We start from the raw sequence: 57,671 nt of genomic DNA on the forward strand, positions 1-57,671 counted from the left end.
AGCATGGAGGGATCACCCCCACACTCGTGGGGAATACAAATTATTAAGGGTGTAGTTGGCGATAAATATGGGATCACCCCCACACTCGTGGGGAATACTGGTTCCTTATCTAAAAGATGGTTCTAAACCAAGGATCACCCCCACACTCGTGGGGAATACCACGGGTTTACTAAAAAAACACAGAAAACACCAGGATCACCCCCACACTCGTGGGGAATACACAAAAGAAAATCTTTCATTTACCTTATGTACAGGATCACCCCCACACTCGTGGGGAATACCTCAAAATTCTTTAAAAGACAAAAATAAAATTAGGATCACCCCCACACTCGTGGGGAATACAGTAAAAGATCCCTATGTTACCAGCATCTTTAAAATTTAAGGCTGCCTTTTTCCATTAGTTTGTTCGCTAACTCCATTGTCGCCTGAGCATCAGATAATGCATTGTGCGGCCGCAAATTTTCAATATTATAAAACTTCAGAACCGTTGCTAATTGGTAATTATCAAGGAACTTTTCAGCCTTCTTGACTACTGCCATTAAGTCAACGGTTTTATTATTTAATTCCGGTAAATTGCAGGCAATTAACCCAGAAGATAAAAACGTTTCATCAAAACGAAAATTGTAGCCCATTAAAATAGAAGATTTAATAAAATCCTTTAGCTTAACAAGAGCAGAATCAAGAGGTATTCCCTTATCTTCCAGCATCTTATCAGTTATCCCTGTTAATTCAGTTATTGACTTAGGTACTTTCTGATCCAATTTAATTAGTTCGTCAAATTTTTCATAGCTGCCATTTCTCAATCTTTTGACAGCACCAATTGCAATAATTTGGTCACGATCTACTTTTAATCCCGTTGTTTCAAGGTCTAGCACCGTAATTTCTGGTTGCGGCGCCTTAGCTTGGAACTTGTTTTGTTTATGCGCCATCATTCTTGCCCGATGAAATTTTGCCGCATTACTAAAACCATATTTTGTAGTCTGAGGGACAGCATCAACATTAAGGCGCATTACCAGCGGGATGCCATCATAATCAACAACTTCATAATTTCGTCGTGTTGTTTTAATCTGATAGCCCAGCTCGGTATTGGTACTATAGACCATCGTTGCTTCACCGTTACCGATATTCTTTTCCACTCGCTGCCAGACCAAGTCACGTATTCGTGCACTAACGTTGCCAACATAGACACCTGTTTGAACTTCTTGATACCACTTGGTAAGATCGCCTCGTAATGACTGTGGGACTTTAGTTAAAGTAACTACAATCATTGGTCATTATCCTCTTCAATTTCATGATATTGGACACCGAATTTTTGCAAACCTAGTTTGTCATCCCACAAATTGATAACATTTGCCTCTTTGGTTTCTTTTACACCCAATAAATCTTGTAAATCAGTTACCATTCTCGTTAACAATTTACCACTGGCAAATATGTCCCGCATAGCAAGCCGTGTCCTAGTAGAAATATCCTTATCATTACCGTATTTGGCAGTTATCTCAAAGGCAAGCGGAATCGAAATTTCTGCCTTATACAAGTCCGCAAAATCATAAACAAATGCCAAATCATGGCCTGTATGGACAAAACCTAACCCTACAGAAGCACCCATTGCAACAATAACACTATAGCTTAAACCATATAAAGCTTGGTGGGCTTCGGTCAATGCCTTATTGATTGGTGTCTGGGACTCAAAATCATCAGGATTGTATTCACGCCTAGTCCAAGGGACACCTGTTCTCTTAGACTGTTCACGATAGATTCGTCTAACGCGACTGCCTTCCTTGCCCCGCAATTCCTGCATTGATAATTGCGAAACATCTTCACCAGGAAAACGCATCTGGTACATTTTTCGAGCAACTGCTACTCGGGTACGTTTATTCGATACTAATTTAGCTTGCGCCTCAAGCAATTGCGAAGAATGATTGAGTGAACGACCATGAGCATAATGACGAACGCCGCGCTCACCTACCCAAACGACACTCATGCCAGCATCACCAATTAATTCCATTGCTCGATGAGTAACATCAACACCCGGTCCCAACATTAATACGCTAACAATTGCCGCTGGAACATAAACAGTCCCGCGACTATCAGAAACCATTAGGGCACTATCTTGGCGGTTTAACTTAGCATGTTCAAAATAAAGAAATGTTATTCGATCACTAACCCTCGCCAATTCTGATAGTTCGGGTTTCTTAGCACCAAAATTTTTAACCATTATTTTGCCCGCGGAATAACCGTCATTAGTCCCATACCAAAGGCTTTTTCGCGACCAAGTCCGTTAATCAAAGTCTTCTTAAACAATTCAACATCAACAACTTGCAAAGTACCTTCAAACGTAACTCTACTAAGGCGTACCCTGCGGCCGCCGCGATATGACAATAAGGGCCAATCACGACTAACAATATCAAATGACTGCTCATCTGCAGTATACTTCACCCGAAAGCCAGACTTTTCTGCCCTGTCAGCCAACCATTTAGTTTGTTGGGCTACGGTAACATGAGGGAATATTTTGTTTTGATCTTTTGGTCTGTACGACGGATTAGCAGTTAACCTGAATTGCATCATCTGTCCTTGCTCAATTTTACTTAAAAAATTATCGTAATCCTTAATAATAACCGTATCAGGCACGCCATAGCGTGACAATTTATTCCGATCCGGCTGATTTTCACTAAGAACCAATAAGTATAAATTCCCTGATAAGCGGTCAAGCCGCCACAAGTGACGCAATCTCTCACCAGCACTGATTTCATCTGGAAAACTTTGTTCCACCCAATTATGAAAGGCCGAAAGTTGCGTCAAATCTTTGATTTTTTGCCGATTATCTACATCAATTTGAACTCTTGATAAATACATTTGCGCTCCTTTCTATAAAGCTGACATAATATCATGCTCAGTATCCTGTTTAACTTCTAATTCAACCGTAGTAGTTTTAACTTCGAGAAAACCATATTGGCGCGATTTTGAAGCAAATGAGATTGCCCGATCCTTCACCAAAGTATCTGTTTTATTAGCATCAGGTAGCAAATCAGCATCTGCAATAATTTCTGCTCTAAATGCAGCACGATTTTTTTGCCGCTTCTGATACCATTTTGAAGCTTGCCAAGGCAGGTTACTTAATACAGAAACCGGGTCGCCATCTATCATCGCCATCTGTAAAGCACCTGCGGGAACGTTGGCACGCCGTCCTAAGAACAACGCATAATGGGGATGTTTTAAAGCTGAGTGAATTTGCTCAATAGCAGCTTCATCGCCGCCAACAGCAGCAACAAAAACAGCATCTTGCAAGTAGTCACGGTAAGTGACTTTTCTTCCTTCTTTCCATTTAACTGTTTTAAAATGAGCTGTTTGAAAATCAGTTAGAGTTATTCCGCGCTGGTCAATACGAACCGCAAATTTCAAATCATTCAACTGCTCAATTCGCTTGTCATCACGACTATAGCCTAAGGCTGCCGCAATCATCCCAATTACCGCACTTTTTGACGGATAATCACCTGTCGTCCGCCGCTCAAAAGTCGCTTCATTACCATAAGACTGCAAAGGTGCAGTCAGCCTAATCGTTAGTGTCTTCATCTTGCATCGCCTTTGTTAAAGCTGCAGATACTTGATCTAATAATTCAGAAAAATCAGCAACTTTTGCAAATTTCCCACCTTCTTCTCGTGAAAAGACAACATTTAGTAGTGGCTTTTCTAGGATGTCATTAGTGGTATCATATTCACCCTCTAATTTTTGAATAGACTTTTTAACAAAGCCGCCTCTAGTCATAACCGGCTCTTCAAAAGCCGACACCAAATTAACCGGTGTATCTGAACGCAAGGTAATCATAATATAGTTAGGCACTGTCTTATTGGCAAACGTGTTTTGCTTACCTGTTGGCATTGATAGGGCAAAAGCCTTAACGAACGCAATAATACTTTGAACAGCATCATGGTCGCCCAAATTTTTAGCCAATTCTTTAACATTGATATTTGCATAGCGATATAAGGTTGCAGAATCATATTCAATCGTTCCCAGCATTGCGGCACCGTTAGTATCATCTGGTTGCAAATCATCTAGCGCTGTGAAGTAGTCATATTCTGGAACAATTTCATGTGTTGAAATTGCATGAGCAACTTGAGCTGCTGCGTCAACATTTAATTCAGGATTATCCGCAACCATGCGACCAAACAAAGCCAAGTCTAAGGAATTATCTTCTTTCAAGATTTGCTTAATTTCTTTTTTGGTATCTTTATCATCCAATTTGTCATGAGTAAGAGCATACTGTGCTAGTTTGTCAATTTGACCGGGGCTAACTAGCAAGAGCGCACCTGTTAAATTCTTATCTGTCTTCTTATCTTTTTTAACTTTAATTCCTGCAGCAGTTAAAATCGCGATTGCTTTATCCATTGCCTTGTCTTTGGCCAAAGAACTATCCAAGCTCTGCAATTTTTGTGCTAAAAATTCGGCAACTTCCTTAGTTCTTGTTCCAACCGAATCACTTTCGTCTCTAAAATAATCACGCATCGCCTTTTTCCAACTTTGCGAAGAAACACGTGCTCGCGTAACACCACCGTACATCGCCGTCTTAGGTGCACCCGTATCATCACGGTTAATATTAGAAGCCGGCACTGTTTGTAAAACATTCAAGTCAAGATATAAATTTTTGTTAGTCATTTTAATTATTCTCCTTCAATTTCTTTATTCGAGTTAGCTACTTTAAAATATTGTTCGCCCCATGACAAGCGAACTTTGCCAGCAGAATGATAATTTTTTTGAAAATCATATAAATCCTGAGCTAATAAAGGATAATCAATCTTTGATGTTTGATTACTGGCCTTTAGGATTTCTACTAAATGCGTTAACGAATTAATCACACTATTAATATTATTTGTGGCTAATAACGGTTGGATGCGTCGAGCCAAAGCCACTTTAACATCTTCATCCGCTCTTAATTTGGCAAGCGCGGAAAACAAGCTTACACCATCAGCTTTTTTAATCTTATTTTCTGCAGAATCACCATAAACTGATTCATCCCTGCCTTGCTGATGAATCGCATAAAAACGTACCGCAGCAAAAACCGCAATTTCACCACTAGTTGGCTCACCATTTTTACTCAAAAATTGTTCTGGTAAATGTTTCATTAATAATGGCAAAACATTCTGTGCCCGTTGACTTGTAATCGTTGCAGCACTTCGCAAACTTGCTAAAGCAGCTCTGTCCAAATTACCATCATCATAAAGTTCGTCGATTATTTTAGCTGTTACTTTTCTTATTGCATAATCATATTCCATGTAAGTCATCACTCCTTTTTGAACATTGTATTAACCCGATATCTAAAGTAATCGTTAATCGTAAAGATATTTCTCAGACCCTTATCGGTAAAAATTCCTTTTTGATCGCGTGATGAACTGGTATCCATAACCTTCTGGGCTTCAATAAAAGCATGCTTTCTGAGCTGTTTCTCCCAAAGAAGAAGCTTTTCCCCATGCTCATCTTGATTAGTTAATCCTGCAAGCCAATCTTTAAACGGCTGATTTAACCCATAATAGAACTTGGAACTTAAGCGATTAGCAAACTCCTTAAGTGAATTATCCTTAAATCCGCGAATTTCACCAACATCCCGAGCAAACTGCCAAAAGTATGTGCCAACTATCTGGGTCTCTTTAATCATTGCTTCAATTTGTGCTGGCCAACAATTTTCACTATCTTCATCAAAAAGAACATCGGCATTAATACTCATATCATCAACAACTTCAGCGACTGGTGACTGCGATGTCGCATTACCATCATCAATTAAGTCCACTGATGCCAGTGTCAATAATTTATCACGTGGAATTGCTGTCTGCCCTTTAAGTAAACGAAGCCAAACAACAACTCCTGGCTCACTGTTATTATGAGCCTTGTTAGCATTAACGTAATTACCAAAGTTGCGCCACATTGCCTTACCTAATGACTGCAATCCTCTGACTGCTGGCCGATAAGCCGCTGTCTTTTTATCATATTTCCAGACAGTCATTGGTTCAATCATTGCGTTATCACTGACGATTTTTGGTAATCCTGCACTAAAGATGGTTGGAACGCCATCCTCATTCCATTCGATATGCAAAATTCGTGACCAACTTGTATACAATTCTGCAATGTTATTTGGTAAAAGATTTTTCTTGCGTTCAGCAATATACTCTTTTGCACTTGAATATTCCCAGACCGGTCTTTGAGGTGCCGGTTCTTCTTGACCAAATAAGACTAGGTTTAACATTAAAGTTTCAAAGAGCGTCTTACCTTGAGCAAAAACCGGATTTAACTTATACAGCCAACCAGGTGAAACTGAAAATTTATCATCAGCCTTAATCTTGGTTTTATCAGTTACACCCGTAAAATTCTGGTACGTAATCAGCCATCTAACCAATTCATCAACTGCAATTTGGTTTTTACTTTCACCAGCTTTTGGTGCAAAAAGTGCAGGTGTATTGTTACTTTCAGAAATCCGGCGATTAATTTGCTTAACTGCTACTGTTCCTGTACCTTTAGCGACTACCTTATTGGCTGGCACCAATTCGTCATATTCAGCTTTGGTCACTTGATAAAAAGGATGTTCGCCAAAGAAAGCAAATTTATCAGAGTAATGCTCTAAATACTTAATGACAATATCTGTAAATTGACCTTTTTGGTATAACTTTTGCCAAGTTTTTACTACTGTCTGTTTAATACGACTCTTAGGATAAAATTTAATTATCGTAGCATCTGACAAAAATTTCTCGGTACCATTTTCTAGCCATTCATAAGGTTGGCCATCTGCATCAAAACGCGAATACACCGTTGTTAAAATTGCTAATAACAGTCGCATAACTGCCAAATCTTGTGCTCGCATTTCACCAGCTAATTGCCGGTAATTTTGGGCATTTTTAAATAATTCAATTAAAGACACTTTTTGCTCTCGACCGGTTTGTTGATCGATTACTTTAAGCCAAGAATCTGTAACTAGATTAAAGTTTTTTTCAATCATCATCATCATCCTTTGTATAACTTAAACCAAACTGCTCAGAATACTGCAATGTCCACTTACCAAGAGTAGTTGTTAAATTCTCATCTAATGGCAAGGCTAAGGCACCCTTAAGCCAAACACTATTTTGCCAATCGTCACAGTATTTATCAGTAAGTTCTTCTAAGCGTTTAATTACCGCTTCAATTTCATTAGCATACTGGGTAATTGCAGTTGGCAACTTAATTACTTGCTCTGAAATATCATAGTCTGAAACCTGAGCCAAATTTTGACCATTAATTAAGAAATTACCCTTAGTTGTATGCTTAACTAAGATAACTTCAATTGTTTCCTGAATATCACGGACAGACGCACTAGCCTTTTGTTCATCCTTATCCACATCTAATTGGTCATAATTCAACCAGCCATGAATTGATTCTTCAGGATCAGGATCATCAATTTGAAAATCACCGGCTTTTTGTTCCTCTTTTTCAATATAAAGGTTAAATTCTTTTTTTGCTTTTTCAATTCCATTAATTTCAAAATCAGTTTTAGAATTATAAACTTGTTGGACAAGATTAGAAATATCATCTGGTAAAGTAATCTGCTCTGGCAAAAAGTGATCCGTCTTCATCAATAAATATTTGTGATAAATGCTTTCATTAGCTGGACCATAATCACCAAAATCATTAATCCCCATTACATAGAGTTGTGGCTGCTCCAAATTCTTAGGTCTAACTATTTCATGTCGATGTAGCCGGCCTGCACGCTGCAAAATCAAATCAATTGGTGCAATATCCGTATAAAGGACATCAAAATCAATATCCAAAGATTGTTCTAAAACTTGGGTACCAATTACAACCAATTTTTCTGGTCGCTTACTTTTTTTATCAATTTTACCAATCGCACCTTGCAATTTTGTTTCCTGCTTTGTTCGCTCTGGTGCCAAAAAAGCAGAATGTAAGACAATTAATTCGACATCTTCTTGCGCAACTAGTTTAGCCAATGATTGCGCGCGTTTAACCGTGTTAACAATGACACCTGCTACTCCCCCTGCTTTTATCTTGTCTAAAATAGCAGCTACTAATTCATCATCAGGCAAATTAATTCTGCTAACTTGCAGCTTTTGTGTTTTCTGGTCGCTTTGACCGGGAAATTCTGAAATTTGTTTTAATTGACAGCCATCAAGAATACTTACTAATGGATATGCTTGATTGTTTTCCCAATCAGCTGGTGCCTTAAATTTTAAAGCAAATTGCCAGCCATACTTACCAATTAAATATGATTGTATCAATAACTTTCTTTTTTCTGTTGGTAATGTTGCTGAGAGAATAACAATCGGAACATGATATGTACCTAACCATCTAATTGCCTTATACAAATATTGACTCATGTAGGCATCATAAGCATGGACCTCATCAATCACGACTACTTTGCCGCTCAGTCCTAAATGCTTTAAGAAAAGGTGCTTCTGCTTTAATCCCATTGAAAGAAGGTTGTCAATCGTGCCAATTGTAAACTTAGTTAAGATCGACTTTTTCCCAGAAAACCAACTATTAACTGTGATTGCTCCCTTATCTGTATCATCTACCACATTTTCGGCATCAGGTAGCTTTTTATATTCATCGTTAAATATTTTTTTACTGTGCATTAAGTCAACTGAAAAGTCGCATTTTTGTTCAGCAGATAATTTTTGCAGCCAATGTTTAACTCGGCTAAACATTGCATTACTAGTTGCCTGCGTCGGCAGACCCATAAATAAGCCATCTGCACCGGTAATATATGCGAGCTGTTCAACAGCAACTAAGGCTATCTCGGTTTTGCCTAGCCCCATAGGTGCTTCCACAATAACCATTCCTGGATCAGTTGTTTCACCAATTGCTTTAGTTATTGTTCTTTGAACAGGTCTTGCTTCAAATTCCCATCTCTTTTCATACGGATCAGTTGCTTCAGAAACTTTTTGCGGCTCCCATTCTTCGCTAAGGTACCAATTATGCATTGCCTTTTCAAAACGTTCTTCCATATTTAAATCATGCCAAGTTTGATCTAAACCAATTAATGGAAAGAGGTCTTCGCCATTATGGGTGTGTTCACTTGAAGCCAGCCAATCTGCCATAATAATTAAGCCTTCTAATATCACAGCTTGCGGCTGAGTAATGTTCGGTATATCAGTGGCACTTTCATAACCCGCTGTTGCTAAACCGTAGTCAAATAATTCTTTTTGAACCTGCTGCCAAGGCCTTTGTAGGGCTTTATTTTGATCGCTTTGGTAATAATTAGCTTTTTGGTTTCCAATTTCATTATACGGGGCATCTGCTTCTGGCTTACCATGATGGCCGCCAATTAATGCAGCAACATTTTCAGGCACGCCAAATTTTAATAATAAGGCCTCTCCAGCTCGATTATGAGGAGATTCTTTTCGCAAAGGCAATTGCAAATCATCAAGATCAGAAAACCCCTGCCTTATTAACTTTTCAATTAATTCAGAATCCAAATTTTTATCATTGGCATATGATTTTTTAGTTTGAAAAGCTGGGGTGGACTTTCCGATATCATGGATAAAGCCCAAAAACTTAATTAATTTATGAATTTCATCATCAGATAAATCGCCCTTTAAAAATTGGCGCTGATTATCAGACAGCCATTGATTATATAAGAAGTTAATTACATTTTTAGTATCCGTTAAATGAGCAATCAATGGTAACCAACACTGTTGACCGTTTTCGGTGTTTTTCTTACCCCATAGGGCTAGAGTCTTGTTTGATAATGCTGGCATGCTTGCCTCCTTGTTTAAATTTAATTTTAATATTAATAATTAAGTTACTTTAAATATATACCCATAAAAATAAAATTGCAAGCGCTTTTCAAAATGATTGTAAATAAATAGGCTATGACATTACGTAATAGCCTATATCACCCCCCACTTATGTGGGGAATACCATATTAATATTTATAATTAACGGATGACCCTCATATACATAAGGAATACATCTTTAATTATAACATCTTTAAATAATGTAAAAAGTTAAGACTGTCTCAACAGAACGAGGAGTATTTGCATAAAAAATCATCAAGCCAAATCATATATTGTTGTAAATAATTATGAGCTTTAGAATATTTCATAAACTATACCAATTGAAAAAAGCCCAGGAAAACCTAGACTTTTAACAGCTGAACTACTTACGCAGTTTGTCAATAATGTCTTTGACATCATCGAGTACATCTTGAGCTTTTACAAACACAAGATACAGCACAATCAGAGTGACTAAATCTAGCACGAGTCTCACCTCCTTTAAACAAGCTGACTGGGCTTGTAAAAAGTGCGCACTAACGTGCTTTTTTATTTTACCAGATTCTTAAGCTGTGGTATACTTCAGTTACAATCAGATAAATCTCAGCACGAGATACTTAACGTGCATGCAAGTTGACTACTTGCAAGGCGCCTGGGGCGGTCATAACGACCGTCTTTTTTATACAAAAATAGCTCAGGGAAAACCTGAGCTATTTTGCTGTTTTACTTGAACAACTTATCTAAAAACTCAATGAGTTTATCAAGAATTTGTTCTGTCTTGGTCAAGACAATGTTAAACAATATTAGGATAATGATTTCGTACACGCTCTTACCTCCTTACTGGAAGCTGGTCAACTTCCTAAGATGTGCACATTGTGTACTTTTTTATTTTAAGAAATTTAGTAAACATGGTATACTTAAATGAATTAGGATAATGTGTTCTACACGTTCACATTGTATGCAATGCAAGTTTGGTCACTTGCAAGGCGCCTAGGGCGGTCATAATGACCGTCTTTTTTATACTACAAAAGTAATGTTAATATACACATTGTTATATAATATTGTTGTAAATAAAAAGGAGTTCTACTGGTAACAAAACTTCTTAAACATAAGCTTCCGCCTTCAAAGAGCGGTGGTCGAAATTATAGTTTAACTAGAAGGCTATCCCATAACTTGCCAAAGTTTATATGTGGGATGCTTTTTTGTTTCCAGAAAGAAATACATGACTTGTAACTCAAAATCAATCTCCACGCATGTGAGGAATACCAATTTACTAAACTTGGGTAACCAACAGGATAAACTAGGTTAGATATACAATTTTAGTAATCTAAATTAGCGATAAACATTGTTGTTACTACAGGATCATCACTACCATACATACCTGCAAAACCGATAGAAACACCAATTCTTGTACACTCTGAATTTTTTAACAAATCTCTATGACCCCAATTTGCACTTGCATCATTATAAATAAACTCATTAAAAGCATCATCGGCTAAATCATTAGGATTTCTAGTTAAAACTTCGCCAGTTTCTACTTCTCCGTGAGCACTAATTGATCCATCAGGGCGAGTATGCTTATCGCTGGTGTGGTATTTTTCGTGATAGTTGCCGGCTTCAATTGCTCTTTGAGTGGCGTAATCATGTAATTCGGGATTAATAGTAAGTGGTTTAATATCGGCTTGAGCACGCCAATTATTTACATCTTCCACAAATCTTTTTTCGACTGCTAGTTTGTAATCTGTTGTAAGCATATCCTTTGTTGGTGCTGCAGTTTGTGTATTGTTTTCTGAATTACTTGCTGCAGGCTTATTTGTGGAATCAGTAATGTCCATATCAGGATCAGGGACAGATTTAATCCATTTGCTTTCACCAATTCTGTACCAAGTCATTCCGTCACTGGTAATCATTGTTTCATAAATTTTATTTTTACCGGTCACCCATAATTGTTGCTTCTCACCATTTGGTTTCAGGTAAACTTGGCGACTGTCATCTATATTTATGTATGAAGTTGTGTCTGTTACTTTTTTAGTGTTTGCTTGTTTAATGTAACGATTCTTTTTGAGCTTTAAGTAATTTTTACCGTTAATTTTTTTAGTGGCGGCAATTTTTTGCTTAGTGCCCTTTTTTAATGAAGGGCCACTTACTTTATGTCCAATAGAGTTATAAATATAACTGTTGTGTGTTAAAAGAACTTGGTAGGTGCTGGCTGCAAAAACCGTATTCTGGTTGTTTGATTGAGCATTGCTTAAGCCCACTAAGCCCAAGGCTAAGGTACTGCTGGCAATAAATTTAAAATACTTACTTTTTTTCATGATTTTTCTCCTTTATCTAGAAATATGTCTTTATCATAACTGAAAAAAATTAGTCTTTCAGAAAAAATATTGGTTTAGTGGTTAAAATTTATTCCCACTCATATTGTAAAAATCATAATATAGATTATCGGAAGTTCTGAGAAGCTTTACCAAACTAAGACCAAAATTGCCAAGAAAAAGTTTGTGAATTTTTCATATTTCACGCGTAAGAATTCTATTAAACTGGAATTCTTATTTTTTACTATTTCACAAACTAGACCCATTTTGAAAATAGCTCAGGTTTTCCTAAAATAAGAAGTAGATCTGTTATAACAGCAATTAATAACATGTAAAAATGTAATCGTATTTTTTGACTTTGCTATATGAAATGTGATATAATGGGAGGCAAAGCCAAGCAAAGCCATGTTAGGGGCTGACTTTGTAACTATTTTTTTGACAATTTAGTTATATTATATTATAGTAAAATTGTAAATAAAAAGAAGCACATTGGGGAATGTACTTCTAGTGTAGCTTCCGTTATAGACGGTAGCATTACAATAGTTTAATTATGAAAACGTCCTATTGGTTGCCATGCTTTTTAGGACGTTTTTTTGTTCGTCGGTGTATAGTACTTATAACGTTTAAAACAAAATCTACCATTATTAGAAATAAGACTAAATAGTTGAATAACTGAACACGAGGCCAGTTCAACGACAGGATAGGAATAAGGTTAATTAACCAACTAATCCAATCTTTAACGATACTTATTACTGTAGCATTTAGCTGTTTTTCAAAAAATTTCTTCATTGTGAAACTCCTTTTTAACAGCTACCGTCCTTAAGCAAGCTACACAATTATTATAGCACTTTTCATTATATAATAATAGCGCTATAACCACTTTAAAACCACTTGTTACTTATAGTAACAAGTGGTTTTTTCTTTTATAAAGTTCCAACATAATTAATCGCTTTACCAATAATTTGATTTTCTCCTAGAATTTGAGGCTTGTATTTACTATTTTCAGGAATAAGCCATGTTGTACCTGCTATTTTTTCAATTCGTCTAAATTTAATATCTTGGTTAACCAAAATAGCTGCAGCTTCATTACTATCAACTTGTTCTTGCTCATGAATCATGATTGTTGCACCGTTAGGAATACGTGGTTCCATTGGGTCATTACTATTTTTAGCAGAAAATAAAGTTCCATTAGGAATTTCTTCTAAATAAGTTGAAACATGACCAATTACATTATCTGTACTTAGAATAGGACTAACCAAATTTTCATTTTTTAATAGAATTGTTTTAACTATATTTTCGTTCACACTCGTATGCAAAGCGGTAGCAAATTTAGTAGCACGATTAACTGGAAATTTACGGTTTTACCGAAATATCGTGAAACTGCGGATTTAGACATATTTACACGTCTAGCTAATTCTGCAATAGATAGATTTTGTTCTTGTCTAAGCTGATCTATATAATCAATAATTTCTTTGTTAGTTCTCATAAATAAAAGACCTCTCTCATTTAATATTATAAATGTAGTTGCGGGTTAACTTCCACACACGTGAGGAATACTTGTTCTTACGTTTTTTTGCCTGTGTTTGAGTAGGATCACCCCCACTCACGTGGGGAATACAACAAAAAATGGAACGATTTACTGAAAAAGTTAGGATCACCCCCACTCACGTGGGGAATACTGGAATTTATACTATCAAAATTCAATACGTCTAGGATCACCCCCACTCACGTGGGGAATACCACTTTTAAAAAAATGAAAGAGTATATCGTCAAGGATCACCCCCACTCACGTGGGGAATACATACCTTTGATATCCAATACTGCTTCTCCAACAGGATCACCCCCACATACGTGGGGAATACGCGGTTAGCCATATACGCTTGCCATTTTCTTTGGGATCACCCCCACGCATGTGGGGAATACCTCTACGTTGCTGCCCTATTCCTGCTTCATTTAGGATCACCCCCACGCATGTGGGGAATACCTCTACGTTGCTGCCCTATTCCTGCTTCATTTAGGATCACCCCCACGCATGTGGGGAATACCAAACTGATATGCCGGCTGAGGAATATCCTAAGGGATCACCCCCACGCATGTGGGGAATACATAACACCTTGCCCCAGACAAACACCATTATCAGGATCACCCCCACGCATGTGGGGAATATGATAAGTTCCAGGAAAAATATCGGCCACATCAAGGATCACCCCCACGCATGTGGGGAATACAAACCGCTCTAGTTTTGATCTGCCCACCCATAAGGATCACCCCCACGCATGTGGGGAATACTACAATTCCTTTTAATACCTTAATCCACGTCTGGGATCACCCCCACGCATGTGGGGAATACACTCGTTAGTAACTGAACTGCAGCAGTATCATAGGATCACCCCCACGCATGTGGGGAATACGGAGGTTTTAGGAACACATAAAGGGAAAATCAAGGATCACCCCTACGCATGTGGGGAATACTGTAAAGCATCTAAACCTTTAGATAAATCTCAAGGATCACCCCCACGCATGTGGGGAATACTATGATTACATGTGAATTTTGTGGACAAGAACAGGATCACCCCCACGCATGTGGGGAATACGGAGGTATAGCAATGACTGAAGAAAAGAGAATAGGATCACCCCCACGCATGTGGGGAATACAGGCTAAACAAGAAACTATTCTAAAGCCACAAAGGATCACCCCCACGCATGTGGGGAATACTTTACTAATACAACAATATCTCATTCAATTATAGGATCACCCCCACGCATGTGGGGAATACATTATATTCCGCATTATTATGTTGAAGATCGTAGGATCACCCCCACGCATGTGGGGAATACTTTTAAGCTTGGCGTTTGTAGCAAAAATTTTCAGGATCACCCCCACGCATGTGGGGAATACACCATCTTTGGCTAATGTTATTGGTCCAGCTTAGGATCACCCCCACGCATGTGGGGAATACACTCCGTTCTGTAAATTGTCTAAAGTATACCAGGGATCACCCCCACGCATGTGGGGAATACGTCGACGAGTTCCCAAATCCAAACCATCTTTAGGGATCACCCCCACGCATGTGGGGAATACTTTATTTTGCATGGCAATGTTTTTAACTGTGAAGGATCACCCCCACGCATGTGGGGAATACCTTTAGAGTACTAATTTTTATTCCAGTTCTATGGGATCACCCCCACGCATGTGGGGAATACGCCTCTTCTTCTCTTTTTCAAACTGTAAACACAGGATCACCCCCACGCATGTGGGGAATACATGATGCTAAGGGAGTGCCGTTAGATCAAGATAGGATCACCCCCACGCATGTGGGGAATACAGTCTTGAGATTGAAATACAAGTAAATCCATCAGGATCACCCCCACGCATGTGGGGAATACAGTAAAAGATCCCAGTCATAGCAGCATCCTCAAAAAGAAGAATATACTTTTTTCATTAGTTTGTAAATTTCAATTTATGATTACTTACTATAAATTTTTATGCTTTTTCTTTGGCGTAATATTTAGCGTCATCGCAGCTGCAACCACTAACAGTGCACCCAGCCAATCAAGCGGCGTCATAATCAAACCAAAGCACAAAACCGACCCAATTGTTGCGGACAACGGCTCAAAGGCATCAAGCAAACTGGCCGTTGATGCCTTAATAAACCGCAGCGAATTAGTCATCAATTGAAATGGGATTAACGTGCCAATTACGATTACTACGCCAACAGCCAACCAAACTTGCCCAGTTAAATTCACATGCGGCCACACAGGATGAATAATCGTTAAACAAATCCCGGCAGAAAGTAGTCCCCACCCTGTAACTACCAGACTGGAAACACGATGCAGCACACTAATCGGAATTAACGTGTTAGTTGCCACACCAATTGCTGCCAATAGCCCCCACATCAGTACTTCCGGCGTCAACGCAAAATGGCTAAAGTCGCCATGAGTTGCAAGCAAAATAACACCAATAAATGCAGTAACTGCAGCAAGCATATCCAACATGCGCAATGTTTGCTGGTGGCGCAGAATTAAATACGCCATCACAAAGAATGGCCCAATAAACTGCAGAATTGTCGCTATTGCTGGGTTGGCCTTTTGCACAGTAATAAAATAAAACAGCTGCACTGGCAGTAAGCCGAAAATACCGTACGCAATAATTACCAAGGCGTCGTGCTTGTTTTTCATTGTTGCTACTGGCTTTTGTCCGACAGCCGCAGCAACTATTAATAAAATCACACCTGAAACAACCATTCGTACCTGCGTAAGCCAAATCGGCGTAATTTCCGGACTTAAATTAAATAACGACTTGGCAAATAGACCTGAAATCCCCCACATAACACAGGCTAAGCCCGCAAGAAAGGCCCATAAATGTCTCTTCTTAGCTGTTACCATTTCTAACTCTCCTTTTTTATTATAACTTCCCTATAATATCAAAAAATTCTTGCAAGCTGAACCAACTAAAAAAGAAGCATGTCTACTCATGCTTCTTTTTGCTTACCATTTTTAAGCCCATTCTTGCTGCTCATACGCCATCTGCCAAAATTGCAATTCATAATAGCTGCTGCGAACAAAAGCCTGCTGCATTTTTTCCCGCTCATCTGCAGAACCAGAATCAGCTAATGTATTCGTCAACTGTAAAATTCGCTGCACATTAGCTGCATACCACTCGCCATCATAGGTATCAATCCACTCTTGATAATACGAAACAGGCGAGCCACCGGTTGCTAATTTTTGCCCAATTTCTTGATACAGCCAGTAACAAGGCACAAGTGCGGCAACAGCCGGAGCGATACCATCCCTCGCTAATGTCATCTGCAAATGATTAACGTATGCATACGCGGTCGGCGCAACTGGCGTTTGCGCAATTTCAGCTGGCATAATCTGCAATTGCTTAAAAAAGTTCTCGCGCACTGCCATCTCGCTATCCTTTAAGTCCTGCGCCATTTCAAGTAAAAACTGCTCAGTCTGTTGGTCATCCGTTTTAGCTGCAATCGCACGGTGAAATTCACTAAATTGATTTAAATAATACCGGTCTTGTAATAAATAAAAGCGAAATTTGGCCAGCGGTAATTCCCCACTTTGCAATTCCTGCACAAACGGATGCTTCATACTCTTCTGCCATAGACTGCTTGCTGCTTGGTGTAATTGGTCCGTAAATTCTGTCATGATTATTCTCCTTGACTACTAGTTTGCTTTTAATATTTAGGCATTATTAGCTCAGTAATTTATTTTATTATAAGTCTAACAATAAATTTATTACACGTTTAAAGTGTAAAATTGTTGCTATTAAAAATACTTATTGTATTATATCTGAAGGGCAATTACGGCATGAGGAAACTAGTTTTGCTAAAGAAACGTGCGCGCAACTCATCTTAGTAAGACTACCAGTATTTACATTGCCAAATAGTCTTAAATCCAAAAGTAGCTTGCAAATAACGAATCTTGTTAACAAACAAGGTTCGTTATTTGATGATACCCCCAGCTTGCTAATGGATAAGTGAAATTGCTAGTGCTATATTTTTGCCCCTAGTTCCTCAGCCATAATTACCATCAAACTGTAATTGATTAAGGTTTAGCCGGTGAAGGAATAACTGACGCCAAAAAAGCCGTTCAAGAAACAACGTGGATGCCCAAATATTAATTACCTACAGAAAGAGGAAACTTTTTATGCAAGTCTTTTTGACATCTGTATCAAGCGTAGTTGTGATTATCTTAATCATGGCCCTCGGCTTTTTACTAAAACAATTTAATTGGATTGACGATAAGTTTGGTAGTGAAATCTCTAGTATTATCACTAAGATTGCCCTGCCAGCTTCAATCTTCACTGCTGTTATGAAAAACCTTAGCCGCGGCAGTCTTTTGCAATTATCAACCGAATTATTATTCCCAGCTTTGGGTGTGATTATCGGTTATCTTATTGCTTGGCTAAGCATTAAGGTCTTCAAAATCCGTCCTGGCCGCCGCGGAATTTTTATGAATGCCGTGGTTAATGCCAACACTATCTTTATTGGAATGCCCCTGAACATGGCACTGTTTGGCGACAAGGCCATGTCTTACTTTTTGGTATACTACATTATCAATACCGTTTCTACTTGGGCTTTTGGCGTCTTCTTAATCCAAAACGACGACCCGACTGCTAAAGATAAGAAGACTAACCACAAGATTAACTGGAAAAAGCTATTGCCAATGCCACTTGTTGGGTTCATTGTTGCTCTGGTCTGGATGTTATTAGGGATTCCCGTACCTAACTTCTTAAACTCAACGTTAACTTACGTTGGTAACTTGGTAACCCCACTGTCACTGATCTATATCGGCATTGTCCTACACGATGCTGGAATTAAGAACGTTAAGTTTGACCGCGATTCAATCTTGGCATTAATTGGTCGCTTTATTGTTTCACCAATCATTTTGATTATTTTAATTAAAATCGGAACAAATGCTGGCTTTAACTTGCCAAGCTTAATGCGCCAAACCTTAGTCGTCCAAGCAGCAACGCCAATGTTAGCTGTCTTACCAATTTTAGCCAACGAATCACACGGCGACGTTAAATACGCAACTAATATTGTGGTTGAAAGTACAATTCTCTTCATTATCGTCGTTCCGATTTTGATGACGATTTTACAATTTATCTAATAATTAAAAATACTTACTTAAAAAACTTACAAAAAGGCCAGCTCTGATAACACAGCTGGGCTTTTTTACTGCTAAAAATAACACAACATTGACTTTAACATTGTATTATTCATTAAAAGCCGTTATAATTGGAAGCGATAACACGAGGGGGGCCTTTTAGGCTGAGATGAAACACCGTTTCAGACCCTTTGAACCTGTAAGCTAATACTTGCGCGAGGAACGTGTCAACTACCTATTGCTTTGACACAATTATGTGTCAAAGCTTTTTTATTAGTTTAAAGTCGCGGTTCGGAGGACTTCTTCAATAATTTTTAGGAGAAAGATTATGCAGTTAGAATTATTAGATAAATTACGTAAAGAGAACCCCGTTGTTCTCAACGCCGCTAATTTCGTTACTGTTCAAGACGTTGCCAACGGCTTAAACGCAATCGGGGCTTCACCCATTATGAGTAGCGAAATTGATGAAACCGACGAAATGGTCAACATGGCTTCAGCTGTTGCTATCAACATGGGCAGCTTAACTAAGCTGCAAATTGCACACATGAAAAAAATGGGTGATTTGGCTCGAGAATATCATAAGCCGATTGTACTAGATCCTGTTGCAGTTGGTGCTGTAGATTACCGCCTTAATATTGCTCAAGACCTATTATGGAACTTCCACGTTGGCGTTATTCGTGGTAACGCTGGTGAAATTGCCGCATTAGGTGAATTTGACTGGCAATCTAAAGGTATTGATGCTGGATCAGGAGCAGGCAACCTTGATGAGATTACTAAGGAAGTAGCCAAAAAGTACCACTGCACTGTTATTGCCAGTGGAGCAACTGATACAATTAGTGATGGCACTAATGTTGTTCATGTTCATAATGGTACACCGCTATTCCAAGCCCATGTGGGTTCTGGCGATATGTTAACAAGTATCGTCGCTGCCTTTTGTGCAGTGACCGACAGTCGCTTCGAAGCCGCGCAAGCTGCAACGCTTGTTTTCGGTTCAATTGGACAACTAGTCGTTCAAGATCATCCCGATGTTGGCCCTGGCAGTTTTGGCATGTATCTCATGGACTATTTAGCAAAAGTGCAGGTTTCTGATATTGAAAAAATTGCTGATTATGATTAAGGAAGTATTTTATGGCAGAAGAAATTAATTCATTCCCTCAAGTTCTGACAATCGCAGGTACAGATTCTGGCGGTGGCGCCGGCATTATGGCCGATCTGAAGACTTTTCAAATGCAAAAAGTCTTCGGCACGGCAGTTGTAGTTGCCGTTACTGCGCAAAATACACTGGGCGTTCAATCATCGCACTTGCTTCCATTGGAAATGATTGATGCACAATGTGCATCTTTAGCCGCCGACTTTAAAATCCGCGCGACAAAAACTGGGATGCTCGGCGATGCTGCTCATGTTCACCAAGTTGCTCTAAACTTACAGAAATATGACTTTGGTCCCATTACTGTCGATCCCGTCATGGTAGCCAAAGGTGGCGCTCACTTACTAAGTGAAGATGCAGTCGCCACTGTTAGAACCGAGTTATTACCACTAGCTAACCTAGTAACGCCAAATTTACCAGAAGCACAAGTATTAACCGGAATGACCGTTACTTCTGAAAAGCAATATCCCGACCTTGCCCATTCACTGCAAGACATGGGTGTTAAGAACGTACTAATTAAGGGTGGTCATTCAAGTGCTGAAGAAGTAAGCGACTTTGCCCTTCTTGAAGACGGCTCCAGCTTCTGGGTCAGCAGTCCGCGAACCCATACCAAACGCACACATGGTACTGGTGACACTCTAGCCGCCGCAATTACTGCCCAGCTTGCTCTGGGTCATAATCTAACCGATGCAATTAAACTTGCCAAAAAATACGTTACCAAAACAATCGAGCAGACAATCCAAGTGGGACATGGTCACGGACCACTCAACCACTGGGCTAAATAGATAGGAAACAATAATGCAAAAGTTTAATGCAAACATGCTTCGTGCTTACTTCATTTGCGGTACTCAGGATTTACCAGCTGGTAAGACCTTGCCAGAAATCGTCGAAGAAGCACTAAAAGCTGGAATTACCGCCTTTCAATTTCGTGATAAGGGAGCTGGCTCAACTTTAAGTTCTGGTGAGCGGTTGCCAATGGCCCAAAGACTGCACGAGCTCTGTCAACAATATCAAGTACCCTTCTTCATTGATGATGATGTTACTTTAGCTAAGGAAGTTAGTGCCGAAGGAATCCATGTTGGCCAAAGTGATGAAGCTATTCAAAAGGTGATTAATGAAGTCGGCAGTCAAATGATCGTGGGTTATTCCTGCTCAACTCTAGCTGAAATTAAAACTGGCGATCAACTTGCTGGTATTGATTACTACGGCAGTGGACCAATCTTCACAACTCAATCTAAAGATGACGCTGACCCTGAAATTGGGCTAGCTGGCCTTGCCAATTTAGTAACTAGCAGTAAACGGCCAATCGTCGCAATTGGCGGTATCACAGTAACAGACTTACCTAATATCGCCAAAACTGGCGCTGCTGGTGCATCTGTAATCTCAATGATTGCCCAAAGCAGTGACATCAAGAATACTGTTAAAGCAATGCTTGATGCACCGTGGCAAAATTAACTTATTTTCTAAATACATGTTTAAAATCACGCCATAGTGCGTGATTTTTTTAATTCTTTCGTTCTTCAATAATCGTAAAGATTATTCCTAGAATTAAACTAATATTCCAATAAAATATTGAAATACCCGCGATTATTCCCAAAACATCCTGCTGAAAGACACCGTACAAACACAAAAAAATTAAGCCGGTACCTAATACTAACCATTCCATCCATTTAGTTACTCGTGCACCAGCAGCATGTTCAATATAACTGTCGCGTTCGTCATCATCTAGCATATCTCTCTTGCCCTTTTTAATATCCTGCCAATTAAAAAGGTACCCTGAAGCACAAAGTAGTAACAATATTGCCCAAATAATGTGCTTCACTCTATATGCCGCATCTTTATCGTGAAATACTATGATTACTTCAAGTATACCCATTACTAAAAAGAACAAACCATAAATAGCAGTGCGCAGTAATTTTTTCTTCATTATCAGTTCTCCAAATATTCTTTTAAGCAAAATAAATCTTCAATACTTATGCCAAAAAAGCATGCCAATTTATATGCTAATAACAATGATGGCTTGTATTTGCCTTTTTCTACAGAAATAATTGTTCGTTGGGTCACACCAACTTTATCAGCCAATTCCTCCTGAGTTAATTTATGTTCTAGTCGTAACTTTTTTACTAAATTTGGCATTATTTTCATCTCTACATTCAATTATCGATATGAAGCTTACTTCACATGAAACTAGCTTCATATTAATTCTTTTACTGATAAAAATCAATCATAAATAAAAAATACACAGCTTTATAAAAATAAAGCTGTGCATCTTAAATTCAATTATTTATAAGCGAAAATCTAGTCATTCAACTTAATTATTTGTACTTCACTATTATGTATCACATTCCCCGTGACAATTTCGGAAACATCTTTAATTAAATCCATATTAGTGTAGACAACAATTATTGTATCGTCATATCCAGCTGCCTTAACCATTTCAAGATCCATATCAGCAAGCTGCATACCTTGTTGAACAGTATCGCCTTCCTTAACCATTAATTTAAACGGTTTTCCCTCTAAATTAACCGTATCTAATCCCAGATGAATTAAAATTTCTAAATTATCTTTTGTCGTAATCCCAATTGCATGCTTAGTCGGAAAAACGGTTGTAATCGTTCCTGCTACTGGAGCATAAATTTCGCCATTTTTTGGCTCAATAGCATACCCGTCACCTAACATTTTTTCAGAAAAGACGTCATCTTTAACAGCGGTAATAGGAATTAATTGACCATCCACCACTGCATTAACAGAAATGCCCTTCTTTTTAAATAATTTAAACATTCTCATTACCTACTATTCTTGACTTTCAACAATATGATTATTGCCGAACAGATACCAAATAAAAATATAAATGCAATTGAAATAACTTTAATTAACCATTCACTATTTTCTTGCCAGCCTTTTTTAACCGAGCGTAAACTAATTAATCCGAATAATGCCAAAATTGAACAAAACAGATTACCAACTAGCAACTGACCAATAAGCTGACAAGTCATAAAAAAGCGATAATTATGATTTTTATATAAAAAGTTATCCTTTTTCAGCCATAAATAATAACCCAAAATAAAATCAGTAATGATAATTATTACATCCACAGCAACGTATGGTGATTTCATTATCGTCATCACATTACTTTTGGTAATTGCTACTTCTAAAATCATAAAGAAGCTAAAAAATACTGGTATTAATAATAAAGCACAAATATATGTAATCAAAATTCTGCTGGTATTTAAATGTGCTTTATCTAAAAACTTAATTATCCAATTGTTTAATTTGCTCATCATTTTTCTTATGTTGTTTATCAACCCAAATACCAAACTTATTAATTAAAAGATCTACTAACGAATAAGCTAAGATAAAAGATACACTATTATCATTATTGGTAAACTTAACGGTTGGATAGTAAAAATTATAATCTGACAAAGAAGCTAACTTACTTTGTTTTAAATCAGTAAAAGATACATAACGAAACTTGTTGTTAACCAATTCAAATTTACTTAACTCATCATTAATCTCGCGATTATCGCCAGTATAGGAAATAATAAATAATAGATCACCCTTTTCAGCAATTTTACCTACCATTTTCAATTCACTTAAAGCAGCAGGCAATACAATTGATGAAATACCAAAAAGTAATAATTCATGAGAAAGATAATTTGATAAAATTTGCTGAAGCCAACCCGTTGAATAAATATAAATATTATTAGCATTACTTAATTCGGTATAAAATTTATCTAAATCAAGCGACTTAAAATATTTACTCAGATTTTCAGTTTCCTTTGCTAAATCAGAGTCAAAATTATTCTTAGAATTGTCATAGTTTGCTGCCTGCTCCTGTTCTATAGAAACTTCATTTAAATAAAATTTAAGTTCACTATAGCCGCTTAATCCTAAATGTTTGCACAAACGAAAGATTGCGGATTTAGAAACATATAATTTACTTGCTAACTCAGACAAACTTAAATTTTTACATAATTTGGCATTATTGAGAACAAATTGAATGATCCTTATTTCAGAATCATTCAATTTGCTGCTTTTTTGATAAATTAAAGATTTTAGTTTTGACATTAATAAATATTACGCTCCATATTAAATAGTTACTTATACATTATAACTTTATTTCAATGCATAAAAGCGTTTTATTTAAATAATCCGATTAACATCTAGCCTTAACTAATATCATCTTTTCTTAATTCCTGCATTGCTTCAAGGACCTGCGCAACATCTAGTCCAACAATAACTTGGATAGCCTTGCCATGATGAACTACATTGATCGCCTTAGCTGCCTTAAATTGCGCATCTGTTCCTAATTTATCAGGATCCTCAACTGAAACACGCAACCTAGTTGCACAGGAGCTTAATTCCTTAATATTCGAACTACCACCGAGTAAGTCGAGAAAAGCAGTTGCTCTAGTAATATATGGATCAGTTTCAACGGAATTATTATTTACTTGTTGATCTTGACTAGTCTTTTTAGCTTCATATTCTTTCTTATTTAATAAATGAACATCTTCATCGTCTGCTTCCCGACCTGGTGTTGCATAATTAAACTTTTCAATCATAAATTTAAAGACAAAGAAAGTAATAATCGCAAAGACAATCCCGACTGCAAACTGTACCATATAAGTCTGCCAGTGATTACGCCATAACGGAATCCAATTTTCAGCCGCCATGTCGATACCACCTAGTGTAAAGTTACCAACAACACCTAAGCTAAACATTACAGTATTCATTGTTGCTGCAAGAAGAGAATAAACAATCCAAAGAACAGGTGCAGCAAACAAGTAAGTAAAATCAATTGGTTCAGTAATACCAGCAAAGAAAGAAGTAAGTGCAGCTGGTATTAATAATGCTGAGGTTTGCTTTTTCTTACTCTTTTTAGCCGTTACATAAAAGGCCAAACAAATAATTGGTGCAAGGAAAATCTTTTCATTACCCCATAGTTGGAAGCCCATTTGTGGCGCCAATTGTTTTAGCGGATGAGTACTTAAGGCAAATTGTGTTAAGTGTTTTAACCAAAATGGTTGAAGTCCCCCTGCAACTACTGCAGGTCCATATTGAAATGGAATATAAACTAAATGATGTAGTCCTGTAGGAATTAAAACCCGATTCAAGAAGTTATAAATCCAGACGCCAATTACACCACTATTAAGAATGAATTTTTGCAGTCCACTAATCCCTAATTGGACTTTAGGCCAGCCCCAGCAAGTTAAGAATGCCAAAGGTATCATTGCAAAAAAGCCAAGGATGTAAACGAATGTTGAGCCCTGAAAAGTACCTAACCATTCTGGTAATTTTTTATCAAAATAACGATTATGAAGCCAAATTACAATTCCAGCAACAACTAGAGCACCAATCATACTGGTGTCCAATGTTTTAATTCCGGCAATTTCAGTCAATCCATGATTAGTAGAATTATCAATTATTTGGATATTAGCAAAATTAGGAATACCAAAGCTTGCACCCCAGTGTGTCAAAATAGCGCCAATAAAATAGTTATAAGTCATATAAGTAATCAAAGCTTCCATTGCGGCTCTACCCTTAGACTTATTAGCAAGTCCAATTGGTAAACCAACAACAAATAACAATGCTTCTTGCTTAAAGACTGTCCAACCACCGGCAGTAATTGTATCCCAAATAGAGTTCCAGGTTGTCCCTGGATTTGCTAAGGAACCAAAAACTGCTTGATTAGTAAATAAACTACCTATCGCAACGACTATTCCAGCAAAAGAGAATAAAAGCACTGGCACAAACATTGCTGCACCAAATTTTTGAAACTTCTGCATCATAAGCAATCATCCCCTAACAATTATTTCAGTTCTGGCCAATATGGTTTATTTACAGGAATCATGTCATCGAGGATTTTCTTAGCAACTGATGCATCAGGAACCGTCTTATTAAGTGTGAAAGCCTGCAGCATCTTGGTATAAGAGTGTTGTTCATAAGCATCAACAACTAACTTTTCACAAGTCTGTTGTTCCATCATCATGCCACGTTGGAATCTACCAGCTTCACCTGTTGCCATTGGTTGAATACCATCAGCACCAAACAAACATGGAACTTCAACAATTGAATCTGGATCCATATTGGAAATTGCGCCATTATTTGCAGTATTAGCAAAGAATTTTTCATGCGTATTAAAGGCAATTGCATGACAAATATCAACAATGTAATTGGAGTGTTCAGCGTTTGCTTCCCAAATATTTCCTTTAGCAGTTCCTGCCTTAACAATTCTTGCACATTCATCAAAGACAATCTTTTGCCGATATTCACGAATTTCGTCGGTTCTAGTATGCTTAGGATCCGCATTAGCAACTTCATATTGTGGGAAATAGTAATATTGCATGTAAGTATTTGGCAAAGTTTCTGGATCTAATTCGTAGCAATCTTTGGCCTTCTTAAAGGTTTCAGCCCAGCTCTTTTCCAAATCTTTGTCAAAGTCGCCGCCAATCCAATAACCTTCTTTGGCAGCATGTTCTTTAAGTTGTGGCAATAGATCTTTACCCGTGTTTTTATCACGAACTTCTTTCCACCAGCCAAAGTGATTAAGACCATAATAATTAACGTCAAGATCGTGGTAGTCATTTAAGCCACAAATACGTGCCATTCTAGTCATAATTTCAATTGGCATGTCACAAATATTGATTACCTTAGAATTAGGTCTAAATCTGCGGCAGGCTTCTGCAACAATTGCAATTGTATTAGAGTAATTAATCATCCATGCATTTGGTGAATACTTTTCCATATAATCAATAATCTCAATGATTGCCGGAATAGACCGCATACCATAAGCCATTCCTCCGGGTCCGGTTGTCTCTTGACCATTAACGCCATATCTTAATGGAATCTTTTCATCAAGATCGCGCATATGATATTTACCAACCCGAATTGACCCCATTACAAAGTCAACATCCGTAAAAGCTTCTTCTGGATCAGTTGTATATGAAAATTCAATTTCTGGAGCACGTTCCTTCATAATAATGGCACATGCATCACCGATTTTCTTTTGCCGTTCTGCATCATTATCGTAAAACTTTAATTTTCTAATTGGAAAACGATCTTGATTAGCAATCAAGCTCAATACAAAACCTGGGGTAAAAGTACTCCCACCACCAGCAATTACAACAGAGTATCGTTTATGATTTTCAGACATTATTTTCTCCTTAACAATTTATCGCTCAACTTGAGCTGTTAATCTTTCTAAGCTAGCTTACAATTATATTTATATCATTATTTTAATAATTTGTATCCGCTTTCTTAGAAAGTGAACAAGCATTCCAAGACTTGAACTATGCGTTTCACTTTGAGAAATATTTTTCACTACTATTAAGAAATAATAGATTCTCCAAAATAAAAAAGCTCTAACTAACATAATTAGAGCTTTTTACATCTTGATAAGGAAATTATTTAACTTCTGCTGTTAAACATAATTAATCTTTATATCGCCAAACTTGCTGCTGCCAGTCAATACCAGAGTTGGGCCGCCGCCATTAGAACTGCCATTAATCTCAACATCGCCGAAAGTTGACGACATTTGGTCATCAACCTGCCACGACAACGGAATATACAGCGAAACATCACTCATTGATGAATTAATATCCACAATTACCGTATCAGAAGCTGCTTTAGCTGCATCAAGATAGACCTTGGCATCCCCCATTAGCGAATTAATCGTCACACTGCGCAGACTTTGTGAACGAACATACCGCGAAACATCAGACAATTTTTGATTAACCACAATATCTTCTTCGTCAACATTTTTACTGCTGCTGCCAAAAACATGGTCGGCATGAAATGACTTTTCTGGCCCCAACTTTGACCAATTACCATCGACCTTGTGACCATTGATATAAACATGCGTGTTGTGTGTACCTTTGTGAAAAATCATGTGCAATCCCCCTGTAATTAGACATGCCGCAAGTAAGACTGTCCATGGTACAATCTTAGTGATTTTAAGCGGCTGCGCATACACAATTAATAAGAAGGCAATTGAAAAAATTGTCCCGCCAATACTGCGATTAGCTAGACCTTCAATTAAGCATGCGCCAAAAACAATTGTCCAAAAAATCGTCCAAAAATTTAGTCGAAATGAAAACAAATTTAACTGGTTCATAATTAGAAAGATTGCTGCCCCTAGAAGTGCAATTCCCCAGAATAGTTCTTTAATCTTTTGTTTTTTCATTATAATGACCTTCTCTCGTTTAATCGATCACTCAAGCTGTGGTAATAATGGCGTGACACGTAGACAGTTTTGTAAGTATCATGAAAGTGCACCTGACAATTAGTAATTGACCGCGTCAATGAATATACCTGTTTTAAATTCAAAATTGTGGACTTGGACACCCGCATAAACTGACTGCCCAACAAATTTTCTAATTCATATAACTTATAATTAACACTGAACGAATCGCGGCTCGTATGTGCAATCACCTGCCGATCTTCTGTTTCAAAGAACAAAATGTCGGCTAAATCTAGGTAATACGAAACATCGTCCTTGTAACATTCAAGCTGGTCGGGATTGTCACTCCCTTCTTGCAGCTGTCGATAAATCCGTTCAACCTCTGGCGATAATTCATTTGCCTGAATTGTTACTATTGGCTCAGTTAACTTAGGATCAAGATCAATTTTCACTTTCACGATTCTCACCTGCCTTTCATAATTCTTATTAAACGCTAATTTAAAAAGAAAATCTACCCTCTTTAACCAAGTGGTCGTTTAACATGCTCAAGTGGCAATTACAACTAACTCAACTAAAAAAGCAGACTCATTTAAGTCTGCTTTTTGTTATTCTAGTCCTACTTGATGAAAGATTTCATCGACATGGCGCAAATGATAGTGATAATCAAAGGCATCAGCTACATCAGCTTCTGATAAATAAGTCATAATCTGGCTGTCTTCAACTAATTTTCTAAAAGAAATGCCGTCTTGCCATGATTTAGTCGTCAACTTTTGTACCATATCATAAGCTGCTTCACGTGATAAACCTGCCTCATCAATTAATTTCAATAGCAACCTTTGTGAATAGATTAAGCCATAGGTCTTGTCCATATTCTTGAGCATTGTTTCTGGAAAAACATCTAGGTTAGTCAAAATTCGGTTAAAACGATCAAGCATATAATCAATCACAATCGTTGTATCAGGCAAAATTACCCGCTCAGCACTTGAATGTGAAATGTCCCGCTCGTGCCAGAGAGTAACATCTTCATAAGCCGTCACAATATTACCGCGTAAAACGCGCGCCATCCCACAGAGATTTTCACAACCAATCGGATTACGTTTATGCGGCATCGCCGACGAACCCTTTTGACCAGCACGAAAATGTTCTTCAACCTCATGAATTTCCGAACGTTGCAGACTGCGGATTTCCGTTGCCCAATTTTCAATACTTGTTGCAATCAATGCCAAGGTGGCAATGTATTCGGCATGCAAGTCACGCGGCAAAATTTGACTAGTAATGGGCTGACGCGTTAAGCCCAATTGCTTCATGACACTAACCTCAATAGCCGGCGGCACATTGGCAAAAGTACCAACAGCACCAGAAATTTTACCAGATTCAACACCTTGAGCTGCATGTTCAAAACGCTCAATATCGCGATTAATTTCGGCGTACCAACGCGCAAGCTTTAAGCCAAAGGTTGTTGGCTCGGCCTGAACACCATGTGTCCGCCCCATCTCGACTGTATTCTTATATTTAAGAGCTTTTGCCGCAATCGTTTCTTTTAATGTAAGTAAGTCTTGACGAATAATTGCATCTGCCTGCTTTAGTAAGTAGCCTTGAGCCGTATCAACCACATCTGTTGAAGTCAACCCAAAGTGAACCCACTTTTTTTCGGGGCCAAGACTCTCAGACACCGCTCTAGTAAAGGCCACGACATCATGGTGGGTTACTTGTTCAAGTTCGGCAACGCGCTCTGGTGTAAAACTGGCATTTTTAGCGATTTTAGCCGCATCAGCCGCGGGAACTTCTCCCTCTTCACTCCAAGCATTAGTTGCCGCAACTTCAACCTTTAGCCATGCGGCATATTTATTTTCATCTGTCCAAATTTTACCCATTTCTGGGCGTGTGTAGCGTTCAAGCATCATTTAAATTTCCCATGGATTTTGCAAAACAATCGTTTGTTCACGATCAGGGCCAACAGAAACTGTCACTAACGGAATACCCACAATTTCCTCAATCCGCTTCAAGAATTTTTGTGCGTTTTCTGGCAAATCTGACCAAGTCTTCGCCTTAGTAATATCCTCCTGCCAAGCCGGTAATTCTTCATAAACTGGCTTGCAGCGGTAAAGTTCCTTGAGACTGGCTGGGTAATAATCAATCTTCTTACCGTCTAATTCATAAGCAGTGGCAATCTTAACGGTGTCAAACCCGCTGAAAATATCAAGCAAGTTCAGACTTAAAGCGTTAATCCCAGAAACACGCTTAGCATGACGCAAAGCAACAGAGTCGAACCAGCCAACACGCCGCGGCCGACCAGTAACTGTGCCGTATTCATGGGCAGTATCACGAATGCGGTCACCAGTTGCATCAAGCAATTCCGTTGGAAATGGTCCAGCACCAACCCGTGTAGTATAAGCCTTGCAGACACCAATCACCGTGTGCAGCCGGTTAACACCCATCCCGATGCCACTAGCAAGCCCGCCGGAAATCGTATTAGATGAAGTGACAAATGGATAAGTTCCCTCATCAATGTCGAGCATTACACCCTGAGCACCTTCAAAAAGCACCTTTTCCTGATTATCAAGTGCATCGTTAACCAAGACCGATGTATCTGTAACGTACTTTTTGATCTTTTGACCATATTCGTAATATTTAGTAAAAATGTCTTCGAATTTAAGAGCTGGCTTACCATAGACCTTGGTAAACAAAGCATTCTTTTCTGCTAAATTGGCGCGCAGCTTTTCTTCAAAGGTATCTTTTTCGAGTAAGTCACAGACACGAATTCCAATTCTAGAAGCCTTATCCATATAAGTTGGGCCTATTCCGTTCTTGGTGGTACCAATCTTATTAGCACCCTTAACCTCTTCTTGATATTCATCTTGCTTGATGTTGTATGGCATGATGATGTGGGCCCGGTTGGAAATCCGTAATTTGCTGGTATCAATCCCATTTTTTTCCAAATTATCTAATTCTTCTAACAGAACTTCGGGATTAATTACCGTGCCGTTACCAATTACAGCAGCCTTGTCTGCCGCAAAAATACCGGATGGAATTAGCCGCATCTTGAATGTTTGACCATCAATTTCAATCGTATGACCAGCATTATTACCACCATTTGAGCGAACTGCATACGCAGCTTCTTTACTCAAAAAATCCGTAATTTTGCCTTTACCTTCGTCGCCCCATTGACTACCAACAACTGCCACTGCTGTCATTTTGTTCACCTCATAAAAAATATACAAATATCACAAAAATTATTCTAACAATTTATACGCTATCAGTCAAATTTAAATACGAATTATTTTTGCAATTTTAATTTTAATAGTTCGATTTTTATGTTGACAAATTTCAATAAATTGATTATAGTTACTCTCGTTCAGACAGATAATGAATTAGGAGTCGATTGAATTATGAGCAACTACTTTAGCATGGAAGCCTTTGACTATGATGACATTCAGCTTGTACCTAACAAAGGAATTATTAAAAGCCGTCACGACGCTGACACCAGCGTTAAGTTCGGAAACCGAACATTTAAGATACCAGTCGTTCCCGCTAACATGGAAAGCGTAATTAATGAAAAAATGGCTATTTGGCTTGCTAAAAATGGCTATTACTATGTCATGCACCGCTTTCAGCCTGAGAAAAGACTGGATTTCATCAAAATGATGCATGAACAGGGACTTTTTGCTTCAATTTCTGTTGGCATTAAAAATAGTGAGTATGCTTTTATCGATTTACTCGTTAAAGAAAATGTTATTCCCGAATACATCACAATTGATGTTGCTCACGGGCACTCCATATATGTCATTAAGATGATTAAGTACATTAAAGATAAAATGCCGGATGCTTTTTTGACAGCTGGTAATATTGCCACTCCTGAAGCTGTTCGCGAATTAGAAAATGCCGGCGCCGATGCAACCAAGGTCGGTGTTGGTCCCGGCCGTGCATGTATCACTAAGCTTAAAACCGGCTTTGGTACCGGCGGCTGGCAGTTGGCAGCTCTGAGAATGTGCAGTAAAGTTGCCAGCAAGCCGATTATTGCCGATGGTGGTATTCGTCACAACGGCGACATTGCCAAGTCCGTTCGCTTCGGGGCAAGTATGGTAATGATTGGGTCAATGCTAGCAGGTCACCAAGAGTCTCCAGGCAATGTTATTAAAATTAATGACAAGACCTACAAGCAATATTGGGGATCAGCTTCGGAAGTTCAAAAAGGAGCCTACCGCAATGTTGAAGGCAAGCAAATGCTGGTACCATTCCGCGGTTCAATTGCCGATACCTTAACCGAGATGCAGGAAGATTTGCAATCCGCAATTTCTTATGCCGGCGGCAAAACGCTCAATTCGATCAAGTTAGTTGACTACGTAATTGTTAAAAGTTCGATCTTAAGTGGTGACAAATAGTCGATCAATCAACTTTCTAAGTGAAACAACAATTTAAAGTAGCAATAGACTGCCATTTCCGATAAAATGGTAGTTGTCTCAGCACTGTTAGGTAGTCAGTGCTGAGATTTTTTATTTCCCAATAACGATATATCTATGCTATACTTAGGAAGTTGTCGCGCCCTTAGCGCAACTGGATAGAGTGTCTGACTACGAATCAGAAGGTTGAAGGTTCAAATCCTTCAGGGCGCATAAATATAATTCAATTTAAAAAGCTAGAAGTTATGCAAAACTTCTAGCTTTTTTGTTGCTCTATATATTTCTCTTGATATGATTCAAAGCACCAATTTTACCTATCTTATTAAATTTGGATACAACCAAAGACCATTTATCCGTAAAACATCGCGATACATCACTATCTGCTCTTCTTTACTAGAATGATTTACTAGTTCAGGAACATCTAGAGTTCCAACAAGATCAATCATTTTTATTTTATCTTCGGTATTAATTATTCTGTCTGCAATCATAAACAAGATTTGCGCTCTGCGAAGATGGCTAACCGAACTAATCAACGTTATTTTTTTGCTAAAAGATATTTTACGAGCTTGTTGCACCGAAAATAAGGCATTTTCAATCGTATTAATTGATTTGCTTTCCTTAAAAATTCGCTCAGGAGCTATTCCCCGATTAATTAACCATTTCTCCATCATGTCGGCTTCCGTTCGATAATTTTCGGGAATGCCGCCTGAAACAATAATATCAGAATATGGATTTTTAATTAGCAATTGTAATGCTAACTCCAGCCGTTGGTACAATATCGGGGGAATACTGCCATCTTTTTGCAAATCATAACCAAGTAAGACAAATAGATGCCCCTTCTCATAATTTTTAATTTCAGTAGTTACTTTTTTCTGCCTTATTTTTTCTAAATTAACAAAGTCTTGTATAAATTTTTCTGTGCGCTTTTTATCTAAAGACGTTAATTTGTTAAGAAGATCAGCAGAAAAGTCGCCTGTAACTAGTCCTAAATAGACATAACAGGTCATCAATGTACTATAATCATTCGCTGCTTTTTGCGTGATATTTTGCAATAATTCTAGAGATTGTTCAAGTTTATTATTAGTAATTAAAGTTGCAGCAAGATCAAGTTGATAATCCATATTAGTAGGGTCAAGTCGACACAATTCTTTAAAAATTGCTTCTAAAGTATCTTGATCGCCATTGATACTTACACCCTTGAAGAAAGTTTTTTCATTTTTCTTTAGCGCATTACCGTGTAAATAACAGTTTTTTGCCTCCGCAAGGAGTTTATCTATCTGTTTTTCCGTATTCATTCGAAAACCGATTTCTTTCTATTTAATAAATTCTTTTGACCTGGTATCGATCCCATATAGTATTATTTAGTTAAAATCACAAAATAAAAGGAAAAGTAATGACAACCATTAAAGAAATAGCCGAATTATCTGGATGCTCTGTTTCAACAGTATCCCGGGTACTTAATCATCATCCCTATGTCTCCTTAGATAAACGACAGAAAATTCAAGCCGTGATTCAAAAAACAGGTTATCATCCTAATCGAATAGCTCAAGATCTAAACAAGAAAAAAACAAACAGTTTAGGTGTGATTGTTCCTTATCTTGATGAACCCTATTTTGAAAAAGTAACAGCCGGAATTTGTCGAAATGCTATCAAGCATAATTACAAAATATCCATCTTACCAACTTACTACGATCGTAAAATCGAAATGAATTATTTCGAAGAATTTGCTTCAAAATTGTATGATGGCCTAATTGTTACTTCCAAAGCTAATGAGATGAGCGATATCTTGCCTTACATTAGGTATGGCTCCGTGATTTTTTGCGAAAAAATTGATTTTAATAATATTTCTTGTATCTACATTGATCGCAGCCAGGCTTTCAAAGAATTATTTAAATATTTCACTCAAAAAGGACTTAGACATCTTGGTCTAACTAGTGCACAAAATCAACACAAGAGCAGTTCCACTAAGCTATTATTTCAAATTGCCAAACAAGATTTTCCAGCCTTCAAGTTAAACCATGTTTTTGAAAATTGCGCAACCTACCAAGACGGCATTAATGCCGGAAAATATTTTATGAATTTTCCGGAAATTGATGGTATCTTTGCCAATGGTGATGAAATTGCTGCTGGAATTATTCACGCTTATCAAAAGGAAGGACTTCAACCACCTTTAATTGTTGGTCAAGACAATACCCTCATTAGTAAAATTATGAATTTTCCTTCAATTGATACTTATCCAGAAAAATATGGTGAAGAAATATTTCAACATTTTATTAAGAAAAATCCTGAGCATATTAACATTGATGCTAAATTCGTTAAACGTTAAATTTGCATATTAATATTATAAATTATGAAACTAATCCCAGAGCAAATACTTTTTTATTTTTAATAATGGTCAAATAACAAGTATAAATATATATTTATACTAATTGATTTTCATATATTAAATATTTGTATTACAATTATCCTTATTAATTACTTTGAGGTGAAATATATGAAATTAAGTAAAAAAATTATTGTTGGTTCGCTTGCTGGTATCCTTGCCTTAGGTACTGGAATACCTTTGTCTAACCAGAACATTTCCCCCGTAGCTGCAGCTACGACTACAAATACTAATACGCTAAAATTAGCCCATGGAGCCTATGTTTATAATAAAAAGGGTCAGCGTCTTGCTAAATACCGTGGCAGCCGGTATAACACTCATTTACGTAAAGGTACAAATGTTAGATACACTGGCTCAATTCAACCAATTGAAAAAGACAGCAAGCAATACTACTTGCTAAATGATGACAACTACAATCAATCATGGTTACCTTACAAAAAAATCAAGGGTAAATATTATTACAACATCGGTCATGGTGGCTATATTAACGCAGCTAATGTCAATGAAATTAACGGTCAACCACTTTATGTAGCAAGTACTACCGTTACAATTCACGATAAAAATAAATACGATAACTTTCCTAAAAAAGGACTATATGTTGGATCAGGATCTGATCGTATTCTTATTAAAACAGGTCAAAAAATTACAGTTGATCGTACTAGTACAATTCCTACCGGAAATTCAACATCAGTTGCTTATCGAATAGCTGGTACGACTGATACCTTTGTTATTACAAAATTTGTTAAAAATAAGCCTAGACAAAAGTTAGCTATTTACACCATCGATACTTATGTCGGCTTAAAACAAAATAGTAATGCCTATAGTATTTCATCGATCCTTAAACCGAAAATTACTAATAAAAACGTTATACTTGCCAAAAATGAAAATCTTCCCGTAATTAGAAAAATTTATGTTTGGGTACCTAAGGACAATAAAGCTGAATTATTTTATCGCTTAAATTATTACTCTCCTGAAGAATCTATTAATTACGAAAATGCAATTCAAAATCAACTGTTTTATGTTAAAGCAGCTGATGCGATTTACTTATCAGGTCCACAATTAACACCAGCCAATACTCCGGAAGAAGCTCAAGCAGACGCTAAAATTGCAACAGCAGCTGACAAACAAGATCTACAAAAATTAATTGATCAAGAAAAAACAATTACAGCTAGTTCTAACTACAAAAATGAAGACTACGTAAATACCTATAAAGCTCAATATGATGAAGCTTTAAAACAGGCTAAAGCTGTCAATTCTTCAACTTCAGTAAGCATTACTGAGGTTAAAGAAGCTGTTTGGTATTTAACTACACAACAGCAGGCTTTATTAAATGCTACAAAACCTGTCAATGGACGTGTTGAAGAAACCATGCCTGTCAACTAAATTTTTGTTTTGCCAAATTAAGTATACTTAACTTACTAAAGTGATATGTTCTGTACGTTCACATCACGTGCCGCAAGTTTGGTCGCTTGCAACATAAAAAAGACGCAAGAAAATCTTACGTCTTTAATAGCTGTATTACTTATGTAATTTGTCAATAATATCTTTGATATTGTTTAACACATCTTGAATTTTTGCAAACACAAGATACAGCATTATCAGAATGAGTAGATCACGCATACTCGTCACCTCATTAAAGAGAAGCCGGTCAACTTCTCAAGATGATGCACATTGCGTGCCTATCTATTTTACCAAACTATTTATCCATGTTATACTGTATTTATCAGAATGAAGTATCAAGCATACTTACATTACGTGCAAAGCAAGTTCGGTCACTTGCAACGTGCGGTGGCGATCCCAACAGGATCGCTTTTTTGTTATTCTCACATACCAATAATTCCAATTTTTGTTTTCTGATTTTTTCAATTTCACAATTAGACCAAACAAAAATAGCTCAGGACTTCCTGAGCTATTTTTGCAACTTTATTTGAGCAACGTTCGATGAGCTTCTTAAGAACTTGCTCTGTCTTGGTCAAGACTAAATAAAGCAATACTAAAGTGAATATATTTTGCACGTTTTTCACCTCCTTACTGGAAGCTAGTCAACTTCCTTAGATGTGCACATCACGTGCGTTTTTATTTTACCAAATTTATGCCATTATGGTATACTTAATTTACTAAAGTGATATGTTCTGTACGTTCACATCACGTGCCGCAAGTTTGGTCACTTGCAACATATAATAGCGATCCCAACAGGATCGCTTTTTTATTTTAAAATTTTATACAAAAACAGCCCAAGATTTTTTTGGGCTGCTTTACTGTAACTTTACTTAAATAATTTCAGTAATTTATCTAAAATATCGTTAAAGACACTTAAGATATTTTCCGTCTTAGCAAAAAGAAAGCACAGTAGAATAAGTAATACAAACTCATGCACGATAATCACCTCCTTAAAGAGAAGTTGACTAAACTTCTCAAGATGATGCACAGAGCATGCTTAATCAATTTACCAGATTTGCTTATCTATGGTATAATTTTGTAAGAATAAGTAATATATTTCGTCATGTACGGAACACAGCGTGCATGCAAGTTTGACCACTTGCAAGCCAGCTGAGCAGTCTTTATAGACTGCTTTTTTTATATTCGGATTTCTCAATCATTAAGAAGATAAAAATGTAAGTATAGCGATAAGTACTTATTTATATTACTAAATACAAAACTGCACAAAAAAAGAAGTCTTATAGACTTCTTTTTGAATAAATGAGTACGTTTTTTATTAGAATAATACTTTATAATTGTTTCTTAACCTACAGGAGTTTTAGTCATAATATTTTTTAGATTTGAAGTTGGCCAAACATCTGGATGTTGAGTTTCTGTTACACTTTTAACACTACATATTCTTAGTACCTAACCATCTACTTTAAATAAATGTGAGTATCCCAGTTTTCTATATCCTTTGATACTGTGTAGTTTTATTTTTTAATAAGAATGGTAAGATATAGTTTTTATACTATGTGTATTTACTTTGCTGGAATTATTAATAGCTAAGTCAGAAGCACCCATTAAAAATAATATTGGAGAAATATTTATGAACAATTCTATTTTTTATATATTATTAATTATCGGGATAACAATTTCTGTATATCGAAAACACATGCCTGATAATAATTATACAAAATATGCAGAATATTTAACTTATGCATTATTAACCATACTGCTTATTACTCAATTTATATTTATAATATTTTTTAATAAACTTTTTCTGCTTAATAATAGTTTATATGATATTATCTTGGCCATAATCCTACTAATATTAGCATGCGTATTTAAGCTTACTAATACTAAAAATAAGTATTCTAAACTTTTACATGAATTATCTAATCAATTTATTATAGTTGCGGTTATGCTGCTACTTGATGGCAATGCCGTACCGTTACTTAACTAAAACTGTTTAATTCTTAGGGCTAATTGTATACTTACAACACAAAAAAGAGTGAGTAAAAATAATTACTCACCCTTTATTTAATTTGCTAATAAGTTACTCGGATATTTACCAATCAAGAGTACTGGTGTTTCAGATAAATCATCATGCTTTAAAAACTGTTTTAATTGCTTAATTGAAGTATCAGCTATTTGCTTATTCTTGCCAGTTAATCCACTAGCTAACGTTTGAGCTTGTTCTAATAAAGCTGACGTAGGCTTATTATTGTCTTTAGCATCTATTGCACTTAGTTCAGCATTAATTAGCGGCTGCAAATCCTTATTAGATAAATTTTTGTTATAAATTCCGTTTATATAAGTTGTATAACCCTTGTATTTACCATTCTTGGAAACCAAATCAACTGATATTCCGTTTTTAACCTTTGTTAATTTTTTCACTTTAAACAGTGTATGTTGTTTCAAAATTTTTTCAAGTACCTTTTTAGTATAAGGCTTGCCACCTTTAGCTGCCGTATTTTTATAAAGTGCACCCTTATTGCTATTCGGTAATTCAAAAACATACCCAGCCTCAGCTAATTTTTTAGTCCAAGCTTTACTAGATAAACTGCTATTCGATACTAACTGTGCCGATACTTGGCTTTTACTTGTTAGATTAGCAATTGATAAGGTAGTCGTCATTAACAATGTGGTCAATATCAGTTTAAATGATTTTTTCATTTTAGTACCCTCACTCAAAAATATTTATAGATATATAATACCACTTATTTTGAAAGCGATTACCAAAATAATAAGATCATTCATCCCACCAATAACATAACAATCCCCTAATGAAAAATCTGTGTAATACCGATGCCTAATTGATGATCGCTCAGTTTTGGTGTCAATAATTCCCGATACAATTTCCGGCCGGCTGGCGATAATTGCTGTTTAATAGCAAGCGGCGTTAAACTACTCTTCATACTCGCAGCAATACTAGGTAAATATTCTTGTCTTTCTAACCGCTTTTTAGCAAGTGAAATAATCTCATATTCATCCATGCTCAAATTACTAGCCAAACTAGAATTAACTTTAGCCAATAAGTCAGCTGCTGCTTTTTTAGAGCCCATGATTAAACCACAGCTTTCATTCACACAAAAAATCCAATTCGTTATTTTCACAATATTATACAACGAAGATAATCAACTGGGTTTACGTATTAAAAAAAGAATTGAGTATCCACTCAATTCTAAGAAATATTTATTGCTGACGTGGCCGTGAAATCAAATACATCATCAGCGGCAAAATACAAAAGCCAAAAATCATGGCAACAATCGCCAGCCAATTAATACCAATCACGCGGCTATTAACTACGATTCCAAATTGTTCACGCCAATTATACTCGGCTAATAAAAAGATGACCAATAACACTGCAATCACCGGAATGATTAGATCAGTCCACACATTTTTATCAGCAGCCAAAATCTGCTCCTTGCTTTTACCATAATAAAACCGAATAACAGATAGCGGCACAACTGTAAATTCCAAAAAGCGGACAATTGCGCTCAACGTAATCAAATTTGTCATATTGTACTGAAAAGCCAAAGGAATCAAAACTGCCAATACAGCAGAAATAGAATACGTTCTGACGGGAAAGTTCCTTTTAGTCCGCTGCGTTAACTTTGGCGAGACCTGATGTTCCCGTGCCATTGCTTCCAAAATTCGCGGTGTGCTAAAGCTATAGGCAAAGTTGAGTCCCAACATCGAGATCAGTGCACCTACCAAGATTATATCGCGCAAAATTTCATTATTAAAAATTGCCGCTAAGGCTATCACTTGGTTAGTCTTAATCAACGCAGTAGGATTTAACTTCAAAGCAACTGTCAAGACGCCAATATAAACTACGGCAACTGCCAAGATTGCTAACGGAATTGCCCGCGGGAGATTTTTTTCAGGATTCTCCATGTCTTCTGCACCAGAAGCAACAGATTCAAAGCCAGTAAAAGCATAAAATGCGGAAACCACCGCCATGACCATGCCGCTTGTTGTCAAAGTTGGAATTACAGTATAACCATGAACAGTAACTTGATCCACAGCACTTAACCGATGCGACACCCCTGTTACCAATAATACAACGACACCCGCAGCAATTATTAGGACCAGCGTTAACAATTTACCAATTGTTGCCAAATTCATTACCCGCTTAATAATTTTTTGGCCAAATAAGTTAACAATCGTCACTAATAGTAATAAGGCCAGCAATCCTAACGTAACGTTACCTACATTGTTGGGATCACCACCACAAATCGAAATCGTTGATTTAGTAATCCCAACAGAGGCTACACCCCAAACAGCACTGGTCGCAAAATAACACGTCGTGCCAATATAGAAGCCGAACTTAGGACCAAACGCGGCCTTTGAGTACGCATAGGACGCCCCAGCCTTATTAACATATTTAGCTGCCGCCGCAAATGACATTGCCAAAACTGTGGCAACTAAAGCTGCCGCAAGGTAAACCAGTAGAGTTTTACTTCCAGCCTGCTTAACTACACTTCCAGGTGTTAAAAAAATTCCGGAGCCAATCATCATATTAATTGCAAGAAAAACCATGGCACTAAAGCCTAATTTATCGCCTGCTTTTTTATTTTTCATTTCTAATCCATCTTCCATACGTGGTTTGTAAAATTAAATAGCTATACTATTATATGAAATAATTGTGACAAACTCCATATTGTATATTGTCAAATAGCTAAGGCAGGTCTAAATCTCCCCAATAAAAAGCACCTCAAGCTTTTAGCTTGAGGTGCTTTAAAATCAAATTATTCAAAAAGGACACGGAAACTTCCGTGCCCTTTTATTAATTATCAAATCTTTAATCGATTGTCTGTACCCAGCCTTCAGGACCAGTCTTATCACCATATTGAATAGCAATCAGTTCATTGTACAACTTGGTCGTAACTGGGCCAGTCTTGTCTTCACTGTAAATGACGTGCTTTTGATCGTTATAGGTAATCGAACCAACCGGCGAAATTACAGCTGCCGTGCCCATTGCACCAGCTTCTTTCATGTTAAAGGCTTCTTCCAAAGTAATTTGCCGTTCAACAGGATTCAAGCCTTGACGTTTAGCAACTTCAAGCAGCGATTTTTTAGTAATAGAAATCAAAATTGACTCAGATTTTGGTGTTACAAACTGACCTTCTTGAGTAATACCGAAGAAGTTGGCACCACCAAATTCATCAACATACTTGTGTTCACGTGGATCAAGATACAAGCAATCAGCAAAGCCTTCCTTATGTGCTTCAACTGATGGCAGCAGGCTGCTGGCATAATTACCTGATGTCTTAGCTTGACCGGTACCAGCATAAGCGGCACGATCGTACGGACTAACTTTATAAGCTGCTGGATTTAGGCCCTTAATATATGCACCTACTGGTGTCGCAAAAATCCGCAAAGTATATTCCGTTGCTGCTGCAACTCCCAAAGCCTGCGAAGTTCCAATCATAAATGGTCGAACATAAAGTGTTGCACCACTGTCATATGGCGGAACGTATTCTTTATTAGCCAAAACAACTTCTTTAACTGCCTCAACGAACTTATCTTCAGGATATGGAGGCATTGCTAACCGTTCAGCTGACAACGCAAACCGATGGGCATTTTGGTCCGGACGAAAGAGATTAATTTTGCCATCTTTTCTACGATAAGCCTTTAATCCTTCAAAAATTTCCTGACCATAGTGCAAGACTTCTGCACCTTCGGAAAGGGTCACAGTCGAAGCTTCGACTAACTTGCCTTCTTGCCATTCACCATCTTTATACTTAGCTTCGTAACGATATGGCAGATCGCGATATTCAAAGCCGAGATTATTCCAATCAAGATCTTCTATCTTTTGTTTCATCAGAGTGCCTCCAATTTTTTAATCCTTGGGATAGATATGAAAACTCAAACCAGATTATTTTCATAATTATTTAATTGTTACCTAATTTAAACCATAAAGATACAGATGTCAATAGTAGATCGAAGCTTTACTACATATATACTAAAAAAACGTCACTTCCAAAAAAGTGACGTTTTCCACATTAAATTATTTCTCTTCTTTTTCGACTTTTTCAGCTTCAGCTTCTACTTTAGGATTAATATCCAATATTGCCTCGCCGTTCAAGTAAACATGCTGATTATCAGCAGTAAATTTAACTTCTTTAGTATCTGGTTCCTTCATCAATAATTTGGCAATTGGTGTTTCCAAATCCTGTTCAACTACCCGACGCAATGGCCGTGCACCGAACTTCTTGTCATAGCCCTTCTCTGCAAGATAAGCTTTCGTTTCATGTGAAACATCAACCGTAATTTTTCTCTTAGCAAGAACCTTGTCCATCTTCTTGAGGTAAATGTCGATAATCTTAGTCATATCTTCTTCACTCAGGGAGTTAAATGGCACAATTGCATCAAGCCGGTTCAAAAATTCTGGTCTGAAGTAAGCTTCTAGTGCCTTAATCATCTTATCATGGTCAACCTTGCCATCTTTAAGCAGATTATCGGAGAAGCCAGCATTAGAAGTCATAATTAAGATTGTATCCTTAAAGGAAACCGTTCTTCCTTGTGCATCCGTTAAGCGACCATCGTCCATAATCTGCAAAAGTGCGTTAAAGACTTGTGGATTAGCCTTCTCGATTTCATCAAACAAAATCAAACTGTATGGTTGATGACGAACTTTTTCAGTTAATTGACCACCTTCACCATAACCAACATAACCCGGAGCAGAACCAATCAACTTGTTAACTGCCATTTGATCTTGATATTCTGACATATCAAGTCTAATTAAGTGATTTTCACCACCAAACAACTGAATTGCTAGTTGTTTAGCTAATTCTGTCTTACCTACACCAGTTGGTCCAGTCAGTAAGAACGAACCAGTCGGACGATCATTATCCTTGAATACTTGCTTACGTGCAATCGCATCAGTAATAATATCAATAGCATTATCTTGGTCGATGACGGCTTTCTTCAGTCGTTTAGCCAAGTCAAGATTATGTTGACCCTCACTTGCATGCAATTCGCTCATCGGAATCTTAGTTCTTGCTTCAATTAAAGCATAGATATCTTGATCCGTAACCCTTGGAGTTGCAACATCATGAACGTGATCCTTTTTATCGGTCAATTCTTGAATTTGCTTCTTCAAATCACTAGCCTTAGCGTAATCTTCCTTTTCAGCGGCCTCTTTCTTTTCGTGTTCAAGGCGCTCAATCCGCTCCTGCAGACTAGCTTCATCTTCTGGAACTGTATCCAGGCCCTTCTTAGCACCAGCTTCATCCATTAAGTCGATTGCCTTATCCGGCAAATGCCGACCTTGAATATAACGCTGCGACAATTCAACAGCTAGGCGCAAAGCACTGTCGTCATACTTAACATGGTGATAATCTTCGTACTTCTTCTTTAAGCCTTCCAAAATTTTAACGGTCACATCAGCCGAAGGTTCTGGTACCTGTACTGGTTGGAACCGGCGTGCCAAAGCCGCATCATTTTCAATTCTGCGGTATTCACCAGTGGTTGTGGCCCCAATTAAGTTCAAGTCGCCACTTGCCAAAGCTGGCTTTAGGATATTTGCGGCATCCCCACTATTGTTTTCGGAGTCAGTTGAACCAGCACCAACAATGTTGTGCAGTTCATCAATGAACAAGATAATATTTGGATCCTTCTTAGCTTGATCGATGACCTTCTTTAGGCGCTCTTCAAAGCTACCCCGCAGGCTAGAGCCAGCAACCATATCATTAATGTTAACATCAATAATATGCTTATCCTTCATCTTGTCCGGAACATCGCCGCTCGCAATCTTTTGGGCCAGACCTTCAACAATCGCTGTCTTACCAACACCAGCAGGACCGACCAATACCGGATTATTCTTTTTCCGCCGGCTCAAAATTTCAATTACTTCTTTAATCTGCTCATCACGGCCAATTACTGGATCGTATTTATGTTCCTTAGCTTGTTCAACCAAGTCAACGCCAATTGGCTTCTCCTGCTTTTGTTCAGGACCTGCTGCCTGTCCCTGACCGTTTAAATTCTGTGGTGACAGATTCATGTTGCCTGAATAATGGATCGGAATTGAACCATTATTAGCATCACCCAAATTACCAAAGAAAGAATCATTTAATTCGTTAAATAAATTATCAAAATCATTATCAAAGTATGCCATTTATTAACACCCCTTATTGTAGTTTTCAATCTTAATTAGCACTCTAAACATTCGAGTGCTAATTTCTTTACATCCCAAAGTATAACAGGTTATCCACAAATAGCAAATTATTTGGCTCACTTTTTCCACAAATCACTAAATTCCTTAATCTTTACTTTGCTAAAACAAAAAAATGCCGATAAATCAGCATTTTTTTATAGCTTAATTATTTTTGTTTTGATACAAAGCATAATGCTTACGCAAATATTTGGCAGTCAGACTAGTCCCTGCTTGAGAAATATCCACAGGTCGGCCGCTAATAACAATCTTGCCTCCTTGCTGACCGCCACGGGGGCCCATGTCAATCATATAATCACTATTCGCAATCACATCTAGGTCATGTGTAATTGTAATAATCGTTGCCTGTTGGGCTAACAATTTTTGCAAAATATTTAACAGCGTCCGTACGTCATACGGATGTAAGCCCACAGTTGGTTCATCAAAAACAAATAGACTGCCCTTTTGCTTATGGTGCAAGTGACTAGTTAGTTTAAGCCGCTGCGCCTCACCACCAGATAAAGCCGGGGTTGACTCACCTAAATGCAGATAGCCTAAGCCCATATCATGCAAAGTAGTAACTGTTTGCCTAATTGCCGGCACTTCCGCAAACAATCCGTCTTTGAGTGCATCATCAACCGAAAGGGCGAGAACATCGGCAATACTCAAGCCCTGCCATTTAACTTGCAAGACCTTGGAATTATACCGGCGCCCGCCACAGACAGAACAGGTTTCGACCATATCGGGTAAATACTGAATATCAAGTGCAATTACCCCTGTACCACCGCAAGCTGGACACGCGCCTTCTTTATTATTGTAAGAAAAATGTGTCGCCTTGTAATTCAACTTTTTTGCCAATGGCTGCTTAGCGAATAATTTGCGTAAATTCGTCATGATATCAGTATAGGTCGCAACCGTCGACCGCTGATTTTTACCAACCGGGGCAGAATCGACGCTAACCACATTGGTAATACCACTAGCTGACAAATCTTTAACCCAAGCTGGTATCGCCTCATGGTTTTTTTGCGCCTTAAGTGCTGGTAACAGTGAATCAAGAATCATTGTTGTCTTGCCGGCACCAGAAAAGCCGGTAATTGAGGTCAGCCGCCCCACCGGAATCTGTGCGTGAACATCATGCAAATTAAACTGGTCAGTAACCGTAAACGTAATCTTGCCCTTGGCAAACAAGGTGGCTGCTTGAGCCTGTGGTCTAACTTGCAAAGGGGCATTTCCCGTTAAGTAAGGACCAATATGCGAATTTTCATCCTGCTTTATTTGCTCCGGCGTACCCTGAGCAATAATCTGGCCGCCCTGACTACCAGAACCTGGACCAATTTCAACAATCCAATCGGCGGCATTAATAATTGAAGTTTCATGGTCAACAACTATTAGAGAATTGCCCTGATTAACCAATTCGTGAAAAACATCAATCAACCCCGCCACATTATCCGGGTGCAGACCAACTGACGGTTCATCCAAAACATACAATACTCCCGTTGTTTCTGTTCTTAATGTTCGCCCCAACTGGATTCGCTGTAATTCGCCCGTTGATAAAGTACTGGCCTGCCGCGACAAACTTAAATAGTCCAGCCCCAATTTTAACAGTGGTCTAACCTGATGCAGCAATTCACCAGTTAAGTTTTTTGCCAATTCCTGCATATCTTCTGGCAATTCAGCCAAAATTTCCTGCATATAGCTACTTAGCTGACCTAAAGTTAATTGTTCTGCCGCCACAATATTTTTACCAGCAACTAATTGCGTCCAGCGGCTGGGATCAATCCGCGAGCCGTAACAGCGTGGACAAGTGCTGAACCGATAAAAAGCATTAATCCGCTCTAAGCCGCGTTCTGACTTAGTAGTTTTACGCGAATTCGCAACGGCATTATAGGCATTCTCATACAAAGCATCCAAGTGGTACACTCGGCCAGTCGAAGTCGGAACATCAATTGGAATTTTACGTTCCTCGCCATGTAAGACAATTTCCTTTTCTTCAGTAGTTAATTCTCGATACGGAATATCTGTTCGAACACCAAGTTCACGCGCAATCCGCCACATCCAATTACGCCCCGGAATTTGCCACGTCGCCACAGCACCTTGTTCTAGCGATAAATTTTCATCAGCGATAATCTTACTGTCATCAATCTGTTCAACTGTTCCTAGCCCCTGACATTGCTTACAGGCACCATCTGAGTTAAAGGCGAAGTCTTCGGCGCTAAAAGCATAAAATTTAACGCCGCAAGTTGGACAGATTATCTGGCCCATCTCTTCTCCAGTTAAGTCCATCGCCTGGGCAATTTTAATTGTTGGTGCCACTCGGTGCCCATTAGGACAGACTGGTGAGCCCAACCGTGAAAAAATCAACCGCAAAATATTAAAAATTTCGGTTACCGTTCCGACAGTTGACCGTACGCCCGGAACTGTTGGCCGCTGTCTTAACGCCAAAGCTGACGGAATATGCTTTACTTCATCAACAGCAGCTCGTCCCACTTGACTAATCCGGCGTCTGGTATAGGTTGCAAGGGAATCAAGATAACGTCTTGCACCCTCAGAATACAAAATTCCCATTGCCAAACTTGATTTTCCCGACCCACTAAGGCCCGAAATTGCGACGAACTGATGCAACGGAATATTGACATCAATATTCTTCAAATTGTTCACGCGTCCTCCACGCACCTCAATTTGAGTTGGCTGCTGTTGGTACTTCATATCATTCTCCTTTACTTATTTGGTCTTGGCTGGCGTTCTGTCTTTAACAAGTATTGTCTAATTAGTTGAACAACCTGCTTATTCTGGGGCAAATCCGAATGGTCAGCTTCTTTACCCGTCACCGTCATCGCTGTATAAGATTTAACCTGATTTTGAAAAATAAACTTAGCGGCCGCAACACTCGATTCAGGAACAATCCCGTCAGACTCATAATTTTTGCCGCCGGATAATGAATACACCCGCAAGTTCTTAGGTAATTTTGACCGACTCTTAATAAAATCAGCCAGCATTTGCGTGTGATTATCAATGTTGTTTTCCGTAAAATTATATGGCGTCCCCAAAGTCATTAAGCAGCTCATCTTTGTCTCACCGGAATAATCAGCATAATAATGTTCCAACCAGTAAGTCCAAATTAACCCACCATTAGAATGACCAAACGCCTTAAAATTGTTGAACTTATAATTGCTCATTAACGAGTCAAAGGCGATGTCCAGCCATTTTGTTTGCTTTTTAATATTAGCGTAACCGTCCTTGTTATTATCAAAGCCAATAATAATGAAGGGCTCCAAGTCATTTTTATTAATTGAACCGCTGTAGGACAATTTTCCTTGACGTGAAACGTTAACTTTTAGGACACTATGACGATGCAGCGTTGTTTTATTCAACTGGTCAATTAGCTGGTTAAACCGTTCAGTCGTCGCACTTGATCCCGGCACCATAATAACCGGTGACAATAACGACTTACTCCGCTCGGCGCGGGCATTGTTGGACTTTTTCATCCAGCTATATCCTGGAATCGCCAGTAAAATTAAGATGACTACCAATAAGAGTAACCATTTAAGATTCTTATTTTTGCGCATTAATCGCACCTTCCTGCTCAAGATTTAGCTGCCGCTCGATTTTTTCACCAATCTTAATTACTGGAAGCAATAGACAGACATCCAATATAAATAAAATTATTGGGAAAATTAACGCGACCCAATCACCGTTGGTTCCAAAAAACGGAATCAAAATCCCTGGTGTGCCCTTCAAAATTGGATAAACGCACACTGGCAAAATATGGAGGCTAATTGCACCCGCTGCAAGTAGCATATTAATCAGCGGCAATAGTACTTCCGGCAAAATAAATAACGGATTTAGAATCAGCGGCATGCCGATGGCAAAACCCAATGTAGAGCTAAACGCTGCTGGCAGCAAACTAAACAAGGCCAGTGTTTCAATCTCACGATTTTTCCGTCTAAGGAGAATGACCACAATAATTGCCAGCACAATACTGGCACCCCCCATCGCCCCATAGCTATTAATCAGTGAGCTGCCCAAGAACTTATACGGCACATTCCATGAATTGCCATGATGAAGCGCGTAGGTCAGATTCTCTGCCGTATAAGCATTATTAATCGTCCCCGAAATCGAACGCAGCGGATAGCCAATGCCCAGCCAGCTTAACAGCGTAATTACTACCGATAGCAGCATGACCTCAGCCAAATTATTAGTTGTTTGCACCCGGCTGATAAGTTCATTAAAGCTAGCAGAATTTAACGTTTTTAGCTGCAGTTCATAAATAATGACACCAAAAACAATACCTAACATCAATGACACAGCCATTGGCAGCATACTTATCCATGCCCGGTGCCGAATTCCCGCGGTATTTTCACTTTTAACAGATAAACACTGTCTACCTAAAAGATGAAACACTTGGCCCACACAGTAGCCAACAATTAGCGCAATAAAAACACCGTCCACTTGCAATAAGCCAGTCGTAAACGGCATGCGGTTATCTCGCCCGCTGCTTGAAGCATACGAGCAAAACAAAATAACTAACACGGCAGCTAATCCAGACATTGTTGAATCCCGATGATAAATTTGCGCAGTATAACGGGCCATAAAATAAGCGGCATAAACCCCAAAGACGCCAAAAGTTATCTGCACCATGCCGCGAGTTACAAAAGATCCGGCATACCATAAATGATCTATTAAAATTTTGTCCAAACCAAAAATATTGTAAATTAATCCATTCGGCGAAAATACAAGATCAAACAGCAGTTGAAAATATGAGCCCAAAACAGCGATCGGCATTAACATTACCAACGTTTTTTGTGCTGCTTGGAAAAAGGAACGCTCCCGCAGCCATGCCACAATTTTTGCAGAAAAATCAATCATCATTTACGCCTTTACTTTTATACTAACCAGAATAAACTAGCATTTAAATATCTATCCATTCTAAGTTTACCAGCTTCAGCCAATATATGGTTTTTTAACAGTTAATTTTAAAAAATGCTATAATAAACGTGATTGTGAAAGGTGAAAAAATGAGTAAAAAGAGAATTGAGTTAAACGAAAAAACAGAAAAATTGGTAGAAAAATATCTTGATATTAACGAATCTGATATTAATGAATTGACCAATAAGGCGCTGGAGTCTTTTCTTGTTAATCATCTTAGTGCCAGCCAAGTTAAGGAAGCTTTACAAGAAATCGACGGCGTCAGTGGAGCAAGTACTAAATATTCTGAACACTTATTCCAAAATAGCATCGACGACTTAAACAGATTTTAAAAATTGAATATCTAAAAAAGCAGGAGTTTACCTCCTGCTTTTTTATTATTTAAATTGATTACCCGCCAAATTACGGTAAAATTCTGCCCTAGTTGTTTGAACATACGGCGCCAACACTAACAAGCCAAGGCTAACACACAAGCCAACTGTTACTGTACTAGCAAAAATTTGAAAAAGTCCTGTTGCCTTAACCAAAAAAGAAAAAACAACACCTAGCAAAATTCCTATTCCACAAAGAAGCACATACCAACCCATAAAACTTAAATCAAGAACAAATAATTCCCACTTGTGTCCTGCCATCAACCGTTTACTAGCAGTGATACCAGTAGTAAAGCTAACATGTTGACCGCTATCCACCATGTCCTTAACAATATACGGCGTCATTGCGTAAGAATAGCTCTTAATTAGACCGGGGATAATCAGCAATAAGCCCCACAAAAGCTCAAAAATATTTTGCAGCAGATAATTTAAGAATTCTGGGATAAAAAGATTATCATAAAAGGCTGAAAAAGCTGACTTAACAGCATTTTCCCTACGACCATCACATAAATTTAAAAAAGTTACGGCATAACTTAATGCAAAAAAGCCAATAAAAATTGATAAACAAATTTCTAACAGCCAATGCATTTGAAACTTATAATCCAGTCCCGCAAGATTACCCCGCACAGCAAATTGCATATAACTGGGACTAGAAGCAATTACGTTAATCAGCGAGATAATCAAGACTATGGCAACCGCCCAGCGCCAATTACCATGCAATTTCTTTTTTGCCTCTGCTTTTAATTCTGCTCTGGTCATAATTGTGCTCCTTTTATTAATATAAGCACATTATACACTATTCATTAGCAAGTCAGCATAATTAATTTTAGGTATCAAAAAAGCCTAGTTCCACCAACATTAGAACTAAGCTCACACAGTTTTGTGTCGCTATTACTGACCACATATAGAAGCTAGCATTTTCGCTACCGGAGAAAATGAATACTTTCCTATAACGACACAACAAGATTTTAGCATGCAATCTGGCAAAAGACAAGGTTTAACCTGTTATATTTTCACTACCAGACTTCAAACCAATCAACTGTGCCATGATTTGATTGATTCCTGCTTTCAAAATGGCAAACTGACCACTATTAGTTCGGTTAGACTGAATAATCATCATCGTTTTGCCATTATCGGTGCTGCGCACAAAGGTATAATAGCCCTCACCAGCACCATTAGCAGTTTTAAGATTGTACTTAACATTATTATACAGCCCGCCATTATAATATACTGGCGGTCCAGCCGCATACAACAGTTTCCGACTCTTGTTTGTTAAAATGTTCCCAGCCAAAATATAATGCATTACTTTAGCAATATCTTCGTTTGACATTACAACAGACCCAGCACCAAGCTCATTACGGGCATCGCGCAAAGCTGTTTTGTGCTTAACCACAAGGTAGCGCCCATCGCGATAAACCATCCCTGGTACCAAACCACTAGTAATAATTTTTTCTGACTTTGACCACAAGAATGCCGTATGCTTTAACTGCAGCGGCTTAATGTAGCTTTCCCGGAACAATTGCTCATAACTCTTGCCAGTAATCTGCGTCATAATACCGCATAAATAAATATAGTTAAGTGAGCTATAATGCCATTTACCTAACATATCCGCGGTAAACATTGTTTTAGCAGCATCATGATTGATATTACTGTTATCAGAGACAAAATGTTTTTGTCCCAGCTTGGCTCCAGGCCGCAGGTCAAGACCAGCTGTCATTGACAGCAGATTTTTGATTGTTATCTTTTTGGCTCCCGGAATTTCCGGATAAAACTTACTAAGATGATCGTGTAAACTTAAGTTACCCTTTTGCACTTCGTGCATTACCATTGCCGCGGTCATCGACTTTTGGACAGAATTAATTAAATAACTAGTGTCAGTCGTGTTTTCTGTAGCATAGTCCAGCAAAGTTTTACCATTTTTAATTACTAAAACAGAGCCTTTTATTCCCAGAGCATCAATTTTCTGGCGCACTAATTGTCTTTTAAACTTTCCTTCTGACTTGTATCTAGAGGCGTTCTATTCGTTACACTAATCGCATATGGCTTGTTTTGCCATTTTTTGGTGTAAAAATAGTTGTGAATATTATAGTTATAAGGCAAGTTAGCTTTCGCCATGAACGGCTGAACTGCTTGATCGACTGCAACCCAGCCGCGCCACCCAAGGTGAATCGTATCTTCCATAAAGTACTTTTGCCCGCCGCGTTTTGATAAATCTTCAACATTAGCAAAACCTTGACTAGCAAGTTGGTACTTAATCTTCGACACTGACTTCTGGTACATCTTTTGCGATAGACCAGTATAGCTTGACCACTTATGATTAATCGGCGGTATGATAAACAACACGTTGGTATGTTGTTTAGCAAACTGCTGCAGCATTAATTCAAAATCGCTGTATTCAGCTGATTTAGTATAATCAAATTTACGTTGACTGTTCTTCAGCTTACGCAAATTCTTCTTATCTAAACGTGCTCTAAAGAAGCTGTTATTAATCCCAAACGGATTGGAATTAGTATGTGCTGCTGCTTGCTCATCAGCAACTCGTTCAAGTCCAGCAACTGAATATTGGTCAGGCAACAATTTAGCACGTTCGTTAATTTTTTGGATGCGATCACGCAGTTGGAATGTACTGAAGAACTTGTCTTCCGTATTTAGCATTCGACGTTGATTTTCCAAAATAAACCGCTGGGTTCCGCTTAATTGCTGACCTTGAGCAACCTTACGCATCCCCGACTTAATTTCGCCTTTTACTTCCGGCATCTGCAAGAATCGTTTAGCCGCATACCGATTGGCAACGGTATTTTTCTTTACTCCCAATAAGAAATTGCAAGCCTGCAGCGGTGAATAATACAAGGTAAACGCATTCGGGTCCTGACCCTTTTTCGTAAACCACTGCGGCGAGATAATCACCACCGCCTTCTTATTCTTTAATTGCTCCGCTGTTCCCTGCATCCCTAAAAATTGGGCCAAAGATTGACTACCAGGTCCACCAAGCAGAAACGGCCGGTAATTACGGTGATACTTTTCAGCTAAAACACTTGGGTGCAGCGGGTCCATTCGCGACAATTCACTTGAACCGTAAAAGGGCACATAACCCTCATCAAAGGCATTTTGCTTCATTCGCGAGCCTTTAAAAATGGTTGTCGTCTGTGAATTAGCTGCCTGATAAATCGAACCTTTTGAAAAAGTTCGTTCCCATGGCAGTAACAAAATCACCAAAAGCAAGATTATAGCGCAGAGAACCGGGCCAAAAATCTGCCACAGTCGGCGTTTGTTATTCATTTTCTAAATTTTCCACCTTTGCCACAATCTTAGCTGGCGTATCCCATTCAGTTCTATCAAATTCTGAAACAGGAACATCAATATCAAACTTTTCTTGCAGACTGAGCAGCATTTGCACGCTGGCCATTGAATCCATCAAGCCATTAGAAAAAATGTCTTCGTCCATTCTGTCTGACAAATCTTCACCAGTTAAATCTTGTAAAATTGCTAAAACTTCTTTTGTAGTATCCATTTTTATACCCCTTAAATAAAACTATCCGTTACTTCCAGCCAAACCATAATTGACTAAGGAAGCCGGAGAAAATCAAGAAACTAAAACAAACAACGTTAAATGTTAGAAAAATTGCAAACCATTTTGTAAATTTGTTCGACGGAATTTGTCCTTTATGTTTCTTTTTAAATCTAATCCAATAATCGTTAATAATAATTGCCGTTGCGTGGAATGCACCATAAACAATGTAGTACCACGTTAAGCCGTGCCAAAAGCCCATAATTAAGAATAATAGGAAGTATGACACTTGTGACAGTCTAATGCGATTTTTAAACAGCTTCTTCTTCATTGCAAAGAAGGTAAACCGCATATAAATGTAATCACGGAACCAGAACGACAGCGTCATGTGCCAGCGATTCCAGAATTCCTTGATATTTTGCGAAATAAACGGCTTATTAAAGTTCATTGGTGTATGAATTCCCATAAAGTAGGAAATCGCTACAGCAAACAATGAGTACCCGGCAAAGTCAAAGAACAAGTACATACTGTAGCAGTACATATAAGCAACTAGCCACCAGGAAAGCTTTAACCCACCAGCAGCATTACCGGCAATTAATGCCGATTTACTGATAATCGGCAGCCAATACGTCCCGAAAAACCAGCCTAAAACAAACTTGTAAAGGAACCCTTGGAACAAATAGCAGACAGCATGTGCTAAATCATCGACATATTGCTCACGCTTTGGTGCGATATCACATTCTTTAGCAAACCTGCGGTAACGATCAATTGGACCTGACGAAATCGTCGGGAAGAACAATAGAAAACGCAGGTATGTCCCAAACTTGACTTCTTTAATTGCACCATCGCGAATTTCCATAATGACTTGTACGGTCTTAAAGGTAATATAAGAAATACCTAAGAATGCAAGCACACCGGGAATTTTAGCCTTCGGAAATGCCGTTTGAATTTTCACTAGTGCCAGTGGAACAATTGCCAGAATTACCGCTAAATAAAAGACCCACGTCTTATTTTTGCCAACCTTGCGATAATGCAAATAACCATAAGTCAGCAGTAATTCAAACACTAGATAAATCAGTAGGCTAACACCTTGTTGCCACTTAGTACCATCAAAAATCAGGAACAGAAAAACTAACGAGAAGATAACCTCATAAGTTTTCAGTCGGTGACCATAATACAAGCTGACAATCATCGGTAATAAACCAATAATCAAATAAATAAAATACTGCGGATTCCCATAAGGCTGTAAGTTAATGAAGTTCACTACTCATTAACCTCCTTAATTACAGCTTTAATGTCTACCTTACCATTTTGTGAAACCGGCAATTTTTCCCGGTAAACAAAACGTTGGGGAATCATATATGGCATTAAGCCAGCAGCTAAATCATCTCTAATTGCCTTGGTGATTTCTGCTTCTGAATATTGCTCTTTAACGCCATCTTTTAACTCGATTTCGGCAACAATCTGCTTAACCGTGTGATCCTTATTGTATTTTGGTGCAGCAACACCGTGGTCAACGAACTTATTTTTGCCAAGATAATGGTTAATTTCTTCAAGCTCAATTCTATAGCCGTTGAACTTAATTTGAAAATCAATTCGGCCACGGTAAAACAGCATATCCCCATCAAAGAAACCTTCATCTCCAGAACGGTGACTCATGTACTTATCAGCAGGATCCTTGAAGAAACCCTTAGCCGTTTTTTCAGGATTATTCATATATCCCTTGGAAACACTCGGCCCTTCGATGACAATCTCGCCTTCATCTGGTTCATCGCCCTTAGACTTATCAATCGTAATCCGCGTATCTTCCTTAACCTTACCAATTGGCAAACGATCATACTTAGCTAGCACATCGTCAGTAATTTCAACTTGCGTAACGGCAACTGTTGCTTCAGTTGGACCATAAGTGTTGAAAATTTTACTATTCGGAAACTTTTTGCGCAACATTGCTACTTCAGTATGTGGCAATTCCTCGCCGCAAAATAGGAAGTGCGTTAAATCTGGATGGTGCGCGCCATCAAATGTCTTGTCTAAGAAACACATTTGTGCAAACGAAGGCGTTGATACCCAAACGTTAAATTGCAATTTAGGCATTGTCATAAATAATTGGGCAAAGTTTTGGGTTACATCATGCGGCAAGACAACCAGTTTACCTGCACCAACAAGTGCTGGATACAGACTCATGACAGAAAGATCGAATGAGTATGGTGCTTGAACCAAAAAGCTTGGATGTTCAGGCAACGCAAAGTCATTCATTTCCCAATTAACAAAGCTCAACAAGTTATCATGACTAATTTGAACTCCCTTTGGTTTACCACTGGTTCCAGAAGTAAAGATAATGTAGAAATTATCATCACCTTCAACAAAGTTAGCTGGATCAATAGTAAACTCGCCATCTTCAACATCACTTGGATGAATAACTTGTAATTGAGCTAGATCAATTATCGGCAAATCATCAATTGCCAAGACAACTTGCGCTTCTGATACTTCCTGAATCATCACTAATCGTTCCGCATTAGAATAACTGGCAATTGGAATATAAGCATGTCCTGACTTAACACAGCCTAAAAAGCTGGCAACCATTTCAAATGTTTGTCCGCCCCAGATCATAATTGGACTATGTTCTGGGATATTCATACTCGCAATTTTGTGTGCCCACGCATTAGAGCGCCGCATCAGATCGCCATAGGTATTAGTTTGACCGAGATAATCATAAGCAATCCGGTCTGGATCAGCTGCTGCAATCTCGTCAATTTTCTTAATTATGTCTTTAATCATATTAGTAACACCACCTTAAAATTCGTCGTAAATAAAGTGAACCGAAGTAAGGCCGCTATATTGATACAAATAGATTAACGCTAGCAAAATAGCGCAGTAAATAATTGTTGTCAGAACAAACTTCCCTATTCGTTTGCCCCGAGAATCAATTTTCTCTTTTTTATCCATATATCTCCCTCAATAACAATAAATATACTAACAACCATATTACTACATTTGGCAGTCAGCCCCATCTTAGCCTAGTAGATTTTACTAAATTTAAATATTTTTCGCCGTATACCGATCACTCATTCAACTTGCGGCAGTTTCGGTAAGCAAAACACAGTGGAATCAGGATGATTAACGAAATAAATATCAGAGCAAATACCAGTAAAAATACCATATTGCGCAATTTTCCCCATTTTGCGCTGTTTGCAGTTGTTAAAAGAAATATCGCAAACACAACAGTAATAATTAATTCTGCTAAAATTAGGCCGGTATAACTTCCCAGGCCAAAATTACTGGCAAGCTGCCAGAGGTAAAGCCACGCTGAAGCCGGCAGTAAGCATAACCACCCCGCAAAGCGTAACCAAAAAATGATTTTTTTATGATAATTCTTTTGTTCCATTTCTTTCCTTAATTGCCTATCAGGCAGTAATCTAACATCAAAATCAGTCTAATTATAACAAGCATCAAGCTGGCAAACAATTTTTTAATAATTAAAAAAATGTTCTATTTTTTAAATTCGTCACACTTTTTTCATATTTACCAGTTATACTAAAAGAGTAATAAACAAGGATTAAAAGCCTCGTATATTACAACTCAACTTTTTTGTTTTTCATTCATACTCCTCCAAGTATAAATAATGAACAAACCGAAATGACTTATAAGTCAATTTCATATCTATCCCTTTCGACTCACGTGTGTTGCGTGAGTTTTTCTTTTGCCTTTAAAAGTTCTAAAGGAATTCTTTACTATTTCATAAGATTTTTGCCACGCTAACTTCATAATTTATGTTTATTATTTAAACTGTAGCAAGCAAGTAAGAAAGCCTGTTACATACTCCCACTTTTTTATTTCATTCATTCTTACTCCTTCAAAGTAGATGAAAACTAACAGGCTCGCAATTTGCGAGCCTTTTCCCTTATATAGACGAAAGGCCTATTTATGTTCTCACCCGCAATCAAGCATTTAATTCAAGAAAAATCTGGTGCATTTCTTATTCCTGCATCAAGAGTTGCCTTTGTTTTAGATGATAATCCGCTCTACCATGCGTTTTTAATTTTAACACGAGTCAAATATTCTAAAATTCCTGTTTTAGATAGTCAGAATCACGTTGTTGGTCTTCTCAGTTTAGCAATGATTACCGATAAAATGATGAGGACCGATGAAATATCGCTTGAGCCACTATCAGAATTAAAAGTTCGCGACGTAATGCAAACGGATTTTGACAAAATCAACTTTACACAAACTACTCTAGAAGTGCAGCTGCATTTATTAGTTGATAATGCATTCTTGCCCGTTATTGACGATCATGACGTTTTTCAAGGTCTCTTAACAAGGCGCAAATGGATCAAAGCATTTAATTACATTGTTCACAATTTCGATGAAAAATATACTGTAACTCCAAAAATAAATTGCTAATTCTAACTAATATCCTTAAAATAATTCAAATTATTTTAAGGATATTTACTTTTTATATTCACTTTTTAATAAATTGTACTATAATAAATT

At 37.9% G+C, this 57,671-nt stretch carries 51 protein-coding genes, 1 tRNA gene, 2 CRISPR repeat arrays and 1 riboswitch (1 of these 55 only partly in view); of the genes, 11 read left to right on the plus strand and 41 right to left on the minus strand.

The window, feature by feature from the left end; all coding sequences use genetic code 11:
• Nucleotides 1-342: direct repeats of the CRISPR family, unit length 28 nt; unit sequence GGATCACCCCCACACTCGTGGGGAATAC; it begins 1,506 nt to the left of the window's first position.
• Between the two features lie 29 nt (nt 343-371).
• The 13 genes from cas2e to tenA form a co-directional block, all read right to left on the minus strand.
• Nucleotides 372-1,268 carry a type I-E CRISPR-associated endoribonuclease Cas2e gene (gene cas2e, locus OZX58_RS07750; protein WP_277140908.1) on the minus strand — a complete coding sequence of 299 codons (897 nt, stop codon included), beginning with the start codon at nt 1,266-1,268 and terminating at the stop codon, nt 372-374.
• Entirely contained in the window at nt 1,265-2,215 is a 951-nt protein-coding gene (gene cas1e / locus OZX58_RS07755) for a type I-E CRISPR-associated endonuclease Cas1e (protein WP_277140909.1), read from the minus strand. Before cas1e ends, cas2e begins: the two co-directional genes overlap by 4 nt.
• Nucleotides 2,215-2,853 carry a type I-E CRISPR-associated protein Cas6/Cse3/CasE gene (cas6e, locus tag OZX58_RS07760; RefSeq protein ID WP_277140910.1) on the minus strand — a complete coding sequence of 213 codons (639 nt, stop codon included), beginning with the start codon at nt 2,851-2,853 and terminating at the stop codon, nt 2,215-2,217. The genes cas1e and cas6e overlap by 1 nt, the downstream gene beginning before the upstream one ends.
• Nucleotides 2,854-2,865: 12 nt before the next feature.
• Nucleotides 2,866-3,570, minus strand: a complete 705-nt coding sequence (gene cas5e / locus OZX58_RS07765; RefSeq protein WP_277140911.1) for a type I-E CRISPR-associated protein Cas5/CasD — start codon at nt 3,568-3,570, stop codon at nt 2,866-2,868.
• On the minus strand, nt 3,551-4,651 hold the full coding sequence (gene cas7e, locus OZX58_RS07770; protein WP_277140912.1) for a type I-E CRISPR-associated protein Cas7/Cse4/CasC: 1,101 nt from the start codon (nt 4,649-4,651) through the stop codon (nt 3,551-3,553). Before cas7e ends, cas5e begins: the two co-directional genes overlap by 20 nt.
• Before the next feature lie 5 nt (nt 4,652-4,656).
• Nucleotides 4,657-5,268, minus strand: coding sequence for a type I-E CRISPR-associated protein Cse2/CasB (casB, locus tag OZX58_RS07775; protein WP_277140913.1), 612 nt, complete (start codon nt 5,266-5,268; stop codon nt 4,657-4,659).
• An 8-nt stretch (nt 5,269-5,276) separates the two neighbouring features.
• Nucleotides 5,277-6,980 (minus strand): type I-E CRISPR-associated protein Cse1/CasA, encoded by a 1,704-nt coding sequence (locus tag OZX58_RS07780; protein ID WP_277140914.1) that lies wholly within the window; start codon nt 6,978-6,980, stop codon nt 5,277-5,279.
• Nucleotides 6,973-9,732, minus strand: coding sequence for a CRISPR-associated helicase Cas3' (gene cas3 / locus OZX58_RS07785; RefSeq protein WP_277140915.1), 2,760 nt, complete (start codon nt 9,730-9,732; stop codon nt 6,973-6,975). Before cas3 ends, OZX58_RS07780 begins: the two co-directional genes overlap by 8 nt.
• Nucleotides 9,733-11,066: 1,334 nt before the next feature.
• On the minus strand, nt 11,067-12,062 hold the full coding sequence (locus OZX58_RS07790) for an SLAP domain-containing protein (RefSeq protein WP_277140916.1): 996 nt from the start codon (nt 12,060-12,062) through the stop codon (nt 11,067-11,069).
• 920 nt (nt 12,063-12,982) lie between these two features.
• Complete coding sequence (locus OZX58_RS07795; protein WP_277140917.1) at nt 12,983-13,363, minus strand: S24 family peptidase; 381 nt, start codon at nt 13,361-13,363, stop codon at nt 12,983-12,985.
• On the minus strand, nt 13,360-13,545 hold the full coding sequence (locus OZX58_RS07800; RefSeq protein WP_277140918.1) for a helix-turn-helix transcriptional regulator: 186 nt from the start codon (nt 13,543-13,545) through the stop codon (nt 13,360-13,362). Before OZX58_RS07800 ends, OZX58_RS07795 begins: the two co-directional genes overlap by 4 nt.
• A 42-nt stretch (nt 13,546-13,587) precedes the next feature.
• A CRISPR array of direct repeats spans nt 13,588-15,446; the repeat unit is 28 nt; unit sequence GGATCACCCCCACGCATGTGGGGAATAC.
• Between the two features lie 87 nt (nt 15,447-15,533).
• The gene (locus OZX58_RS07805; protein ID WP_277140919.1) at nt 15,534-16,445 is read right to left on the minus strand and encodes an EamA family transporter; all 912 of its coding nucleotides are present in this window, start codon (nt 16,443-16,445) and stop codon (nt 15,534-15,536) included.
• A gap of 111 nt (nt 16,446-16,556) precedes the next feature.
• Complete coding sequence (tenA, locus tag OZX58_RS07810; RefSeq protein WP_277140920.1) at nt 16,557-17,219, minus strand: thiaminase II; 663 nt, start codon at nt 17,217-17,219, stop codon at nt 16,557-16,559.
• Nucleotides 17,220-17,720: 501 nt separating this feature from the next.
• Here tenA and OZX58_RS07815 point away from each other — a divergent pair.
• From OZX58_RS07815 to thiE, 4 genes are all read left to right on the plus strand, one after another.
• Nucleotides 17,721-18,686, plus strand: coding sequence for an AEC family transporter (locus tag OZX58_RS07815; RefSeq protein WP_277130166.1), 966 nt, complete (start codon nt 17,721-17,723; stop codon nt 18,684-18,686).
• Nucleotides 18,687-18,821: 135 nt separating this feature from the next.
• Nucleotides 18,822-18,923, plus strand: a riboswitch (TPP riboswitch).
• An 88-nt stretch (nt 18,924-19,011) separates the two neighbouring features.
• Nucleotides 19,012-19,800: a hydroxyethylthiazole kinase gene (thiM, locus tag OZX58_RS07820; protein WP_277140921.1), complete on the plus strand. Its 789-nt coding sequence runs from the start codon at nt 19,012-19,014 to the stop codon at nt 19,798-19,800.
• 11 nt (nt 19,801-19,811) lie between these two features.
• Complete coding sequence (gene thiD, locus OZX58_RS07825) at nt 19,812-20,615, plus strand: bifunctional hydroxymethylpyrimidine kinase/phosphomethylpyrimidine kinase (protein ID WP_277140922.1); 804 nt, start codon at nt 19,812-19,814, stop codon at nt 20,613-20,615.
• A 13-nt stretch (nt 20,616-20,628) separates the two neighbouring features.
• Nucleotides 20,629-21,285: a thiamine phosphate synthase gene (gene thiE, locus OZX58_RS07830; RefSeq protein ID WP_277140923.1), complete on the plus strand. Its 657-nt coding sequence runs from the start codon at nt 20,629-20,631 to the stop codon at nt 21,283-21,285.
• A 49-nt stretch (nt 21,286-21,334) separates the two neighbouring features.
• On the opposite strand, the gene OZX58_RS07835 is transcribed toward thiE, so the two are convergent.
• From OZX58_RS07835 to OZX58_RS07885, 11 genes are all read right to left on the minus strand, one after another.
• Complete coding sequence (locus OZX58_RS07835; RefSeq protein WP_277140924.1) at nt 21,335-21,757, minus strand: hypothetical protein; 423 nt, start codon at nt 21,755-21,757, stop codon at nt 21,335-21,337.
• A 2-nt stretch (nt 21,758-21,759) separates the two neighbouring features.
• A complete protein-coding gene (locus tag OZX58_RS07840) occupies nt 21,760-21,966 on the minus strand; it encodes a helix-turn-helix transcriptional regulator (RefSeq protein WP_277140925.1) in 207 nt (68 codons plus the stop codon).
• Nucleotides 21,967-22,128: 162 nt separating this feature from the next.
• Nucleotides 22,129-22,611, minus strand: a complete 483-nt coding sequence (locus OZX58_RS07845; RefSeq protein ID WP_277140926.1) for a PTS glucose transporter subunit IIA — start codon at nt 22,609-22,611, stop codon at nt 22,129-22,131.
• Nucleotides 22,612-22,616: 5 nt separating this feature from the next.
• Nucleotides 22,617-22,955, minus strand: coding sequence for a hypothetical protein (locus tag OZX58_RS07850; RefSeq protein WP_277140927.1), 339 nt, complete (start codon nt 22,953-22,955; stop codon nt 22,617-22,619).
• Nucleotides 22,956-23,082: 127 nt separating this feature from the next.
• On the minus strand, nt 23,083-23,898 hold the full coding sequence (locus OZX58_RS07855) for a MurR/RpiR family transcriptional regulator (protein WP_277140928.1): 816 nt from the start codon (nt 23,896-23,898) through the stop codon (nt 23,083-23,085).
• A 101-nt stretch (nt 23,899-23,999) separates the two neighbouring features.
• Nucleotides 24,000-25,619 (minus strand): alpha-glucoside-specific PTS transporter subunit IIBC, encoded by a 1,620-nt coding sequence (locus tag OZX58_RS07860; RefSeq protein WP_277140929.1) that lies wholly within the window; start codon nt 25,617-25,619, stop codon nt 24,000-24,002.
• 20 nt (nt 25,620-25,639) lie between these two features.
• On the minus strand, nt 25,640-26,983 hold the full coding sequence (locus OZX58_RS07865; RefSeq protein ID WP_277140930.1) for a 6-phospho-alpha-glucosidase: 1,344 nt from the start codon (nt 26,981-26,983) through the stop codon (nt 25,640-25,642).
• Between the two features lie 267 nt (nt 26,984-27,250).
• Nucleotides 27,251-28,012, minus strand: coding sequence for a LiaF domain-containing protein (locus OZX58_RS07870; RefSeq protein ID WP_277140931.1), 762 nt, complete (start codon nt 28,010-28,012; stop codon nt 27,251-27,253).
• Nucleotides 28,012-28,467: a LytTR family DNA-binding domain-containing protein gene (locus OZX58_RS07875; RefSeq protein WP_277130146.1), complete on the minus strand. Its 456-nt coding sequence runs from the start codon at nt 28,465-28,467 to the stop codon at nt 28,012-28,014. The genes OZX58_RS07870 and OZX58_RS07875 overlap by 1 nt, the downstream gene beginning before the upstream one ends.
• Nucleotides 28,468-28,614: 147 nt before the next feature.
• Nucleotides 28,615-29,910: an adenylosuccinate lyase gene (purB, locus tag OZX58_RS07880; protein WP_277141783.1), complete on the minus strand. Its 1,296-nt coding sequence runs from the start codon at nt 29,908-29,910 to the stop codon at nt 28,615-28,617.
• 3 nt (nt 29,911-29,913) lie between these two features.
• On the minus strand, nt 29,914-31,203 hold the full coding sequence (locus OZX58_RS07885) for an adenylosuccinate synthase (protein ID WP_277140932.1): 1,290 nt from the start codon (nt 31,201-31,203) through the stop codon (nt 29,914-29,916).
• Nucleotides 31,204-31,398: 195 nt separating this feature from the next.
• Between OZX58_RS07885 and OZX58_RS07890 the strand changes: the two genes are divergently transcribed.
• Together OZX58_RS07890 and OZX58_RS07895 are read left to right on the plus strand one after the other, a co-directional pair.
• Nucleotides 31,399-32,391, plus strand: a complete 993-nt coding sequence (locus tag OZX58_RS07890) for a GMP reductase (protein WP_277140933.1) — start codon at nt 31,399-31,401, stop codon at nt 32,389-32,391.
• Between the two features lie 157 nt (nt 32,392-32,548).
• A tRNA-Arg gene (locus tag OZX58_RS07895) sits at nt 32,549-32,622 on the plus strand.
• A 101-nt stretch (nt 32,623-32,723) separates the two neighbouring features.
• Here OZX58_RS07895 and OZX58_RS07900 read toward each other — a convergent pair.
• Nucleotides 32,724-33,704: a YdcF family protein gene (locus OZX58_RS07900; RefSeq protein ID WP_277140934.1), complete on the minus strand. Its 981-nt coding sequence runs from the start codon at nt 33,702-33,704 to the stop codon at nt 32,724-32,726.
• Nucleotides 33,705-33,802: 98 nt separating this feature from the next.
• Between OZX58_RS07900 and OZX58_RS07905 the strand changes: the two genes are divergently transcribed.
• The 3 genes from OZX58_RS07905 to OZX58_RS07915 all read left to right on the plus strand — a co-directional run bounded on the left by OZX58_RS07905 (nt 33,803) and on the right by OZX58_RS07915 (nt 38,177).
• On the plus strand, nt 33,803-34,735 hold the full coding sequence (locus tag OZX58_RS07905; protein WP_277140935.1) for a LacI family DNA-binding transcriptional regulator: 933 nt from the start codon (nt 33,803-33,805) through the stop codon (nt 34,733-34,735).
• 168 nt (nt 34,736-34,903) lie between these two features.
• Nucleotides 34,904-36,175: an FIVAR domain-containing protein gene (locus tag OZX58_RS07910; protein WP_277140936.1), complete on the plus strand. Its 1,272-nt coding sequence runs from the start codon at nt 34,904-34,906 to the stop codon at nt 36,173-36,175.
• A gap of 1,645 nt (nt 36,176-37,820) precedes the next feature.
• Complete coding sequence (locus tag OZX58_RS07915) at nt 37,821-38,177, plus strand: hypothetical protein (protein WP_277140937.1); 357 nt, start codon at nt 37,821-37,823, stop codon at nt 38,175-38,177.
• A gap of 77 nt (nt 38,178-38,254) precedes the next feature.
• On the opposite strand, the gene OZX58_RS07920 is transcribed toward OZX58_RS07915, so the two are convergent.
• The 8 genes from OZX58_RS07920 to OZX58_RS07955 all read right to left on the minus strand — a co-directional run bounded on the left by OZX58_RS07920 (nt 38,255) and on the right by OZX58_RS07955 (nt 49,241).
• A complete protein-coding gene (locus tag OZX58_RS07920) occupies nt 38,255-38,890 on the minus strand; it encodes a hypothetical protein (protein WP_277140938.1) in 636 nt (211 codons plus the stop codon).
• 107 nt (nt 38,891-38,997) lie between these two features.
• On the minus strand, nt 38,998-39,279 hold the full coding sequence (locus tag OZX58_RS07925; RefSeq protein ID WP_277140939.1) for a bacteriocin immunity protein: 282 nt from the start codon (nt 39,277-39,279) through the stop codon (nt 38,998-39,000).
• Nucleotides 39,280-39,409: 130 nt separating this feature from the next.
• Entirely contained in the window at nt 39,410-40,801 is a 1,392-nt protein-coding gene (locus OZX58_RS07930) for an APC family permease (protein WP_277140940.1), read from the minus strand.
• 220 nt (nt 40,802-41,021) lie between these two features.
• Nucleotides 41,022-42,047 carry a branched-chain amino acid aminotransferase gene (locus OZX58_RS07935; RefSeq protein ID WP_277141785.1) on the minus strand — a complete coding sequence of 342 codons (1,026 nt, stop codon included), beginning with the start codon at nt 42,045-42,047 and terminating at the stop codon, nt 41,022-41,024.
• 183 nt (nt 42,048-42,230) lie between these two features.
• The gene (locus tag OZX58_RS07940; protein ID WP_277140941.1) at nt 42,231-44,339 is read right to left on the minus strand and encodes an ATP-dependent Clp protease ATP-binding subunit; all 2,109 of its coding nucleotides are present in this window, start codon (nt 44,337-44,339) and stop codon (nt 42,231-42,233) included.
• 201 nt (nt 44,340-44,540) lie between these two features.
• On the minus strand, nt 44,541-47,081 hold the full coding sequence (locus OZX58_RS07945; RefSeq protein WP_277140942.1) for an AAA family ATPase: 2,541 nt from the start codon (nt 47,079-47,081) through the stop codon (nt 44,541-44,543).
• A gap of 11 nt (nt 47,082-47,092) precedes the next feature.
• Entirely contained in the window at nt 47,093-47,941 is an 849-nt protein-coding gene (locus OZX58_RS07950; RefSeq protein ID WP_277140943.1) for an alpha/beta hydrolase, read from the minus strand.
• A complete protein-coding gene (locus OZX58_RS07955) occupies nt 47,928-49,241 on the minus strand; it encodes a PTS sugar transporter subunit IIC (protein WP_277141787.1) in 1,314 nt (437 codons plus the stop codon). Before OZX58_RS07955 ends, OZX58_RS07950 begins: the two co-directional genes overlap by 14 nt.
• Nucleotides 49,242-49,390: 149 nt before the next feature.
• On the opposite strand from OZX58_RS07955, the gene OZX58_RS07960 reads away from it, so the two are divergent.
• The gene (locus OZX58_RS07960) at nt 49,391-49,633 is read left to right on the plus strand and encodes a hypothetical protein (protein WP_277130110.1); all 243 of its coding nucleotides are present in this window, start codon (nt 49,391-49,393) and stop codon (nt 49,631-49,633) included.
• Nucleotides 49,634-49,678: 45 nt separating this feature from the next.
• Here OZX58_RS07960 and OZX58_RS07965 read toward each other — a convergent pair whose 3' ends face one another.
• From OZX58_RS07965 to OZX58_RS08000, 8 genes are all read right to left on the minus strand, one after another.
• A complete protein-coding gene (locus tag OZX58_RS07965; protein ID WP_277140944.1) occupies nt 49,679-50,431 on the minus strand; it encodes a DUF975 family protein in 753 nt (250 codons plus the stop codon).
• A 238-nt stretch (nt 50,432-50,669) separates the two neighbouring features.
• Nucleotides 50,670-51,644 (minus strand): serine hydrolase, encoded by a 975-nt coding sequence (locus OZX58_RS07970; protein WP_277140945.1) that lies wholly within the window; start codon nt 51,642-51,644, stop codon nt 50,670-50,672.
• Complete coding sequence (gene dltD, locus OZX58_RS07975; RefSeq protein WP_277140946.1) at nt 51,644-52,951, minus strand: D-alanyl-lipoteichoic acid biosynthesis protein DltD; 1,308 nt, start codon at nt 52,949-52,951, stop codon at nt 51,644-51,646. The genes OZX58_RS07970 and dltD overlap by 1 nt, the downstream gene beginning before the upstream one ends.
• Nucleotides 52,944-53,183: a D-alanine--poly(phosphoribitol) ligase subunit DltC gene (dltC, locus tag OZX58_RS07980; protein ID WP_277130103.1), complete on the minus strand. Its 240-nt coding sequence runs from the start codon at nt 53,181-53,183 to the stop codon at nt 52,944-52,946. Before dltC ends, dltD begins: the two co-directional genes overlap by 8 nt.
• Nucleotides 53,184-53,211: 28 nt before the next feature.
• Nucleotides 53,212-54,444 carry a D-alanyl-lipoteichoic acid biosynthesis protein DltB gene (gene dltB / locus OZX58_RS07985; protein ID WP_277140947.1) on the minus strand — a complete coding sequence of 411 codons (1,233 nt, stop codon included), beginning with the start codon at nt 54,442-54,444 and terminating at the stop codon, nt 53,212-53,214.
• On the minus strand, nt 54,444-55,958 hold the full coding sequence (gene dltA / locus OZX58_RS07990) for a D-alanine--poly(phosphoribitol) ligase subunit DltA (protein WP_277140948.1): 1,515 nt from the start codon (nt 55,956-55,958) through the stop codon (nt 54,444-54,446). The genes dltB and dltA overlap by 1 nt, the downstream gene beginning before the upstream one ends.
• Before the next feature lie 15 nt (nt 55,959-55,973).
• Nucleotides 55,974-56,126: a teichoic acid D-Ala incorporation-associated protein DltX gene (locus tag OZX58_RS07995; protein WP_277130095.1), complete on the minus strand. Its 153-nt coding sequence runs from the start codon at nt 56,124-56,126 to the stop codon at nt 55,974-55,976.
• Nucleotides 56,127-56,241: 115 nt separating this feature from the next.
• The gene (locus OZX58_RS08000; RefSeq protein WP_277130093.1) at nt 56,242-56,565 is read right to left on the minus strand and encodes a hypothetical protein; all 324 of its coding nucleotides are present in this window, start codon (nt 56,563-56,565) and stop codon (nt 56,242-56,244) included.
• Nucleotides 56,566-57,104: 539 nt separating this feature from the next.
• On the opposite strand from OZX58_RS08000, the gene cbpB reads away from it, so the two are divergent.
• Nucleotides 57,105-57,581, plus strand: a complete 477-nt coding sequence (cbpB, locus tag OZX58_RS08005) for a cyclic-di-AMP-binding protein CbpB (RefSeq protein ID WP_277140949.1) — start codon at nt 57,105-57,107, stop codon at nt 57,579-57,581.
• Nucleotides 57,582-57,671: the final 90 nt, after the last annotated feature.

The sequence above is a fragment of the Lactobacillus sp. ESL0680 genome (genome assembly GCF_029392855.1).
Classification (GTDB): domain Bacteria; phylum Bacillota; class Bacilli; order Lactobacillales; family Lactobacillaceae; genus Lactobacillus.

What these genes read in the sequence shown, in the direction of transcription:
- cas2e (WP_277140908.1), bottom strand. Translation starts at nt 1,268, where the DNA reads ATGATTGTAGTTACTTTAACTAAAGTCCCACAGTCATTACGAGGCGAT.
- cas1e (WP_277140909.1), bottom strand. Translation starts at nt 2,215, where the DNA reads ATGGTTAAAAATTTTGGTGCTAAGAAACCCGAACTATCAGAATTGGCG.
- cas6e (WP_277140910.1), bottom strand. Translation starts at nt 2,853, where the DNA reads ATGTATTTATCAAGAGTTCAAATTGATGTAGATAATCGGCAAAAAATC.
- cas5e (WP_277140911.1), bottom strand. Translation starts at nt 3,570, where the DNA reads ATGAAGACACTAACGATTAGGCTGACTGCACCTTTGCAGTCTTATGGT.
- cas7e (WP_277140912.1), bottom strand. Translation starts at nt 4,651, where the DNA reads ATGACTAACAAAAATTTATATCTTGACTTGAATGTTTTACAAACAGTG.
- casB (WP_277140913.1), bottom strand. Translation starts at nt 5,268, where the DNA reads ATGGAATATGATTATGCAATAAGAAAAGTAACAGCTAAAATAATCGAC.
- OZX58_RS07780 (WP_277140914.1), bottom strand. Translation starts at nt 6,980, where the DNA reads ATGATTGAAAAAAACTTTAATCTAGTTACAGATTCTTGGCTTAAAGTA.
- cas3 (WP_277140915.1), bottom strand. Translation starts at nt 9,732, where the DNA reads ATGCCAGCATTATCAAACAAGACTCTAGCCCTATGGGGTAAGAAAAAC.
- OZX58_RS07790 (WP_277140916.1), bottom strand. Translation starts at nt 12,062, where the DNA reads ATGAAAAAAAGTAAGTATTTTAAATTTATTGCCAGCAGTACCTTAGCC.
- OZX58_RS07800 (WP_277140918.1), bottom strand. Translation starts at nt 13,545, where the DNA reads ATGAGAACTAACAAAGAAATTATTGATTATATAGATCAGCTTAGACAA.
- OZX58_RS07805 (WP_277140919.1), bottom strand. Translation starts at nt 16,445, where the DNA reads ATGGTAACAGCTAAGAAGAGACATTTATGGGCCTTTCTTGCGGGCTTA.
- tenA (WP_277140920.1), bottom strand. Translation starts at nt 17,219, where the DNA reads ATGACAGAATTTACGGACCAATTACACCAAGCAGCAAGCAGTCTATGG.
- OZX58_RS07815 (WP_277130166.1), top strand. Translation starts at nt 17,721, where the DNA reads ATGCAAGTCTTTTTGACATCTGTATCAAGCGTAGTTGTGATTATCTTA.
- thiM (WP_277140921.1), top strand. Translation starts at nt 19,012, where the DNA reads ATGCAGTTAGAATTATTAGATAAATTACGTAAAGAGAACCCCGTTGTT.
- thiD (WP_277140922.1), top strand. Translation starts at nt 19,812, where the DNA reads ATGGCAGAAGAAATTAATTCATTCCCTCAAGTTCTGACAATCGCAGGT.
- thiE (WP_277140923.1), top strand. Translation starts at nt 20,629, where the DNA reads ATGCAAAAGTTTAATGCAAACATGCTTCGTGCTTACTTCATTTGCGGT.
- OZX58_RS07835 (WP_277140924.1), bottom strand. Translation starts at nt 21,757, where the DNA reads ATGAAGAAAAAATTACTGCGCACTGCTATTTATGGTTTGTTCTTTTTA.
- OZX58_RS07840 (WP_277140925.1), bottom strand. Translation starts at nt 21,966, where the DNA reads ATGCCAAATTTAGTAAAAAAGTTACGACTAGAACATAAATTAACTCAG.
- OZX58_RS07845 (WP_277140926.1), bottom strand. Translation starts at nt 22,611, where the DNA reads ATGTTTAAATTATTTAAAAAGAAGGGCATTTCTGTTAATGCAGTGGTG.
- OZX58_RS07850 (WP_277140927.1), bottom strand. Translation starts at nt 22,955, where the DNA reads ATGACGATAATGAAATCACCATACGTTGCTGTGGATGTAATAATTATC.
- OZX58_RS07855 (WP_277140928.1), bottom strand. Translation starts at nt 23,898, where the DNA reads ATGTCAAAACTAAAATCTTTAATTTATCAAAAAAGCAGCAAATTGAAT.
- OZX58_RS07860 (WP_277140929.1), bottom strand. Translation starts at nt 25,619, where the DNA reads ATGATGCAGAAGTTTCAAAAATTTGGTGCAGCAATGTTTGTGCCAGTG.
- OZX58_RS07865 (WP_277140930.1), bottom strand. Translation starts at nt 26,983, where the DNA reads ATGTCTGAAAATCATAAACGATACTCTGTTGTAATTGCTGGTGGTGGG.
- OZX58_RS07870 (WP_277140931.1), bottom strand. Translation starts at nt 28,012, where the DNA reads ATGAAAAAACAAAAGATTAAAGAACTATTCTGGGGAATTGCACTTCTA.
- purB (WP_277141783.1), bottom strand. Translation starts at nt 29,910, where the DNA reads ATGCTTGAACGCTACACACGCCCAGAAATGGGTAAAATTTGGACAGAT.
- OZX58_RS07885 (WP_277140932.1), bottom strand. Translation starts at nt 31,203, where the DNA reads ATGACAGCAGTGGCAGTTGTTGGTAGTCAATGGGGCGACGAAGGTAAA.
- OZX58_RS07890 (WP_277140933.1), top strand. Translation starts at nt 31,399, where the DNA reads ATGAGCAACTACTTTAGCATGGAAGCCTTTGACTATGATGACATTCAG.
- OZX58_RS07900 (WP_277140934.1), bottom strand. Translation starts at nt 33,704, where the DNA reads ATGAATACGGAAAAACAGATAGATAAACTCCTTGCGGAGGCAAAAAAC.
- OZX58_RS07905 (WP_277140935.1), top strand. Translation starts at nt 33,803, where the DNA reads ATGACAACCATTAAAGAAATAGCCGAATTATCTGGATGCTCTGTTTCA.
- OZX58_RS07910 (WP_277140936.1), top strand. Translation starts at nt 34,904, where the DNA reads ATGAAATTAAGTAAAAAAATTATTGTTGGTTCGCTTGCTGGTATCCTT.
- OZX58_RS07915 (WP_277140937.1), top strand. Translation starts at nt 37,821, where the DNA reads ATGAACAATTCTATTTTTTATATATTATTAATTATCGGGATAACAATT.
- OZX58_RS07920 (WP_277140938.1), bottom strand. Translation starts at nt 38,890, where the DNA reads ATGAAAAAATCATTTAAACTGATATTGACCACATTGTTAATGACGACT.
- OZX58_RS07925 (WP_277140939.1), bottom strand. Translation starts at nt 39,279, where the DNA reads ATGGGCTCTAAAAAAGCAGCAGCTGACTTATTGGCTAAAGTTAATTCT.
- OZX58_RS07930 (WP_277140940.1), bottom strand. Translation starts at nt 40,801, where the DNA reads ATGAAAAATAAAAAAGCAGGCGATAAATTAGGCTTTAGTGCCATGGTT.
- OZX58_RS07940 (WP_277140941.1), bottom strand. Translation starts at nt 44,339, where the DNA reads ATGGCATACTTTGATAATGATTTTGATAATTTATTTAACGAATTAAAT.
- OZX58_RS07945 (WP_277140942.1), bottom strand. Translation starts at nt 47,081, where the DNA reads ATGAAGTACCAACAGCAGCCAACTCAAATTGAGGTGCGTGGAGGACGC.
- OZX58_RS07950 (WP_277140943.1), bottom strand. Translation starts at nt 47,941, where the DNA reads ATGCGCAAAAATAAGAATCTTAAATGGTTACTCTTATTGGTAGTCATC.
- OZX58_RS07955 (WP_277141787.1), bottom strand. Translation starts at nt 49,241, where the DNA reads ATGATTGATTTTTCTGCAAAAATTGTGGCATGGCTGCGGGAGCGTTCC.
- OZX58_RS07960 (WP_277130110.1), top strand. Translation starts at nt 49,391, where the DNA reads ATGAGTAAAAAGAGAATTGAGTTAAACGAAAAAACAGAAAAATTGGTA.
- OZX58_RS07965 (WP_277140944.1), bottom strand. Translation starts at nt 50,431, where the DNA reads ATGACCAGAGCAGAATTAAAAGCAGAGGCAAAAAAGAAATTGCATGGT.
- dltD (WP_277140946.1), bottom strand. Translation starts at nt 52,951, where the DNA reads ATGAATAACAAACGCCGACTGTGGCAGATTTTTGGCCCGGTTCTCTGC.
- dltC (WP_277130103.1), bottom strand. Translation starts at nt 53,183, where the DNA reads ATGGATACTACAAAAGAAGTTTTAGCAATTTTACAAGATTTAACTGGT.
- dltA (WP_277140948.1), bottom strand. Translation starts at nt 55,958, where the DNA reads ATGATTAAAGACATAATTAAGAAAATTGACGAGATTGCAGCAGCTGAT.
- OZX58_RS07995 (WP_277130095.1), bottom strand. Translation starts at nt 56,126, where the DNA reads ATGGATAAAAAAGAGAAAATTGATTCTCGGGGCAAACGAATAGGGAAG.
- OZX58_RS08000 (WP_277130093.1), bottom strand. Translation starts at nt 56,565, where the DNA reads ATGGAACAAAAGAATTATCATAAAAAAATCATTTTTTGGTTACGCTTT.
- cbpB (WP_277140949.1), top strand. Translation starts at nt 57,105, where the DNA reads ATGTTCTCACCCGCAATCAAGCATTTAATTCAAGAAAAATCTGGTGCA.